General features: G+C 66.0%; 58 protein-coding genes and 2 tRNA genes (1 of these 60 running past the window's edge). 22 read left to right on the forward strand and 38 right to left on the reverse strand.

What is annotated here, in order from left to right:
* Nucleotides 1-5: 5 nt before the first annotated feature.
* Nucleotides 6-998, forward strand: a complete 993-nt coding sequence (locus tag QMO14_RS16665) for an ABC transporter ATP-binding protein (protein WP_301508594.1) — start codon at nucleotides 6-8, stop codon at nucleotides 996-998.
* 16 nt (nucleotides 999-1,014) lie between these two features.
* Nucleotides 1,015-2,475: an amidohydrolase family protein gene (locus tag QMO14_RS16670; RefSeq protein WP_301508457.1), complete on the forward strand. Its 1,461-nt coding sequence runs from the start codon at nucleotides 1,015-1,017 to the stop codon at nucleotides 2,473-2,475.
* Between the two features lie 18 nt (nucleotides 2,476-2,493).
* Here the strand turns inward: QMO14_RS16670 and QMO14_RS16675 are convergent, their stop codons facing one another.
* From QMO14_RS16675 to QMO14_RS16695, 5 genes are all read right to left on the reverse strand, one after another.
* Complete coding sequence (locus QMO14_RS16675) at nucleotides 2,494-2,697, reverse strand: hypothetical protein (RefSeq protein WP_301508459.1); 204 nt, start codon at nucleotides 2,695-2,697, stop codon at nucleotides 2,494-2,496.
* Nucleotides 2,698-2,811: 114 nt separating this feature from the next.
* Nucleotides 2,812-3,705, reverse strand: coding sequence for a ZIP family metal transporter (locus QMO14_RS16680; RefSeq protein WP_301508461.1), 894 nt, complete (start codon nucleotides 3,703-3,705; stop codon nucleotides 2,812-2,814).
* 120 nt (nucleotides 3,706-3,825) lie between these two features.
* Nucleotides 3,826-4,725, reverse strand: a complete 900-nt coding sequence (locus QMO14_RS16685) for a dienelactone hydrolase family protein (RefSeq protein ID WP_301508462.1) — start codon at nucleotides 4,723-4,725, stop codon at nucleotides 3,826-3,828.
* 104 nt (nucleotides 4,726-4,829) lie between these two features.
* Entirely contained in the window at nucleotides 4,830-5,579 is a 750-nt protein-coding gene (locus QMO14_RS16690) for an aspartate/glutamate racemase family protein (RefSeq protein WP_301508466.1), read from the reverse strand.
* Between the two features lie 116 nt (nucleotides 5,580-5,695).
* Nucleotides 5,696-6,586: a transporter substrate-binding domain-containing protein gene (locus QMO14_RS16695; RefSeq protein ID WP_301508468.1), complete on the reverse strand. Its 891-nt coding sequence runs from the start codon at nucleotides 6,584-6,586 to the stop codon at nucleotides 5,696-5,698.
* A 193-nt stretch (nucleotides 6,587-6,779) separates the two neighbouring features.
* Here QMO14_RS16695 and QMO14_RS16700 point away from each other — a divergent pair, with 193 nt between their 5' ends.
* Nucleotides 6,780-7,991: a D-amino acid dehydrogenase gene (locus QMO14_RS16700; protein WP_301508469.1), complete on the forward strand. Its 1,212-nt coding sequence runs from the start codon at nucleotides 6,780-6,782 to the stop codon at nucleotides 7,989-7,991.
* Here the strand turns inward: QMO14_RS16700 and QMO14_RS16705 are convergent.
* The 3 genes from QMO14_RS16705 to polA form a co-directional block, all read right to left on the reverse strand.
* A complete protein-coding gene (locus QMO14_RS16705; RefSeq protein WP_301508470.1) occupies nucleotides 7,988-8,890 on the reverse strand; it encodes a LysR family transcriptional regulator in 903 nt (300 codons plus the stop codon). The genes QMO14_RS16700 and QMO14_RS16705 overlap by 4 nt on opposite strands.
* A gap of 14 nt (nucleotides 8,891-8,904) precedes the next feature.
* Entirely contained in the window at nucleotides 8,905-10,197 is a 1,293-nt protein-coding gene (locus QMO14_RS16710) for a M20/M25/M40 family metallo-hydrolase (RefSeq protein WP_301508471.1), read from the reverse strand.
* A gap of 92 nt (nucleotides 10,198-10,289) precedes the next feature.
* Nucleotides 10,290-13,109 carry a DNA polymerase I gene (gene polA, locus QMO14_RS16715; RefSeq protein ID WP_301508472.1) on the reverse strand — a complete coding sequence of 940 codons (2,820 nt, stop codon included), beginning with the start codon at nucleotides 13,107-13,109 and terminating at the stop codon, nucleotides 10,290-10,292.
* A gap of 97 nt (nucleotides 13,110-13,206) precedes the next feature.
* Here polA and QMO14_RS16720 point away from each other — a divergent pair, with 97 nt between their 5' ends.
* The 3 genes from QMO14_RS16720 to QMO14_RS16730 are packed head-to-tail and all read left to right on the forward strand — an operon-like array spanning nucleotide 13,207 to nucleotide 15,553.
* The gene (locus QMO14_RS16720; protein WP_301508473.1) at nucleotides 13,207-13,578 is read left to right on the forward strand and encodes a hypothetical protein; all 372 of its coding nucleotides are present in this window, start codon (nucleotides 13,207-13,209) and stop codon (nucleotides 13,576-13,578) included.
* Nucleotides 13,579-13,636: 58 nt separating this feature from the next.
* Nucleotides 13,637-14,704, forward strand: coding sequence for a homoserine kinase (locus QMO14_RS16725; protein WP_301508474.1), 1,068 nt, complete (start codon nucleotides 13,637-13,639; stop codon nucleotides 14,702-14,704).
* A gap of 9 nt (nucleotides 14,705-14,713) precedes the next feature.
* Nucleotides 14,714-15,553 carry a BPSS1780 family membrane protein gene (locus QMO14_RS16730; RefSeq protein WP_301508475.1) on the forward strand — a complete coding sequence of 280 codons (840 nt, stop codon included), beginning with the start codon at nucleotides 14,714-14,716 and terminating at the stop codon, nucleotides 15,551-15,553.
* A gap of 37 nt (nucleotides 15,554-15,590) precedes the next feature.
* Here the strand turns inward: QMO14_RS16730 and QMO14_RS16735 are convergent, their stop codons facing one another.
* Nucleotides 15,591-18,020, reverse strand: coding sequence for a UvrD-helicase domain-containing protein (locus QMO14_RS16735; RefSeq protein ID WP_301508476.1), 2,430 nt, complete (start codon nucleotides 18,018-18,020; stop codon nucleotides 15,591-15,593).
* Between the two features lie 216 nt (nucleotides 18,021-18,236).
* Here QMO14_RS16735 and QMO14_RS16740 point away from each other — a divergent pair, with 216 nt between their 5' ends.
* Nucleotides 18,237-19,214: a GMP reductase gene (locus QMO14_RS16740; RefSeq protein ID WP_301508477.1), complete on the forward strand. Its 978-nt coding sequence runs from the start codon at nucleotides 18,237-18,239 to the stop codon at nucleotides 19,212-19,214.
* A gap of 6 nt (nucleotides 19,215-19,220) precedes the next feature.
* On the opposite strand, the gene QMO14_RS16745 is transcribed toward QMO14_RS16740, so the two are convergent.
* The gene (locus QMO14_RS16745) at nucleotides 19,221-20,087 is read right to left on the reverse strand and encodes an alpha/beta hydrolase (protein WP_301508478.1); all 867 of its coding nucleotides are present in this window, start codon (nucleotides 20,085-20,087) and stop codon (nucleotides 19,221-19,223) included.
* A gap of 88 nt (nucleotides 20,088-20,175) precedes the next feature.
* Between QMO14_RS16745 and QMO14_RS16750 the strand changes: the two genes are divergently transcribed.
* Nucleotides 20,176-20,251: transfer RNA gene (locus QMO14_RS16750), tRNA-Ala, on the forward strand.
* Nucleotides 20,252-20,301: 50 nt separating this feature from the next.
* On the opposite strand, the gene QMO14_RS16755 is transcribed toward QMO14_RS16750, so the two are convergent.
* Nucleotides 20,302-21,009, reverse strand: a complete 708-nt coding sequence (locus QMO14_RS16755; protein ID WP_301508481.1) for an SDR family NAD(P)-dependent oxidoreductase — start codon at nucleotides 21,007-21,009, stop codon at nucleotides 20,302-20,304.
* Nucleotides 21,010-21,149: 140 nt separating this feature from the next.
* Here QMO14_RS16755 and QMO14_RS16760 point away from each other — a divergent pair.
* Nucleotides 21,150-21,225: transfer RNA gene (locus QMO14_RS16760), tRNA-Lys, on the forward strand.
* 154 nt (nucleotides 21,226-21,379) lie between these two features.
* Nucleotides 21,380-21,694 carry a phage protein NinX family protein gene (locus QMO14_RS16765; protein WP_301508483.1) on the forward strand — a complete coding sequence of 105 codons (315 nt, stop codon included), beginning with the start codon at nucleotides 21,380-21,382 and terminating at the stop codon, nucleotides 21,692-21,694.
* 1 nt (nucleotide 21,695) lies between these two features.
* Here the strand turns inward: QMO14_RS16765 and QMO14_RS16770 are convergent, their stop codons facing one another.
* Both QMO14_RS16770 and QMO14_RS16775 read right to left on the reverse strand, forming a co-directional pair.
* The gene (locus QMO14_RS16770) at nucleotides 21,696-22,439 is read right to left on the reverse strand and encodes an SOS response-associated peptidase (protein ID WP_301508485.1); all 744 of its coding nucleotides are present in this window, start codon (nucleotides 22,437-22,439) and stop codon (nucleotides 21,696-21,698) included.
* 2 nt (nucleotides 22,440-22,441) lie between these two features.
* The gene (locus QMO14_RS16775; RefSeq protein WP_301508487.1) at nucleotides 22,442-22,651 is read right to left on the reverse strand and encodes a hypothetical protein; all 210 of its coding nucleotides are present in this window, start codon (nucleotides 22,649-22,651) and stop codon (nucleotides 22,442-22,444) included.
* Between the two features lie 87 nt (nucleotides 22,652-22,738).
* Here QMO14_RS16775 and QMO14_RS16780 point away from each other — a divergent pair, with 87 nt between their 5' ends.
* The 10 genes from QMO14_RS16780 (at nucleotide 22,739) to QMO14_RS16825 (ending at nucleotide 27,500) form a co-directional block, all read left to right on the forward strand.
* Nucleotides 22,739-23,206 (forward strand): hypothetical protein, encoded by a 468-nt coding sequence (locus QMO14_RS16780; RefSeq protein ID WP_301508488.1) that lies wholly within the window; start codon nucleotides 22,739-22,741, stop codon nucleotides 23,204-23,206.
* 15 nt (nucleotides 23,207-23,221) lie between these two features.
* Nucleotides 23,222-23,515 carry a hypothetical protein gene (locus tag QMO14_RS16785; protein WP_301508489.1) on the forward strand — a complete coding sequence of 98 codons (294 nt, stop codon included), beginning with the start codon at nucleotides 23,222-23,224 and terminating at the stop codon, nucleotides 23,513-23,515.
* On the forward strand, nucleotides 23,512-23,748 hold the full coding sequence (locus tag QMO14_RS16790; RefSeq protein WP_301508490.1) for a hypothetical protein: 237 nt from the start codon (nucleotides 23,512-23,514) through the stop codon (nucleotides 23,746-23,748). Before QMO14_RS16785 ends, QMO14_RS16790 begins: the two co-directional genes overlap by 4 nt.
* Complete coding sequence (locus QMO14_RS16795; protein ID WP_301508491.1) at nucleotides 23,735-23,950, forward strand: hypothetical protein; 216 nt, start codon at nucleotides 23,735-23,737, stop codon at nucleotides 23,948-23,950. Before QMO14_RS16790 ends, QMO14_RS16795 begins: the two co-directional genes overlap by 14 nt.
* Before the next feature lie 455 nt (nucleotides 23,951-24,405).
* On the forward strand, nucleotides 24,406-25,491 hold the full coding sequence (locus QMO14_RS16800) for a hypothetical protein (protein WP_301508492.1): 1,086 nt from the start codon (nucleotides 24,406-24,408) through the stop codon (nucleotides 25,489-25,491).
* Nucleotides 25,492-25,554: 63 nt separating this feature from the next.
* A complete protein-coding gene (locus QMO14_RS16805) occupies nucleotides 25,555-25,809 on the forward strand; it encodes a hypothetical protein (protein ID WP_301508493.1) in 255 nt (84 codons plus the stop codon).
* A complete protein-coding gene (locus QMO14_RS16810) occupies nucleotides 25,806-26,348 on the forward strand; it encodes a thermonuclease family protein (protein ID WP_301508494.1) in 543 nt (180 codons plus the stop codon). Before QMO14_RS16805 ends, QMO14_RS16810 begins: the two co-directional genes overlap by 4 nt.
* 82 nt (nucleotides 26,349-26,430) lie before the next feature.
* Nucleotides 26,431-26,604, forward strand: a complete 174-nt coding sequence (locus QMO14_RS16815; RefSeq protein WP_301508495.1) for a type II toxin-antitoxin system HicA family toxin — start codon at nucleotides 26,431-26,433, stop codon at nucleotides 26,602-26,604.
* 65 nt (nucleotides 26,605-26,669) lie between these two features.
* The gene (locus tag QMO14_RS16820) at nucleotides 26,670-27,083 is read left to right on the forward strand and encodes a type II toxin-antitoxin system HicB family antitoxin (protein ID WP_301508496.1); all 414 of its coding nucleotides are present in this window, start codon (nucleotides 26,670-26,672) and stop codon (nucleotides 27,081-27,083) included.
* 78 nt (nucleotides 27,084-27,161) lie between these two features.
* Entirely contained in the window at nucleotides 27,162-27,500 is a 339-nt protein-coding gene (locus tag QMO14_RS16825; protein ID WP_301508498.1) for a hypothetical protein, read from the forward strand.
* Nucleotides 27,501-27,635: 135 nt separating this feature from the next.
* Here QMO14_RS16825 and QMO14_RS16830 read toward each other — a convergent pair whose 3' ends face one another.
* Both QMO14_RS16830 and QMO14_RS16835 read right to left on the reverse strand, forming a co-directional pair.
* Nucleotides 27,636-29,306, reverse strand: a complete 1,671-nt coding sequence (locus QMO14_RS16830) for a hypothetical protein (RefSeq protein WP_301508499.1) — start codon at nucleotides 29,304-29,306, stop codon at nucleotides 27,636-27,638.
* A 4-nt stretch (nucleotides 29,307-29,310) separates the two neighbouring features.
* Nucleotides 29,311-31,470, reverse strand: coding sequence for a hypothetical protein (locus tag QMO14_RS16835; RefSeq protein WP_301508500.1), 2,160 nt, complete (start codon nucleotides 31,468-31,470; stop codon nucleotides 29,311-29,313).
* A 120-nt stretch (nucleotides 31,471-31,590) separates the two neighbouring features.
* On the opposite strand from QMO14_RS16835, the gene QMO14_RS16840 reads away from it, so the two are divergent.
* On the forward strand, nucleotides 31,591-32,007 hold the full coding sequence (locus QMO14_RS16840; RefSeq protein WP_301508502.1) for a hypothetical protein: 417 nt from the start codon (nucleotides 31,591-31,593) through the stop codon (nucleotides 32,005-32,007).
* A 26-nt stretch (nucleotides 32,008-32,033) separates the two neighbouring features.
* On the opposite strand, the gene QMO14_RS16845 is transcribed toward QMO14_RS16840, so the two are convergent.
* The 21 genes from QMO14_RS16845 to QMO14_RS16945 all read right to left on the reverse strand — a co-directional run bounded on the left by QMO14_RS16845 (nucleotide 32,034) and on the right by QMO14_RS16945 (nucleotide 48,433).
* Entirely contained in the window at nucleotides 32,034-32,558 is a 525-nt protein-coding gene (locus QMO14_RS16845; RefSeq protein ID WP_301508504.1) for a hypothetical protein, read from the reverse strand.
* Nucleotides 32,558-33,118, reverse strand: coding sequence for a lysozyme (locus QMO14_RS16850; protein WP_301508506.1), 561 nt, complete (start codon nucleotides 33,116-33,118; stop codon nucleotides 32,558-32,560). The genes QMO14_RS16845 and QMO14_RS16850 overlap by 1 nt, the downstream gene beginning before the upstream one ends.
* Nucleotides 33,115-33,426, reverse strand: coding sequence for a hypothetical protein (locus QMO14_RS16855; RefSeq protein ID WP_301508507.1), 312 nt, complete (start codon nucleotides 33,424-33,426; stop codon nucleotides 33,115-33,117). Before QMO14_RS16855 ends, QMO14_RS16850 begins: the two co-directional genes overlap by 4 nt.
* A complete protein-coding gene (locus tag QMO14_RS16860) occupies nucleotides 33,427-34,023 on the reverse strand; it encodes a DUF4376 domain-containing protein (protein ID WP_301508508.1) in 597 nt (198 codons plus the stop codon).
* A gap of 1 nt (nucleotide 34,024) precedes the next feature.
* Nucleotides 34,025-34,612, reverse strand: coding sequence for a phage tail protein (locus tag QMO14_RS16865; RefSeq protein WP_301508509.1), 588 nt, complete (start codon nucleotides 34,610-34,612; stop codon nucleotides 34,025-34,027).
* Nucleotides 34,613-34,615: 3 nt separating this feature from the next.
* A complete protein-coding gene (locus QMO14_RS16870; protein ID WP_301508510.1) occupies nucleotides 34,616-35,218 on the reverse strand; it encodes a hypothetical protein in 603 nt (200 codons plus the stop codon).
* A 3-nt stretch (nucleotides 35,219-35,221) separates the two neighbouring features.
* Complete coding sequence (locus tag QMO14_RS16875; protein WP_301508512.1) at nucleotides 35,222-35,806, reverse strand: hypothetical protein; 585 nt, start codon at nucleotides 35,804-35,806, stop codon at nucleotides 35,222-35,224.
* The gene (locus tag QMO14_RS16880) at nucleotides 35,803-36,156 is read right to left on the reverse strand and encodes a hypothetical protein (RefSeq protein ID WP_301508514.1); all 354 of its coding nucleotides are present in this window, start codon (nucleotides 36,154-36,156) and stop codon (nucleotides 35,803-35,805) included. Before QMO14_RS16880 ends, QMO14_RS16875 begins: the two co-directional genes overlap by 4 nt.
* 53 nt (nucleotides 36,157-36,209) lie before the next feature.
* A complete protein-coding gene (locus tag QMO14_RS16885) occupies nucleotides 36,210-37,244 on the reverse strand; it encodes a hypothetical protein (protein ID WP_301508516.1) in 1,035 nt (344 codons plus the stop codon).
* Nucleotides 37,241-39,061, reverse strand: a complete 1,821-nt coding sequence (locus QMO14_RS16890; RefSeq protein WP_301508518.1) for a hypothetical protein — start codon at nucleotides 39,059-39,061, stop codon at nucleotides 37,241-37,243. Before QMO14_RS16890 ends, QMO14_RS16885 begins: the two co-directional genes overlap by 4 nt.
* A 10-nt stretch (nucleotides 39,062-39,071) precedes the next feature.
* Nucleotides 39,072-40,607, reverse strand: coding sequence for a hypothetical protein (locus tag QMO14_RS16895; RefSeq protein WP_301508520.1), 1,536 nt, complete (start codon nucleotides 40,605-40,607; stop codon nucleotides 39,072-39,074).
* Nucleotides 40,604-41,233 (reverse strand): hypothetical protein, encoded by a 630-nt coding sequence (locus QMO14_RS16900; protein WP_301508521.1) that lies wholly within the window; start codon nucleotides 41,231-41,233, stop codon nucleotides 40,604-40,606. Before QMO14_RS16900 ends, QMO14_RS16895 begins: the two co-directional genes overlap by 4 nt.
* A 3-nt stretch (nucleotides 41,234-41,236) precedes the next feature.
* Complete coding sequence (locus tag QMO14_RS16905; protein WP_301508522.1) at nucleotides 41,237-41,671, reverse strand: hypothetical protein; 435 nt, start codon at nucleotides 41,669-41,671, stop codon at nucleotides 41,237-41,239.
* 11 nt (nucleotides 41,672-41,682) lie between these two features.
* Nucleotides 41,683-42,183 (reverse strand): hypothetical protein, encoded by a 501-nt coding sequence (locus QMO14_RS16910; protein WP_301508525.1) that lies wholly within the window; start codon nucleotides 42,181-42,183, stop codon nucleotides 41,683-41,685.
* On the reverse strand, nucleotides 42,180-43,421 hold the full coding sequence (locus tag QMO14_RS16915) for a hypothetical protein (protein ID WP_301508527.1): 1,242 nt from the start codon (nucleotides 43,419-43,421) through the stop codon (nucleotides 42,180-42,182). The genes QMO14_RS16910 and QMO14_RS16915 overlap by 4 nt, the downstream gene beginning before the upstream one ends.
* Nucleotides 43,422-43,498: 77 nt before the next feature.
* Nucleotides 43,499-44,200, reverse strand: a complete 702-nt coding sequence (locus QMO14_RS16920; RefSeq protein WP_301508529.1) for a DUF6682 family protein — start codon at nucleotides 44,198-44,200, stop codon at nucleotides 43,499-43,501.
* A 3-nt stretch (nucleotides 44,201-44,203) separates the two neighbouring features.
* On the reverse strand, nucleotides 44,204-44,590 hold the full coding sequence (locus QMO14_RS16925) for a Gp49 family protein (RefSeq protein ID WP_301508531.1): 387 nt from the start codon (nucleotides 44,588-44,590) through the stop codon (nucleotides 44,204-44,206).
* Nucleotides 44,591-44,615: 25 nt separating this feature from the next.
* On the reverse strand, nucleotides 44,616-45,389 hold the full coding sequence (locus QMO14_RS16930) for a RyR domain-containing protein (protein WP_301508533.1): 774 nt from the start codon (nucleotides 45,387-45,389) through the stop codon (nucleotides 44,616-44,618).
* 71 nt (nucleotides 45,390-45,460) lie between these two features.
* Nucleotides 45,461-45,934 carry a hypothetical protein gene (locus tag QMO14_RS16935; RefSeq protein ID WP_301508535.1) on the reverse strand — a complete coding sequence of 158 codons (474 nt, stop codon included), beginning with the start codon at nucleotides 45,932-45,934 and terminating at the stop codon, nucleotides 45,461-45,463.
* A 64-nt stretch (nucleotides 45,935-45,998) separates the two neighbouring features.
* Nucleotides 45,999-47,279 carry a N4-gp56 family major capsid protein gene (locus QMO14_RS16940; protein WP_301508536.1) on the reverse strand — a complete coding sequence of 427 codons (1,281 nt, stop codon included), beginning with the start codon at nucleotides 47,277-47,279 and terminating at the stop codon, nucleotides 45,999-46,001.
* Nucleotides 47,280-47,305: 26 nt separating this feature from the next.
* Nucleotides 47,306-48,433 (reverse strand): hypothetical protein, encoded by a 1,128-nt coding sequence (locus tag QMO14_RS16945; RefSeq protein ID WP_301508537.1) that lies wholly within the window; start codon nucleotides 48,431-48,433, stop codon nucleotides 47,306-47,308.
* A 129-nt stretch (nucleotides 48,434-48,562) separates the two neighbouring features.
* Between QMO14_RS16945 and QMO14_RS16950 the strand changes: the two genes are divergently transcribed.
* Nucleotides 48,563-49,111: a hypothetical protein gene (locus tag QMO14_RS16950; RefSeq protein ID WP_301508538.1), complete on the forward strand. Its 549-nt coding sequence runs from the start codon at nucleotides 48,563-48,565 to the stop codon at nucleotides 49,109-49,111.
* Here QMO14_RS16950 and QMO14_RS16955 read toward each other — a convergent pair.
* Nucleotides 49,108-51,414 (reverse strand): hypothetical protein, encoded by a 2,307-nt coding sequence (locus tag QMO14_RS16955; RefSeq protein WP_301508539.1) that lies wholly within the window; start codon nucleotides 51,412-51,414, stop codon nucleotides 49,108-49,110. The genes QMO14_RS16950 and QMO14_RS16955 overlap by 4 nt on opposite strands.
* Nucleotides 51,415-51,422: 8 nt before the next feature.
* Nucleotides 51,423-52,814, reverse strand: partial view of a terminase gene (locus QMO14_RS16960; RefSeq protein ID WP_301508540.1) — the 3' portion only. Its footprint extends 144 nt past the window's final position; the window shows 1,392 of its 1,536 coding nt (coding positions 145-1,536); its start codon lies beyond the right edge, outside the window; the stop codon is at nucleotides 51,423-51,425.

A 52,814-nucleotide genomic window follows, 5' to 3' on the forward strand; every position in this document is an offset into this window, starting at 1 on the left:
GCCACATGACGACCGCTGCTGCAAAGCCGCTGCTGCAGGTGCGCAACCTGCGAAAGCACTACACCACGCCCAAGCGCTGGCTGCGGCCGGCCCGGCCGGCGATCCAGGCGGTGGACGGCGTTTCCTTCTCGGTCGCGCGCGGCGAGACGCTATCGCTGGTGGGTGAATCAGGCTGCGGCAAGACGACCACGGCCAAGTCGGTGCTGCGGCTGGTGGAGCCCAGCGCGGGCTCGGTGCAGCTCGAAGGCGAGGAACTGCTGACGCTCTCCGCGAACGAGATGCGCATGCGCCGGCGGCAGCTGCAGATCATCTTCCAGGACCCGTATGCCTCGCTGAACCCGCGCCTGACGGCCGGCGACATCGTGGCCGAGCCCATGCGCAACTTCGGCATGGGCGCGGCGGCCGAGCGGCGCGAGCGCGTGCAGTGGCTGTTCTCGCGCGTGGGGCTGCGGCCGGAGGCGGCGAAGAAGTTTCCGCACGAGTTCTCGGGCGGGCAGCGCCAGCGCCTGGGCATCGCGCGGGCACTGGCGCTGAACCCGAAGCTGATCGTGTGCGACGAGCCCGTGTCGGCGCTCGACGTGTCGGTGCAGGCGCAGGTGGTCAACCTGCTGATGGACCTGCAGGCCGAGTTCGGCATCGCCTACCTCTTCGTGGCGCACGACCTCGCGGTGGTTCGGCACATCAGCCACCGGGTGGCGGTGATGTACCTCGGCCACATCGTGGAGATCGCCGAGCGCGACACGCTGTTCTCGGCGCCGCTGCATCCGTACACCGAGATCCTCCTGTCGGCCGTGCCGGTGCCCAACCCGCGCACACCGGCGCGCCGCATGCTGCTGCAGGGCGATCCGCCGAGCCCGGCGAACCCGCCTTCGGGCTGCCGCTTCCACACCCGCTGCCCGATGGCGCAGGCGGTGTGCAAGGAGAAGGCACCCGAGCTGGGCGAGAGGCCGTCGTCATCCGCGAACGGAAGCCATCTGGTCGCCTGCCATTTCCGCTGAAGAAAGGATTTCTCCCGTGTCCGAAAAGCCATCTCACTACGAACTTCTGATCCGCGGCGGCACCGTGATCGACGGCACCAAGGCGCCGCGATTCGATGCCGACATCGGCATCGTGGGCGACCGCATCGTCGCCATCGGCAAGCTCGCGGGCCACACGGCGGAACAGACGATCGACGCCACCGGCCGCATCGTCGCGCCGGGCTTCATCGACTCGCACACGCACGACGACCAGGCTGTGCTGTCGCAGGCGCAGATGCCCTTCAAGGTGTCGCAGGGCGTGACCACGGTGGTGGCGGGCAACTGCGGCATCAGCGCCGCACCGCTGCGCGCCGACATGGACCTGCCCATGCCGCTGAGCCTGCTCGATTCGCCCGCCGAGGGCCGCTTCACCAGCTTCGCCGCGTACCTCGACGCGCTTCGCGCGACGCCATCGTCGGTGAACGTCGCCGCGATGGTGGGCCATTCGACCCTGCGCGCCGTGGCGATGGCCGACCTCGACCGCCCCGCGAACGAGGCCGAGATCAAGGCCATGCAGGCGATGGTCGAGGAAGCGATGCAGGCCGGCGCCATCGGCCTTTCGACCGGCACCTTCTACCCGCCCGCGGTGAAGGCGACGACCGAGGAGATCATCGAGGTCGGCCGCCCGCTCAGCGCGCGCAAGGCGCTGTACGTGACCCATATGCGCGACGAAAGCGACCGCGTGATGGAGTCGCTGGAGGAAACCTTCCACATCGGCCGGGCGCTGGGCATTCCGGTGGTGGTGTCGCACCACAAGGTGCAGAACACGCGCAACTTCGGCAAGACGAAGGTGACGCTGCCCTTCATCCAGGAGGCGATGAAGCACCAGTGCATCGGGCTCGACTGCTACCCGTACACCGCCGGCTCCACCATGATCCGCACCGACCGCGGGATGATGGAAGGCCGCGTGCTCATCGCCTCGAGCGTGCCGCACCCCGAGTGCGCGGGCCGCGACCTGAAGGACATCGCGGCCGGATGGGGCGTGTCGGGCGAGGAGGCGGCCAGGCGGCTGCAGCCCGGCAGCGCCATCTATTTCATGATGGACGAGGACGACGTGCAGCGCATCCTCGCCTTCGACGAGACCATGATCGGCTCCGACGGCATTCCGCTGGGCGACAAGCCGCATCCGCGCCTGTGGGGCACCTTCCCGCGCGTGCTGGGGCATTACAGCCGCGACGTCGGCCTGTTCCCGCTGGAGACTGCCGTGTGGAAGATGACCGGGCTTACCGCCCGCAACTTCGGCCTGCACGAGCGCGGCACGCTGAAGCCGGGCCACCACGCCGACGTGGTGATCTTCGATGCCGCGACGGTGCGCGACACCGCGAACTACGAATCGCCGATGCAGCCGGCCGAAGGCATCGACGCGGTGATCGTGAATGGCGCCCTCACCTGGCGCAACGGGGCGCACTGCGGGATGCGCAACGGGCAGGTGATCACGCGGCGCGAAGCGACTGCGTGAGGGCGGCCTGAGCGGGGCTCAGTCGGGCGCGTTCATGACCCGGTCGAATTCTTCGTCGGCCGGCACGTTGTCCGCGTCGAGTTCGCTCGCGTCGGAGAGATCGATACCCGTTTCTTCCGAGAGATCGTCGCCCACGTCGATGTCGGGCTCCTCGAAATCGTCGACGGGCGTGTTGTCCTCATCGTCTTCGGCGGGCGAAGCGGATCGCGCGGTGGCGTTCATGATCTGTTCCTCGGCTGATTTCTGACTGGCCCCCTATGGTGCGCCTGTTTCAGCCGTTACGGTTCATCCGGCGCGAGGCTTCGGTGTCGGAAAGTTTCGCGCCAGGCCGGAAGATCAGTCCTTGTGCACGTGTCCATGCTCACCGTGGCCGGGGTCGTCATGGCCGTGCTCGTGCCCATGCTCGCCGTGGGCGAGGCGGCTCACCAGCGTGACCAGTACGATGCCCGCCGCCAGCCACAGGATCTGCGCGGCCGTCTGGCGGGCCGGCAGGCGCTTCTGCAGCTGCGGAATCAGGTCGGCCAGCGCCACGTAGACAAAGCTGCTGCCGGCCAGCACCAGGAAGTACGGCAGCAGGCCGTGCAACTGGTCGACCAGCCACCAGCCCGCGATGCCGCCCAGTGCGGTCATGGTGCCGGCGAGCGACACCTTCACCAGCGCCGCGCGCTGGTTGGCCGAGCTCTGGCGCAGCACGACGAGGTCGCCGATGTGGTGCGGAATTTCGTGCGCCAGCACCGCCAGCGCGGCCACGAGGCCCAGGCGGATGTCGGCGGTGAAGGCCGAGGCGATCAGGATGCCGTCGCCGAAGCAGTGCACGCTGTCGCCCGTCAGCACGGCCCAGCCGCCGGTGCGGGGGCCGTGGTCGTGGGAATGACCATGGGCGTGGTCATGTCCGTGGTGATCGTGGCCGTCCGCCCCGTTCTTCTCTTCGCCGTGATGGTGCTCGTGCCCGTGGTGCCACAACTCCGCCTTGTCGAGCAGGAAGAAGAACACCAGTCCGAACAGCAGCACACCGAACAGCAGCGCGGGCTCGATGCGGCTTTCGAAGGCCTCGGGCAGCAGGTGCATGAACGCGGTGGCGAGCAGCGCGCCGGCCGCCAGGCTCAGCAGGTGCTGCGGGTTCACGCCGCCCGAGCCGCTGCGCACGCCCACCTTCAACAGCAGGGCCGCGACCCAGACGCTTCCGATACCGGCAACCAGGGTCGCCGCGATGATGACTATCAAATTCATAGCTGCTTGCGCAAGAAAGACGGCCGCCGGAACTGTTTCAGGGGCCGCATACCGTTCATAAAAAGAGAAAGGCCGTCACGCGGACGGCCTTCGGCGGGGGTTGGCTGACGGGCGCCGTCTTCAGGCGACGCCGTTGGCTTTGAACCAGGCCGTGGCACGCTGCCAGCCGTCTTCCGCCGCACTTTTCACGTAGCTGGGGCGGTAGTCGGCATGGAACGCGTGACCCGCTTCGGGATACACTACGAAGCTCGACGCCTTGGCCGCCGGGGTTCCGGTTGCCAGAGCCGCTTTCATCTTATCAACCGTGTCAAGGGGGATGCCCTGATCTTTTCCGCCGTAGAGGCCGAGCACCGGCGCCTGCAGGCTTGCGGCGATGTCGATGGGGTGCTTCGGGGTCAGATCGCTGGCCTGGCCGACCAGCCGGCCGTACCAGGCAACGCCCGCCTTGACCTTGCCCGTGGCCGCATAGAGCCAGACGATGCGCCCGCCCCAGCAGAAGCCGGTGATGCCGGCCTTGCTGGTGTCGCCGCCGTTGGCCCTGGCATAGGCCAGCGCGCCGTCGAGGTCCGCCATGACCTGCGCGTCGGGCACCTTGGAGACGATGTCGGCCTGCAGCTTCGGGATGTCGGTGTAGCCGCGCGGGTCGCCCTGGCGCGCATACAGCTCGGGCGCGATGGCCAGGTAGCCGAGCCTGGCGAAGCGGCGGCAGGTGTCGGCAATGTATTCGTGCACGCCGAAGATCTCCTGCACCACCAGGATCACGGGCAGGCCGGTCTTCCCGGCGGGCGCTGCCGCATAGGCGGGCACGTCGAAGCCGTTGACGGTGTACTTGATGGGGCCGGCCTTCAGACCGTCGGCCGGGGTGCCGATGGCGGTCTGCGCCATCACCGGCATCACCGCGGCCGCATAGCCGACGCCGATGGCGGCCTTGATGGCGGTGCGGCGGGTGGCACCCTGCTCGGTGCTGCCGCCGGGGCGAAGCGAATCGAAGTCGGAACGGCTGTCGTCGTCGAGAGGCATGTATCGGGCTCCGGTTGGATCGTCGGACAAGGGACGTGGCGTTGTGGAAAAACGCACGCCGCAATGTAGGCGAAATCGGCTGGTGGCCCTATGTCCCCCAAACTTCAATGGGGTTGGCGCGCTGCGTAGGCCCGCCGGGCCAGCGCGGCCGCCAGTACCTGCGCCGGGTCGACCAGATCAAGCCCCGCCACCGCAGCCGAGCCCTGCAGGCCCAGCGGCACCTCGGTGCAGCCCATGATGATGGTGATCGCGCCGTGTCGTTCGGCCAGCCCCAGGGCCACCTCCGAAAAGCACCGCTCGGCCAATTGCATGTTGCCGGCCTTCACGCCGTCGAAGATGCCGCGCGTGATGGCCTGGCGCTCTTCGGGCAACGGCACATGGCAGTCCAGCCCGGCTTCGGCCAGGGCCTGCTCGTAGAGCCGCACGCGATAGGTGCCCTCGGTAGCCATCAGTGCCACGCTGCTTGCGCCCCGCGCGGCCAGGTGCCGAGCGGTCTCCCGCGCCATGTGCAGCAGCTCGATCTGCGGAAAGCGCTGCTGCAGGTCGGCGTGCCAGGCATGCGCCGTGTTGCAGGCGATGGCCACGGTCCTGCTGCCGAGCGCGGCAAGCCGGCCGATGGCCTGCAGCATCGGCTCCAACGGCTGATGCGCGCCCTGATTGGTGGAGGCCAGCGCGTCGGTGCGGTCGGGCACCGGCACCTGCGCGAGCCAGTGCTCGGGAAAGGACTGGTCGCGCACCGGTTCGCCGCGCGCGCGCAGCTGCTGCGCGCAGGCCTGCACGAACAGCCGCACGAAATCGGCGCCCGCCGCAGGCCCCATGCCGCCAAGAATGCCGACGACGTTGGTCGAACTCATGATCTCTCTATCTCTGTTTCTGCAATGCCGCGGAACCGGCTTCGCCGCTGCGCTGGCATCGCCCCCGGAAGGGGGTTGGCGCAGCGCCACGAAGTCCGCGCGGCGTGGGGGTGAACTCAGGTCGCGGGCTTGTCGCTGAGGGCTTTGAGGTTCTCTTTCAGCTGCGGGCTCATCGGCAGGTTGAGCGGCACGTTCTTCGGCGGGATCGGCTGCATGAACCACTTGTTGTAGAGCTTCTCGAATTCGCCGCTCTTCATCAGGCCCGCGAAGGTGTCGTCCACCAGCTTCTTGAAGGCGGGGTCGTCCTTGGGCAGCATGCAGGCGTAGGGTTCCACCTGCAGCGAGTCGCCAACCACCTCGTAGTCGCCCGGCGTCTTGGCATTGGCGATCAAGCCGTACAGCAGGATGTCGTCCATGGCGAAGGCCACGGCGCGGTCGCTCTCGAGCAGCAGGAAGGCATCGGCGTGGTCCTTGCCGAGCACGAGGTCGATGCCGAGGTTCTTCTCGATGTTGTACTTGCGCATGACCAGGACGTTGGTGGTGCCGGTGGTACTGGCCACGGTCTTCTTCGCGAGGTCGGCGTAGTTCCTGATGTTGGAGGACTTCTTCACCAGCAGTCGCGTGCCGGTATAGAAATGGTTGATGGCGAAGGCCACGTCCTTGCCGCGCGCCGTGTTGTTGGTGGTGGAGCCGCACTCCAGGTCGATGGTGCCGTTGGTGATCAGCGGGATTCGGTTCTGCGAGGTCACGGGCATCAGCGCCACCTGCAGGTTGGGTTTGTTCAGTTTTTTCTTCACGGCCTCGACCACGGCATTGGAGAGATCGACCGAGAACCCGATGGGCTTGCCGGGTCCGTCGAGATAACTGAAGGGCACAGACGATTCACGGTATGCCAGAGTGATCTTGCCGGACTCGGCGATCTTGGCGAGCGTGTCGGCGGCCTGCGCGCCTGTTGCGGCGAAAAGCAGCGAGGCGACCATGGAAGCCATCAGGACAGGGAGTTTCATTCGAGCCTTCAAACGGTTGAGCTGAACAGGCGACCAGTGTAGGAACGGGCGAAACAAAACCACAAATTCCAATAGCAAGCTGATCCATGCCCAAAGGTTATGGGCGGGAGTTCTTTTGGCATTTCCGCACCGGGCCGCGCGCGCCTACAGTCGCATTCACCGTTCTCAATTCAATCTCCGGAAAGCTGCTTCCATGCATGTGTGTGTGCTCGGTGCCGGCATCGTGGGCCTGGCGACCGCCTGGCAGCTCGAGCGCCAGGGCCATCAGGTCACCGTGATCGACCGCGCCGCCCCCGGCTCGGGCGCGAGCGGCGGCAACGGCGCGCAACTCAGCTACTCGTACGTGCAGCCGCTGGCCGATCCATCGATCTGGAAGCAGCTGCCCAAGCTGCTGCTGTCGTCCACCTCGCCACTCAAGCTGCGCCCGCAGCTCGATCCGCTGCAATGGCGCTGGGGCATGGAATTTCTCGCAGCCTGCAACGCGCGCACCTCGCGCGACACCACCGCACGGCTGCTGGAACTGGCCGCGTCGAGCCGCGTCGAGTTCGAGGCCATGCGCGCCGAGCTCTCGCCCGACTGCGATTTCTCCGCCACCGGCAAGCTGGTGCTGTACGCCAGCGCCGCCTCGCTCGAAGGCGCACGCGGGCAGCTCGAACTTCAGCGCACCATGGGCAGCGAGCAGCGGCTGGTGACGCCCGAGGAATGCATCGCCATCGAGCCCGCACTGGCCAGCTACCGCGACCGGATGGCCGGCGCCGTCTACACGCCGAGCGAATGCGCGGCCGACTGCCTCAAGGTGTGCATCGAACTGACGCGGTCCCTGGGCGCACGCGGCGTGCGCTTCGTGTCCGGCATCGAGGTGCACGGCTTCGTGCGCAGCGGAAGCCGCATCGCCGCCGCGCGCAGCGGCAGCGGCGACGTGGAAGCCGATGCCTTCGTGATGGCGCTGGGCTCCGCATCGCACAAGCTGGGGCGTGCGCTCGGCGCCTACCTGCCGGTGTATCCGCTCAAGGGCTACAGCATCACGGTCGACGTCGACCCCGCACCCGGCGCCGCGCCTCGCGTGAACGTGACCGACAGCGCGCGCAAGGTGGTGTTCGCGCGCATCGGCTCTCGCCTGCGCGTGGCAGGCATGGCCGAACTCGTCGGGCACGACGCGAGCATTCCGGCCACGCGCATCGAGACGCTGGCAGCAGCCACGCGCGCCCTCTTCCCGCACGCGAGCCGGCTTGAGGATCTGCACCCGTGGACCGGCATGCGCCCCGCCACGCCCAGGGGGCTTCCGATCATCGGCCGGCTGGAGAGCGCGCCATCGAACATGCTGTTCAACACCGGACACGGCGCGCTGGGCTTCACGCTGGCCTTCGGCTCGGCGCTGCGCATCGCGCAGGCGTTGCAGCCCTAGATCGCTTCCTGGATAGCCTGCTGCATGCAGCGGGTGATGCCGCGCACCGCCACCGAGTCTGGCCGCGCCGCGAAGCGCAGTGCACGAATCGGCACCGGAATGTGGGGCTCCAGCGTCAGCACATCGACCTTTTCGCGGTCGGCCGAGCGCGCGGTGCAGCCATCGACCAGCGCCACGCCGATGCCATGGTGCGCCATGGCCAACGCGGCGTGATAGGTCTGCACCGTCACCACCGCCTGCTGGAAGCCCACGCCCGCCTGCCGGCAGGCCTGGCTCAGGCTGGTGCCGACGGGGTCGCGGCTGTCCAGGCCGATCACCGGCCGGTCGACCAGATCGTGCAGCGCCACCGAGCCGTTGCGCACCAGCGCACGGGGCAGCATGCCCTTGGGCGCGATGCACACCATGCGGCTGTCGGCCAGCGTCTCCTGCGTGAGCGAGGGATGCACCGCGGGGCTGAAGGCGAAGCCCACGTCGGCCTCCTGCAGCAGCAGCGCCGACATGATCTGCGGCGAATGCAGCGACTCCACCGTGATCGCGTAGCCCGGATGCTTCTCGCGGAAGGCCTTGAGCGCACGCGGCAGGATGTCGTAGCTCAGCGCCAGCACGCTCAGGATGCGCAGCTCGCCCGTGTCGCCCGCGGTGCGCAGGTTGGCGGCGAGCCGCTGTACCTCGTCGAGCTGGGCGAACAGCCGCTCGATGTGAGGGTACAGCGTGAGCGCCTCGGTGGTCGGTGTGAGCCGACCCTTGGCGCGCTGGAAGAGCGGAAAGCCCAGCTGCTGCTCCGCGTGCTGCAGCGTGCGGCTCACCGCCGGCTGCGTGATGTTGATGAGCCGCGCCGCCGCGCTCACACTACCCGTGAGCATGATCGCGTTGAAGACTTCGATATGGCGCAGTCGCATCGCGAGCGAAGGGCTCAGTTGCCCGAAGGTGCCTTGCCTCGGGCGAGGTCCATCACCATGCGCGTGCCGAGGTACAGGCGCGGTTCGATCGAGTTGATGAGCACGTATTCAGCGTCTGCCGAGTGCGCGCCGAAGCCCTGCAGTCCGAAGCGCTCGATGACGGGAGCCTTGGTCTTCAGCGCGGCGAAGGCAGCATCGGTGCCGCCGCCGGCGGCCTTGTCGTCCGCGCCCAGCGGCAGGCCGAGCTCTTCCTTGTAGATCTGCTGCGCGTGGCGGACCAGGGCGCGCGAGGCGTCGGTGGCTTCCAGTGGCGGGCGGCGGCGCTCGAACTTCAGCTCGACCTTCGCCTCGGGAATGAGCTGCTTCTTCACGCGCTCGTTCACCTGCTGCTCGATGCGGTCGTAGTCGCTCACCTTCAGCACGCGCACGTCGGCAGCCGCAGTGGCGCTGGCAGGGATCACGTTGCGGTTGGTGCCCGACTTGGAGATGGTCCAGTTCATCTTCAGGCCCGTGGCGGGGTCCGAGAGGTCGCGCATCTGCAGGATCTGGTGCGAGAGCTCATAGAGCGCATTCACGCCCAGTTCGGGCGCCGAGCCCGCATGCGAGGCCTTGCCCGTCACGTGCAGCGTGACCGAGGCGATGCCCGCCGTGGCGAGCGAGAGCTTGTCTTCCTTGACGTAGGCGCCCTCGAAGGACAGCACCGCGTCATGCTCGCCGCCCATGCGCGTGATGAGCGCGCGGGCGCCGGGCGAGCTGATTTCCTCGTCACCGTTGATGAGCACGGTGAGCGTGCCGTAGTCCTTGAACTTCATCGCCTGCAGCATCGACACGATGTGCGTGATGACGGCCACGCCCTGCTTGTCGTCGGCGATGCCCAGGCCGTAGGCCTTGTCGCCGTCGATGCGAAAGGGCTGCTTGTTGATCATGCCCACGGTGTAGACCGTGTCCATGTGCGCGATCAGCAGGATCTTCTTCTTGCCGGTGCCCTTGAAAGTGGCGCGCATCACGCGGCCGATTTTCTCGGGCGTGTCCTCCATGCGGTAGGCATCGGCGCTCGGGTCGATCAGCTCGACTTCGCCGCCCAGCGCCTTGAACTTCGCGGCGATGAGGTCGGAGATCTTCTCGAGGCCGTCGAGGTCGCGGCTGCCCGACTCGATGGAGACCAGCTCCTTCAGCGTCTCGAGCAGGGCCGGCTTTTCCTTGGCGGCGAGCGCGGCGATCTTGGCGTCGGGCGCCGCGAAGGCGGTGCCGAGGAAGGCGGCGCAGACGGCGGCGAGCAGGAATTTGCGGTGCGGGAATCGGTTCATGTTCTCGGGTTTCTTTCTTCTCTGGCTTACTGGTTGTCTCATCCTTGTTCGGTCCCTGCTCTCTTCTTGTTCCTGCCTGTCCATTGTCCCGTTCAGTGCGCCTTGTCCCAGTTGGGACCGACGCCGATCTCGGCGAGCAGCGGCACCTTCAGCGAGGCGACGCCGGCCATGATGCGCGGGATCTCGGTACGCACCCACTCGACCTCGGCCTCGGGCACCTCGAACACCAGTTCGTCGTGTACCTGCATGATCATCTTCGTGGCGCGCTTCTCCTCGTCAAGCACGTTCTGTACCTTCACCATGCTGAGCTTGATGAGGTCGGCCGCCGTGCCCTGCATCGGCGCGTTGATGGCCGCGCGCTCGGCGCCGCCGCGGCGCGGGCCATTGGGCGAGTTGATCTCTGGCAGGTACAGGCGCCGGCCGAACACGGTTTCGACATAGCCCTGCTCCTTGGCGAGCGCCTTGGTCTCGTCCATGTAGGCCTTCACGCCCGGATAGCGCGCGAAGTAGCGCTCGATGTACGAGGCCGCGGCCTTGTTCTCGATGCCCAGGTTCTTGGCCAGGCCGAAGCTGCTCATGCCGTAGATCAGGCCGAAATTGATGACCTTGGCGTAGCGGCGCTGCTCGCTCGAAACCTGGTCGGGCGTGGAGCCGAACACTTCGGCGGCCGTGGCGCGGTGCACGTCGATGCCGTCGGTGAAGGCGCGCAGCAGCGATTCGTCGCCACTGATGTGGGCCATGATGCGCAGCTCGATCTGCGAGTAGTCGGCGCTGGCGATCACGCTGCCGGCAGGCGCCACGAAGGCCTCGCGCACGCGCCGGCCTTCGGGCGTGCGGATCGGGATGTTCTGCAGGTTGGGATCGTTGCTGCTCAGCCGGCCGGTGACGGCCACCGCCTGCGCATAGTGCGTATGCACGCGGCCGGTGCGCGGGTTGGCGAGCTGGCCGAGCTTGTCGGTGTAGGTGCCCTTGAGCTTCGACAGGCTGCGGTGCTCGAGGATCTTGGCCGGCAGCGGGTAGTCTTCGGCCAGCTTCTCCAGCACCTCTTCGTCGGTGCTGGGCGCACCGCTCGGCGTCTTCTTGACCACGGGCAGGCCCAGCTTGGTGAAGAAGATCTCGCCGATCTGCTTGGGCGAGCCGAGGTTGAAGGGCTGGCCCGCGATGTCGTAGGCCTCCTGCTCCAGTTCCATGATGCGCTTGCCGAGCTCGTGGCTCTGCGCGGCCAGCGTGGGTGCGTCGATCAGCACGCCGTTGCGCTCCACCCGATAGAGCGCCTCGCTCGAATCCATTTCGAGCTGGTAGATGAAGCCCAGCTTCTCGTCGGCCTGCAGGCGCGGCCACAGCGTGTTGTGCACGTCCAGCGTCTGGTCGCTGTCCTCGCACGAGTATTCGGCGGCCTTGGCGATGTCGACCTGGCTGAACGGGATCTGGTGCGCGCCCTTGCCGCACAGGTCTTCGTACGAGATGCCGCTGCGGCCCAAATGGCGCTCGGCCAGGCTGGAGAGGCCGTGCGGCTTGTGCACTTCGAGCACATAGCTCTGCAGCATGGTGTCGTGCGCGTAGCCCTGCACCTCGATGCCGTGGTTGGCGAACACATGCCGGTCGTACTTGATGTGCTGGCCGAGCTTCTTCTTGGCGCCGTTCTCCAGCCAGGGCCTGAGCTTTGCCAGCACTTCGTCGAGCGGCAACTGCTCGGGCGCGTCGGGGTAGTTGTGCGCGAGCGGGATGTAAGCCGCCTCGCCTGGCGTGACGCTGAAGCTGATGCCGACGATCTGCGCGACCATCTCGTCCAGCGAGGTGGTCTCGGTGTCGATGGCGGCCAGCTCCGCCGCCTCGAGCTTCGCGAGCCAGCCGTCGAGCTGCTCCCAGGTAGTGATGGTGTCGTACTTCAGGTTGCTGGCGGGAGAAGCCGCCTCCAGCGCCTGCATGTCGGAGGGCTCGTCGAACAGGCCGCCCTGGTCGGAGCCGGCCGCGGCTGAAGCCGCCTTCTTCTTGTTGTTTTCCTCGATCAGCTCGGGCGGCACGGCCTGCGTCTCGAGCGCCTTGACCAGGCTCTTGAAGCCGAACTTCTCATAGAACGGCTTCAGCTCGGCCGTCTGCGGCGCGCCCACCGGCAGGCCTTCGAGCGAGGGCAGGCCCGTGACGTGGCCATCGAGGTCGCAGTCGGTGCGGATGGTCACGAGGCGCCTGCTCAGCGGCAGCTGGTCCATGGCCTGGCGCAGGTTCTCGCCCGCCGCGCCCTTCACTTCGGCGGCGCGTTCGATCAGCGCGTCGAGCGAGCCGTATTCGAGCAGCCACTTCGCGGCCGTCTTGGGGCCCACCTTGGGAACGCCGGGCACGTTGTCGACCGAGTCGCCCACCAGCGTCTGGTAGTCGATCATCAGGTTGGGCGGCACGCCAAACTCGGCCGTGACGCCGGTCACGTCGCGCCTCTTGCCGTTCATCGTGTCGATGATGGTGATGTGCTCGTCGACCAGCTGGCTCAGGTCCTTGTCGCCGCTGGATACGATGACTTCGATGCCCTGCGAGGCGGCGACCCTGGCGAGCGTGCCGATGACGTCGTCGGCCTCCACATCGGGCACGCTGAGCACGGGCCAGCCGAGCAGCTTCACCACTTCGTGGATGGGTTCGATCTGGCTGCGCAGGTCGTCGGGCATCGGCGAGCGGTTGGCCTTGTACTCGGGGTACCAGTCGTCGCGGAAAGTCTTGCCGGGGGCGTCGAAGATGCAGGCCGCGTAGTCCGCGCGCACCTCGCGGCGCAGCGCGGTCATCATGTTGATCATTCCGCGGATGGCGCCGGTCGCCGGGCTCTTGGGGTCGCCGGGCACGGCCCGCAGGTCGGGCATGGCGTGGAAGGCGCGGTAAAGGTAGCTCGAGCCATCGACGAGCAGCAGCGTTTTCTTGTCGGTCATCGGGCCATTTTGCCGTGCCCGCGCCGGCGCCCGGAACCACGACAGCGCGAGGTGTCAACCGACGGTCCGCAAGCGGCTGCGAGCCTACAATGCAGGCATGCCTAGCTCCACACTCCTGGTCGCCCGCCGCATCCTGCTGGCGCTGGCCTTCGCAACTCCCTTTGCCGCCGTGCAGGCGCAGCAGGCCACGCCCGCCCCCGCGGCGGCTCCGGCCGAGACGCTCCCAAATCAGGAGCAGGCCAAGGCAGAGGGCCGGCGCAACCAGAAGGTGGAAAACATCCACACCGAGGACAGCGGCGCCTCTGTCGACGAAGTCCGCTACGGCGGCCGCACCCAGAGCATCAACGTCAAGCCCAAGTCGAACATGCCCGGCTACGAAGTGTTGCCGGCAGACGCCGCCACGGGCCGCCAGGGTTCGAGCGAAACAGGCGCCAACGGCCCCCGCGTCTGGAACGTGATGAAGTTCTGACCGCAATGAGGTCTTCCGTTCTGGTTTTCGCGGCAGCAATGCGGCGCTGAGTACCGCCATGGCAGTTTTTACCGAAGTCGGCTTCGGCGAGGCAGACGCGCTCGTCCAGAGCCTGGGGCTGGGCCCGCTGCGCGAGCTGCGCGGCATCGAGGGCGGCATCGAGAACACCAACTACTTCGCGACCACCGAGTCCGGCGAGTTCGTGCTGACGCTGTTCGAGCGCCTGAGCGCCGAACAGCTGCCTTACTACCTTTGCCTGATGAAGCACCTGGCGGACGCCGGCCTGCCGGTGCCCGCGCCGGTCGCGCTGCCCCGGCCGGAGCCTGAAGCCGTCGGCAAGCCCCGCAAGGGCCAGCAGCCGCCGGTGCCGGCCGAGGCTGCGTGCGACCTGCTGCACCTGGTCGCCGGCAAGCCGGCCGCCGTCGTGCAGAAGCTCTCGGGCCGCAGCGAGCTGGCTCCGACCGCCACTCACTGCACCGAACTGGGCGCGATGCTGGCGCGCATGCACCTCGCGGGGCGCGACTACCCGCGCATCCAGCCCAACCTGCGCGGCCTGCCCTGGTGGAACGAGACTGTGCCGGTCGTGCTGCCGTACATCGAGGAGCATCAGGCCGCCCTGCTGCGTGCCGAGCTGGCCTACCAGAACCACGTCGCCGAGTCGTCGGCCTATGCGGCGTTGCCGCGCGGCCCGGTGCACGCCGACATGTTCCGCGACAACGTGATGTTCGCGACCGACGGCCAAGCCGATGACGCCCCGCGCCTGACCGGCGTGTTCGACTTCTATTTCGCCGGAACCGACACCTGGCTGTTCGATCTGGCCGTGTGCCTGAACGACTGGGCCATCGACCTGCCGACCGGCCGCCACGACGCCGAGCGCGCCGACGCGCTGCTGTCGGCCTACGAATCCGTGCGCGCGCTGAACGCGGCCGAGCGTGCCCTGCTGCCCGCGATGCTGCGCGCCGCCGCGCTGCGCTTCTGGATTTCCCGCCTCTGGGACTTCCATCTGCCGCGCGAGGCGAGCATGCTCAAGCCCCATGACCCCACGCATTTCGAGCGCGTGCTGCGCGACCGCGCCACCCATCCGCATGCCATGGCGCAGGCCCTCGAGCCGCTGCTGGCTGCCTGACCTTCACACATGAAACTCAATCTCGTGCCGGCGCGAACCGGTGTGGAATGGGTCCGACTCGGGCTCAGGAACTTCTGGCGGCAGCCGCTGGCCTTCGTGTCGCTGTTCATGCTGTTCATGGCGCTGATCTCGACGATCTCGCTGCTGCCGGTGATCGGCAGGTTCCTTCCGTTCGTGCTCCTGCCCTTCTCCACGCTGGGCTTCATGGTCGCGGCTTCGGTGGCCGATGCCTCCGCCAGCGACAAGGCCGCGGCGGATGACGGCACGGCCGGCCCAAGGAAGCCCACCGGCGCGCTCATGTTCCTGTCGGTGGCGCAGGCCATGCGGACGGAATGGCGCTCGCTGGCTGTGCTGGGCGTGATCTCGGCGGTGTACTGCCTGCTGACGGTATTCGTGACCGCGGTCGTCGATGGCGGCCAGTTCATGCGAAGCTACTTCGCCGGCGAGGCTCCCGCCAAGGAGGTGATGGAGAGCAGCCGGTTCCAGGTGGCCAACCTGCTGCAGATGTGCCTGACGCTGCCGCTGATCGCGGCCATCTGGCACGCTCCCGCGCTGGTTCACTGGCATCGCGTGGAGCCGGTGAAGAGCATCTTCTTCAGCCTGGTCGCGATGTTCCGCAACTTCGGCGCCTACGCGCTGTACTGGCTGGCGTGGTGCGGCGTGCTGCTGCTCGGCCTGCTGGCGGCGGCGCTGGTGGGCACCATCGTGATCGGCGTGGGCTCGCTGGGCTCGGGCAGCGGCGCGATGACCGCCGGCAACCTCCTGATGCTCGGCACGGTGCTGACGCTCGCGGCGATGACGCAGGCGTCGAACTGGTTCACCTTCCGCGACACCTTCAATCCCGACTGAGGTCCGCCGACGCGGCAGGCGCCCGCCGGGCGCCGGATCAGATCGGCGTGAGCTTGGCCACCGACAGCGCCAGCCACTTCACGCCATGACGCGCGAACTTGACCTGCGCGCGCGCATCGTCCCCGGTGCCCTCCAGAGCGGTCACCGTGCCTTCGCCGAACTTGTTGTGGAACACCTGCATGCCCGAACGCAGGCCATGCGAGGGCGCGGCCTTCTGCGGCGGAACTGGCGGGCTGGCGAAGGTGTCCTTGTCGCCGCGGCTGCTTCCGCCTCCTGAACCGCCGCCATAGCCGCCGCCGTAGCCGCCGGCGCCGCCGCGCGTGCTTCCGTAGCCGCCGCCGTAGCCGAAGGCCGAGGGCGCGAATCCCTGGTTCTTGGGCGTGAGCCACTTGAGGGCGCCTTCGGGCAGCTCGTCGAAGAAGCGGCTCTTGACGTTGTAGCGGGTCTGGCCGTGCAGCATGCGGGTCTGCGAGTGGCTCAGGTACAGGCGCTTGCGGGCTCGCGTGATCGCCACGTACATCAGGCGGCGCTCTTCCTCGAGGCTCTCGAAGTCGCTCATCGAGTTTTCGTGCGGGAACAGGCCCTCTTCCATGCCGGTGATGAACACGCAGTCGAACTCCAGGCCCTTGGCGGCGTGCACGGTCATGAGTTGCACCGCGTCCTGCCCCGCCTGCGCCTGGTTGTCGCCGGATTCGAGCGCGGCGTGCGTGAGGAAGGCTGCCAGCGGGCTCAGCGTTTCGCCCGTTTCTGCGTCGGGCGCGAGCGGTTCGTCGAGCACCGGGCGGTTCGGATCCAGGCCCTGGCTGGCGGGCGACTGGCGCAGTTCGTCGACCGGCAACGCCACGGCGTCGCGGCCGAAGCCCTCCTGCGTGACGAAGCTCTCGGCCGCGTTCACCAGTTCGTCCAGGTTCTCGATGCGGTCGGCGCCTTCGCGGTCGGCCTTGTAATGCTCGACGAGACCGCTGTGGTCGAGCACCAGTTCGATGATCTCGCGCAGGCTCACGCCCTGCGTCTGCTCACGCAGCACGTCGATCTTGGCGACGAAGCCGGTGAGGTTGGCGCCCGCCTTGCCGCCGACCACGCTCACCGCGTCGTGCAGCGAACGGCCGACAGCACGCGCCGCGTCCTGCAGCGTCTCGAGCGTGCGCGCGCCGATGCCGCGCGGCGGGAAGTTCACGACGCGCAGGAAGCTGGTGTCGTCGTCCTTGTTCTCCAGCAAGCGTAAATAGGCCAGCGCATGCTTGATTTCGGCGCGCTCGAAGAAGCGCAGGCCGCCGTACACGCGGTACGGCACGGAGGCATTGAAGAGCGCTGTTTCGATCACACGGCTCTGCGCGTTGCTGCGGTAGAGCACGGCCATTTCCTTGCGCTCGTAGCCGTCGCGCACGAGCTGGCGCATTTCCTCGACCATCCATTGCGCCTCGGCGAGGTCGGTAGGCGACTCGTACACGCGCACGGGCTCGCCGGGGCCCTGGTCGGTGCGCAGGTTCTTGCCCAGGCGCTTCTTGTTGTGGCCGATGAGCTCGTTGGCCGAGTCGAGAATGTTGCTGTAGCTGCGGTAGTTCTGCTCCAGCTTGATCTGGTGGCGCACGTCGAACTCGCGCACGAAGTCGGTCATGTTGCCCACGCGCGCGCCGCGGAAGGCGTAGATGCTCTGGTCGTCGTCGCCCACTGCGATCACGCTGTTGTGCTGGCCGGGCACGAAACGGCCTTCGACGGTATTGCCCGCGAGCATCTTGATCCAGGCGTACTGCAGGCGGTTGGTGTCCTGGAACTCGTCGATCAGGATGTGGCGGAAGCGCCGCTGGTAGTGCTCGCGCACGGGTTCGTTGTCGCGCAGCAGTTCGTAGCTGCGCAGCATGAGCTCGCCGAAATCGACCACGCCTTCGCGCTGGCACTGCTCCTCGTACAGGCGGTAGAGCTCGACCTTCTTGCGGTCGTCGTCGCTGCGCATCTCGATGGCGTCGGGGCGCAGGCCGTCCTCCTTGGCGCCGGCGATGAACCACTGGGTCTGCTTGGCGGGAAAGCGCTCGTCGTCGACGTTGAACTGCTTCATCAGACGCTTGATGGCCGAGAGCTGGTCCTGCGTGTCGAGGATCTGGAAGGTGGAAGGCAGGTTGGCCAGCTTCCAGTGCGCCCGCAGCAGGCGGTTGCACAGGCCGTGGAAGGTGCCGATCCACATGCCGCGCACGTTGACGGGCAGCATGGCCGTCAGGCGCGTCATCATTTCCTTGGCGGCCTTGTTCGTGAAGGTCACGGCGAGGATGCCGCCGGCGGAGACCTGGCCCGTCTGCAGCAGCCAGGCGATGCGGGTGGTGAGCACGCGCGTCTTGCCGGAGCCGGCGCCTGCCAGGATGAGAGCGTTGCCTTCGGGCAACGTGACCGCGGCGAGTTGCTCCGCGTTCAGATTCTGGAGCAGCGGCAGCGCTGGAGGGTGGGCGTCGGCCGCAGGATCGTTAAACAACATCCTCCGATTGTAGAAACCACGGCGTATGCGGGTTATATGAAGAAGCGGAAGACCTGCCTTCGTGAGTCCGCGTAAAATCAATCACCGGGCCCAAGTTTCTTGCGCCCGGTTTTTTGTGGGCGTTTCCTTTGCGAAACTTTGCGAAATGCACCGCAGAAGCCGGCCGGACCAAGCGCTCATTCGTTTCTTTCAACGATTCCTTCCAGGAGCCTGGTCATGCAGATTTTCGATTACGACAACATCCTCCTCCTCCCGCGCAAGTGCCGCGTGGAGAGCCGCTCCGAGTGCGACACCAGCGTCACGCTGGGCGAGCGCTGCTTCCGCCTGCCGGTGGTTCCCGCCAACATGAAGACGGTGGTCGACGAGTCGATCTGCCTGTGGCTGGCGCAGAACGGCTACTTCTACGTGATGCACCGCTTCGACCTCGACAACGTCAAGTTCGTCAAGGACATGCAGGGCAAGGGCGTGTTCGCCTCCATCTCGCTGGGCGTGAAGAAGGCCGACTACGACACCGTCGACCAGCTGGTGGCCCAGGGCCTCGTGCCCGAGTACGTGACGATCGACATCGCGCACGGCCACGCCGACAGCGTGAAGAACATGATCGGCTACCTCAAGCAGAAGCTGCCGAAGACCTTCGTGATCGCCGGCAACGTCGGCACGCCCGAAGCGGTGATCGACCTCGAGAACTGGGGCGCCGACGCGACCAAGGTCGGCATCGGCCCGGGCAAGGTCTGCATCACCAAGCTCAAGACCGGCTTCGGCACGGGCGGCTGGCAGCTGTCGGCGCTGAAGTGGTGCGCGCGCGTGGCGACCAAGCCGATCATTGCCGACGGCGGCATCCGCGACCACGGCGACATCGCCAAGAGCGTGCGCTTCGGCGCGTCGATGGTGATGATCGGCTCGCTGTTCGCCGGGCACGAGGAGTCGCCCGGCAAGACCGTCGAGGTCGATGGCAAGCTGTTCAAGGAGTACTACGGCTCCGCCAGCGACTTCAACAAGGGCGAGTACAAGCACGTCGAGGGCAAGCGCATTCTCGAGCCCATCAAGGGCAAGCTGGCCGACACGCTGGTCGAGATGGAGCAGGACGTGCAGAGTTCGATCAGCTACGCGGGCGGCCGCGCGCTGATGGACATCCGCAAGGTCAACTACGTGACACTCGGCGGCGACAACGCCGGCGAGCACCTGCTGATGTAGTTGCCCTCAGGCTTCCAGGAGCTGCACCGCATGCCGGTGCAACGCATGCGCCGGATCGGCGAGCGCGTCCACCACGTCGAAGTGGTTGAGCCCTGGAAGCACCTCGCACACCGGCACGGTGTTGCGGCCCCACGCGTCGCGGATCATGGCGTTGTGGCGGATGAATTCTTCGCTTTCACTGCCGCCCGCGACCGCGTACAACTGGCCGCGCCTCGGCGCCGGCCACAAGGCGGGGCTGGCGCGCAGGACGTCGGCGTCGGTCAGCTTCAGCGTGTTTTCCAGAAACGGCGTGCGCTGCAGCGGGCGCAGATCGTAGAGGCCCGAGATCGACAGCGCGTTGCGCACCAGGTGCGCGGGGAGGTCGGGCGCGACTGCCTTCCAGTCGCAGGCCAGCAGCGCCGCCGCCATGTGTCCTCCGGCCGAGTGGCCGGCGACGGTGATCCGCGTCGGATCTCCGCCGTGATCAGCGATGTGGCGCCACGTCCATTCGAGCGCGCGCACCATCTGCAGCAGGATGCCCGGCACCGTGACGGGCCGCTCCAGCGTGCCGGGACAAAGCGCGTAGTTGGGCTGGACCACGCAGATACCGCGATCATTGAAGGCGGGGGCGATGAAGGAATGGTCTTTCTTGTCCATCGCGCGCCAGTAGCCGCCGTGGATGAAGACCAGCACCGGCGCATCTGGCACCGGGGCGGGAAAGATGTCGAGCGTCTCGTTCACGCCCAGGCCGTAGGGCACGTCGATGCGGGCCGGAAGAGCTTCGCGCACCGCGGCCGATTCCTTCGCCCAGCGCTCGAAATACGCGGGGTGGTTCCTGACCCGCGCGAGGTTGTTGTACATGCCTTCCAGCCAGGCGGGATCGAACGAGGCCATGCGATCTTGCTCCGTGTTTCGCAAGGGGCGCATCTTGACACGCAGACATGCGCCGGAAGGGAGTTTTGGTTAAACTTCGCCTTGCGTTGGGGGGGTAGCTCAGCTGGGAGAGCGCCGCGTTCGCAATGCGGAGGTCGGGAGTTCGATCCTCCTCCTCTCCACCAACCGACATGGAAAAGGCCTTGGCATCCGCCAGGGCCTTTTCTTTTTTCGCTCAGGTATCGAGCGTCAGATGCTGCCCGTGCAGAGCGGCGGCGGCCGGCGACGCGAGGAACGCAATGGTCTGCGCGGCGACCGAGGTGGACACCCAGTCGGCGGGGTTCGCATCGGGCATCGCCTGCCGGTTGGCGGGCGTGTCGAGCACGCTCGGAGCCACGCTGTTGATGTTGACGCCATGCGGTGCCGCCTCGGCCGCCATGGCTTCCACCAGGCGCTGCAGCGCGCTCTTCGACGCGATGTAGGCGGCCATGGCAGGCACGCCGCGCGCCGCGGCCTTCGCCGTGACGGCGATGACGCGGCCGGAACGCCGCTCGATCATCGAGGGCAGCACCGCCTGCGTCACCGCGACGAACGACCAGGCGTTGAGATTCATCATCCGGTCCCAGCTTGCACGCGTGAGCGCATGCGTCGCCTCGCCCATCTCGAAGCCACCCGCGATGTGCACCAGGGTGTCGATGCGGCCGAAGGACTTGAGCGTCTGCTCCGCAAGAGCCGCCATCTCGGTCGTGGAAGTCACGTCGCCCGAAAGCAGGAGGTGCTGCGAGTTGTCGAGCCCCGGGAAAACTTCGGCCAGGCGACCCGCGTGATGGTCGACCAACGCAAGGCGCGCGCCCTGGTCGATGAAGTGCTGGGCCACCGCGCGGCCCAGTGCGCCTGCGGCGCCGGTGATCAAGACATGGGGCGTGGTGCCGGCGTCGCTCATCGAAGTTCTCCTGGTTGAGGGGCCCTGCCCCATCGGTGATGACGAATCCTAACGCTGCACGTCACAAATTTTTTGGACGAGTGCGAAATCTGGGATATACTCGTGGTCTTGCCAGAAAACACTGAACGTTTTCAAAGCAAGGGCTCTTAGCTCAGTTGGTAGAGCAGCGGACTCTTAATCCGTAGGTCGAGTGTTCGAGTCACTCAGGGCCCACCACCAACACCCGCAGAAATGCTGAACCGCCCGCTATCTAAAAGGTAGCGGGCGTTTTTCATTTCGGTACCCAATGTGACCGCTTATGCGACGCGTCGCATATCCAGTGTTCTCGCCCCTCCCTTAGACGAGCTTCACGCTTCACAAGAAATCGACCATGAAAGTCTCAGACCTCGCCGGCTCGCAGCTCGATTTCTGGGTCGCCAAGGCCGAGGGTGTCGAGGCCAGCGTCGACACCCAGTTGAAGTTCATGCCGTCCACGAACTGGTCCCAGGGCGGCCCCATCATCGACCGCGAGGGCATCCAGGTCGCGCCGATGCCGGCCAAGGGCGGCACCTGGTGCGCAGTGTCCACTGGCCGCCTGCCGAACCGTGCCAGCAACTCCAACGGAGCATGGATGGAGGGGCCGACGCCGCTCATCGCCGCAATGCGGGCCTACGTGCGCGCGCGGTTCGGCCCCGAGGTCGAGTAGATCAGGCCTCGGCGGGCTCTTCTTCGGCCGCGGGCGCCGCATCATCAACCGCCGGGCCGGCGTCGATCACGTTCACGGACGGCAGCATCAGCATGTCGCGCGCCTCTTCCACGGTGCAGGTCAACCAGCGGTCGAAGTCGTGCTCCTCGAGCGGCACCACTGAGCGCTTGTCGAAGATCTCCAGCCCGGTCGCCCGGTCGATCTCAATCTTGTGCATGCGCGACATCAGCGGGTGCAGATTCGCGTTGATGGTCAGCATGGTGTAGCTGTCCCAGACCTCGCCGGTCTTGATGTCCGTCCAGGTGTCCCACAGGCCTGCGATGCCCCAGGGCCTGCCGTCCGCGCGCTTGAAGCGCCACCACTGATTCTTCCCGGACTCCCAGTTCGGCTCATCGAAGCTGCTGGCCGGGATGATGCAGCGCTGGCTCTTCTTCCAGGCATTGCTGTAGGTCGGCGACTTCTCCATCCGATCGGTGCGCGAGTTGACGGTGCTCAGGCGCTTGCCCTTAATCTCGCCCTTGCGCGGCTTCGTCTGCGGGATGTTCGAGGTCGACCAGGGCGGGATCATTCCCCACTGCCCCACCACCAGCTCGCGCTCGTAGTCGGTGACATCTAGCGCGCGGCGCATGAACGGGCCCTTGTAAAGGGGGTTCATGCTGCGCAGCCACCGCTCGGCAGTGCGTGCGCCGATGTACCAGGCCGCCTCGATTTCGCGGGCTTCGGGAGAGATGTACCTCGTGCACACGATCAGCCCCTCAATCCGTTTCGCCAGTTGACCATGCGCCGCAGTTCGGCAAAGCCGGCCTCCAGCGCTTCCATGTAGGTGCCATAGGCGTTCGGCCCGGCCATGAATTCACCGTACACCCGCGCGTCGTCCTTGGCCTCGATCAGCAACCAGTAGAAGTGCCCAGGCTCCTGCTCATCAACTGTCAGGGCGATCTGGCGGAGGTGATCCATGCCCACATTCTGCCCTCAGGAACCCGATTGACGGCCAGATACCCGAGGCAGATACTGTATTTTCATACAGCCACTCGGAGTCCCATTATGGAAGCCTCGCCCCTCCCTTCTCCCCTATCTGCTGCCGACCGAGAGCCTGAGTTTGCGGCTGTCGCCCCCTCCTCCAAGCGCTTGCGGGAGCGGGACTGGATCAACCGCTACGTCAACGAATGGGGTGACCTCGCCCAAGGCCGATTCGACGTGGAAATCACGACCATGGACGGCATGGCTCTGCAGCATGTGGTCGGCCACCGCCCACCGGAAGAGGTGGCACGCCAGCACTACAACGCCTGCACAGGTGCCGATTCCGCTGCCGCCCGCGCAGAGGAGAAATTCCAGGAGCTGGCCGTCATGTTCGGCCTCACGAAATCCGGTCAGCCGCTGCCGAAGGCGGCACTGGAGTTCGCCTATGGCGTGGCCACGCTTTGTGCCGGCGCGGTGGATCGCTTCCGCGATCCCCGTGAAGGCAGCGCTGGCGATCACATCCGTGGGCTGTACGGCCCGGTGCCGTTTTGAGCGCGGCTGGTCGCCATGAAAGACGTCGAGTACTTCTACTTCATGCTGCCGCCAAGCATCTGGAAGAAGAAGCCCCACAGGTCATCGTTCAAGATGGACGCTGAGTACGCCGCCAAGGTCTATCCTGGCGCAACTCCAATTCTCGCCACGCGCGAGGTCCGGCGGCTGCCATCCACTCCTGAGGAAATAGCGAGTGCCGGGCGCACCAATGGCTATGGCCTGAACACCCGCGCCATGACCGAAAACGAGATCGGCAGGCATATCCAGGAATTCGACAGGCGTTTGAGGGAAGAAGGCAAGCTGCCATGAGCATTCGGGACGAGTTCGAGCAGATGGCTCGAAGCGTCGGCGAGCTCGAACCAAACGAACCCATCCGAGAATCACTGGTCGAGTTTGCCGAGCTCGTCACCGCGCGATGCGCTCGGATCGGAGACCAGTACGGCGACTGGGATCGAAACGCAGGGGACCACATCCGCGCCGAGATGTACGACCTCCCTGGCCTCCTTCCGACGCCGCGACAATCAGACCATGAGCCAAGCTGACATATTCCCCACCGAATCGACCACTCTCTACACGCCAGCCTGGTACAGCAGCACGGCCCGAGAAGAACGCCCTCTTCCGCTGGCGCCGGGCGACTACAAGGTCACGCCCGGGCACGGCGCCGAGCGCTGGACGGTCACGTCGCTGAAGGATGGCACCACGGTCTACAGCGGCATTGGGCCGGTCGAAATCCGGCGCTCCTAGGCGAAGCTCGAAGAGTCAACATCACTGCCCGCTGACTGCGGGCTTTTTTTCGTCTACTGTTTTTTCGTACAGATTGAAAATCTATACAGCATGCCCAAGCATTGCACCAAAACCCATGGATTTACAAAATCCGCCACGGTTGGCGAACTTAGCAAACTTATCAACAAAACAAATCACAAGTTATCCACAGATTTATCCAATTGCGCAGTTCAACTTCCGACTTATCATGCGACCCGAAACCTTCTGACGCATAACCAGCTTCCAGGATTCAAACGGCCAAAAAAAACCGACCCCTCAGGGTCGGTGGTCGCTTCATCCCGGGATCTTTATGTCTTGGCGGACCGATCCCGGAACTTGTAACAGCTGAGGTGATTGTACGGGCGCGCTCGAATGGAAAACAAGGGCGAAATCGTAACAACGGTCACCAAGGCACGGCACCAAAGGAGCTATCCCCTATGCCAAAGCCAAGTGTTCGGACAACATCTTCTGCCGTCGCAGCCGGCAGTGCCTCCATCGCATCAGCGCCAAAGAGGACCCCGCGAAAACGACTTCAGCAGGCCACCCAAAATACCAGCAAAAACAACAACTTAAGCGCGCTTTTGCCCGCCGAGCAGGCCAGCAAAAAGCAGCTCCCTCTGGACCTCGGCATCGAGGTGCAGAAGGATGTCAACGGCGTGGAAATGGGTGTTCTAGAGAACGGCATGCCCTACCTGACGCAACGCGGCCTTTCGGTGGTGACGGGGGCTGCGCGAAGTCTGATTCAGACCATCACGAAGGAATGGGAAGATCACTTCGACGACGACGTCATCGGCAAGGATCGAATTTCGTTCTTCAAACAGTACCTCAGCGACCACGGATTCAACGAGCCAACGTTGCATGTCGAAACTGTGCAGGCAGGCTCGATCCACTACGCATACCCTGACGTAGTGTGCATGGCGTTCCTGGAGTACTACGCATTCGAGTCCAAAGGGGACAGCAGCACAGCGATCGAAAACTACCGCAAGTTCGCGTCCTTCGGCCTACGGCGATTCATCTACGACGCCCTGGGATATTCGCCAGAACGCAAGGTCCTCGATAGCTGGCGACACTTTCACGATCGTGTCGACATGACGGCGACCTCGGTCCCCGATGGGCACTTCAGCGTCTTTGCAGAAATTGCGATCATGCTTGTGCCGATGATTCGCGCGGGGATTTTCATCAGCGACAGGGTAGTCCCCGACATTTCTGTCGGCAGGGCCTGGAGCGAATACTGGGAAGCGAACAATCTCGAAGAGAAATACGGGGCGCGATCTCGCTACGACCATGAGTATCCGCTGTACTACCCGCAGGCAAAAAGCAATCCTCAACCTGCCTACTGCTATCCAGAAGAGGCACTCGGATCTTTCCGCGCGTGGCTTGCCAAGACCTACATTACTTCGAAGTTCCCCGCCTACATGCTCGGGCAGACCAAAAAGGGAACTGTGCCGCTGGCGCTTGCAAATAAGGCGCTTGGAGCTTTCGGCGCGCAACTGTTGGAGCCGCCGAGGAGGCGCCTTGCGTAGTTGAGTTCAACCCGCCTCGGCGGGTTTTCTTTTGCCTGCAGCGAGCGCCGCGACAATGCCAGGATGACCACGCTCTACCTGCAGATGACCGAGAAGCTAACCGCCCACTGGAAGGCGAACGAAAACGCGTATCCGAAGAAGTTCGTGCTGTCGCCTGCACTGCGCGATGAATACCTCAGATGCTTGAGCTGGATGACGGACTTGCAAGCACGGGCCGACACGATCCCGAGGAAGCACATGGGCGTGCCTATCGAGATCGACGAGGCCTCGCCGGGCGTGATGGTGGCCTCCGACGGCACTGAGGTGGCGCTGCAGTGAAGGCCGGCCGCTTCCTGGTGCTGGGCGCTCTGCTCGCCCTTCCCCTGATCGCCGCGGCCGATGTGCGCACCTGCCTCGTGGTCGGTGTCAGCGACGGCGACACCCTCACCGCGCGCTGCGGCACCGCCGGCGCCTATGAGCAGGTCAAGGTCCGCTTCAACGCGATCGACGCGCCAGAGAAGAAGCAGCCCTTCGGCCAGCGCGCGAAGGAAGCGATGTCCGATCTCGTCTACATGAAGGAGGTTGACCTCGACTGCCGCAAGACCGACCGCTACGGCCGCAGCGTCTGCCGTGTCCACGTCGCACCGAACTCAGCGCCCAGCGGCCCAAAGACCTTGGACGCTGGCCTGGCCATGATCACGCTCGGCATGGCCTGGTGGTATCGGGACTACGCGCGCGAGCAGACCGCGGAGGAGCGTGGACAGTACGAGTTCGCCGAGAAGGAGGCAGCAGCGAAAGGCGCCGGCCTCTGGGGCGACAAGCGCGCGATGGCGCCGTGGGAGTGGCGCAAGGCACAGCGGCCTTCCTCAGGAAATTAATCAACATTTTTGTTGATTTTCCACTTGCGCATAATCAACAAATTTGTTTATACTCTCTCCATGTTCAACACATGGAGGATCCATGAAGCAGAGCGAGTTCAAGCGGAAGCTCGCTGAGCAAGGTGCGACATTCAAGCAGGGCAAAAAGCACTTGAAGGTCTACTTGAACGGCAAGCAATCGACGCTGCCCAGACACCCCGCCAGCGAGTTAGGCGAAGGTCTCCGGAAAGCGATCTTAAAGCAGCTTGGTTTGTAAGGAGGGAGGCCCCGAGAGGGGCCGTCCCGACAGCTTCAGGATTATCCAATTTTAGGAAGGCTCTCATGCGGTATCAAGTCGATGTAAGAAAGGATGGGGACGGCTATATGGCCTCGTTCCCAGATATCCCGGAAGCATTAACGGCCGGAGCGACTCGGGAAGAAGCACTCGAAATGGCACGTGATGCACTTATCTCTGCGCTTGACTTCTATTTTGAAGATAAGCGAGAAGTACCAAGCCCAAGTCGAATTGCCAAAGGCAAAGATGCAATTGAGTTGCCGGCTAGCTTGTGTGCCAAGGTGCTTTTGCTAAATGAAATGATTCGTCAGAAGATTCGACCCTCAGATCTCGCGCGCAAATTGCACACGAGCGCACAGGAAGTGAATCGGCTGACGGATCTTCGGCACACAACGAAGGTTGATGCCGTGCAGCAGGCACTACAGGCACTTGGCAAGCGCTTGGAGTTTGCTATCGCCTAAATCGCAATATGCGTAAACGTCAAGGCGCAAGGGCAATGCTCTTGCGCCTTTTTTTTAACCACTAACTCAGGAATTAAGATGGAGACAATTTACACACAAATCAATGACAGTCTCACCGACACGAAGACGCTCGCCACACATCTAAAAGTTCTGGGAGCAATTCGAAAGCAATCAGAGGACACCAATCTTATTGCATTGATCGACGGAGCAATATACGAAACTTCGGCGCTCTACCAAAATATAAAAATTAAGAGTCAACCGCTCGCACTGATTCGGCCAGATAAGCTAATTGGCAGTACGCAAGCAGGAAAAATAGAAAAACTTTTTACGACATGCAAGCGGATGATCGCAATCAAGAAGCCGGAATGGCAAGTTCTAGCTGAGCGCAACGGTTGGACACCTCCTGCTGCCAAGTAATCCGAGCGAGAAGGTCCGAAAGCGCCCGCTGAGTGAAGCCCTGCTACATTCCGGCTATGACCTTCACCGCCTACCAGATCGGCAAGCTCGTTGTCATCGGCTTGGCCGCGCTGGTATGGGGCATCTACTGCGGGCTCACTGGTCGCGATTTGAGAGGGCGACCGGTGCGCCGCGACCAATCGCAAGACGGGCAGCAGTGACGCCGAGCGCGGGCTGAGTCGAAGCTGCTGGGGCCGCAGCAAGCGCGCGCTGAATTGGACCCGATAAAGCTGCAGCGCGGGCCCCCATGCGGGCCACTGGCAAGCCGAGCGAGGCAAGGCCAGCGCCAGCAGCGCCGGCGAGAACGGTCGAGGCTACGTCCAGCGGACTGAACGCCGTCACACTCCCGATCTTCGCGGGATCCTGAAACGCCTTGGGGAAGGCCTGCGCGGCACGCGCAATCGTCTCCAAATTGCCAGAGAGCGGCTTTCCGCGTGCCAATTGCGCCGCCAAATTGCTTGCCGATACGCTGCCAGTGGTCGGATTCAGCGCCCGCTCGATCGTGTAGGTCTTGGCGATGGTCTGACGAGCATTTCGGAAGTCATCGAGCATCGCCAGCGGAAACCCATTCGTGGCGAGGTGCTGCTCGATCGCGTTTTCCAACGCCGTGGCGCCGCTCTTGAAGGCGCGGCCGGCATCCTTCTCGCCGCGACGATAGGCCGCATCTGCCATCTCGCGCAGCTCGCGGATTTTGTCGATCGCGCTGCGCGCCTCGAACTGGCCGGAGCGCAAGGCGTCGATCTGCGCGATGACTGGATTGGGCGCCGCGTCTGGAAAGCCCTGTGCCGCGCGCCGATATGGCGCCGTGATGTTGTCCAGCGCGCGTGTGTAGGCCGCTGTCGGCGTGATGGTGCCTGTGCTACCCACCGCGTCGTAGGCTGCGCCTGCACGCTGCCGAATCCCGTTCAGTAGGTCCGGGGTCAGCTGCTCGCCAGGGCCTAGCTTCAACTCACGGCGCACCAGCTCGTTGACATCGTCCTGATTGCGAATGCTCGCTTGCTGCGCGGTCTTAATTTTTCCTCCCACTCCTTCCAGTGCTTGATTGAGTACGGTAGGGTTGACCTGCGAGGGCGGCAACGTGAAGCCAGCATCCAGCGCCGCCTGCCCGGCTTGGCGTACGCCCAGCGGGACCTCTGGGCCGCGCAGCGTCCTGCCGATGGCTTGGCCGGCCACACCGAGACCACGCACAACACCCGGCAGCGCTGCACCGACAAAAGCGCCTGTCCCAGCTTGCTCGGGATCTGCGAGCCCAGCGGAAAGACCCCCGGAGATCGCACCACCGGCAGACCGGATACCCAATCCAGCACCTTGCGCGCTGAGGCCTCCGGAGGTGATGGCCTCGCCCAGTGGCACCAGCACGCTGGGCGCCACGCCACCGGCTGCTCCTAGAGCCCGAACACCAGCACCAACGGCGCCACCCACCGGCAGCGTCGCCAGGACCTGTCCGCCGACACGGCCGACATCCGCTGCGGTGCTGCCACCGAACTCCTGCTTGAACTGGTCGGTGCCGACCTTGTTCATCGCGGCGACGCGCTCGCCTTCCTTGGTGCCGGCGACCTTGTCGAAGCCGCTGGCCAGCAGCTGCGCGCCAGTGTCGATCACGTCCTTGGCGCCGCGGCCGAGCCCGGCCACGAAGCCCGCCACGGGATTCACCGTTGGGGCCGCGGGGGTCGCAGCATCAAGCTGCCCGGTGAAGGGCTGCAGCGCGGGCGCCGCTGGTGCTGGCGACGGGTCGAGCTGGCCAGTGAATGGTTGAAGTTGTGCCACGGGTTCAACCTCCGATGAAGCGCTGGCCCTGCGCGTCTTCGTAAACCGGCCGGCCGCCGGACGTGCCGACTTGGCGCGTCATGCCAGGTGGCAGGCTGCCAGGGCCCGGGGCTGCGGTAGGTGCGCTGACCTGCGCGAGACGGCGCTCCGACTCCGGCACCTCGGCCAAGATGCCGCGGGTGGCGAGCTCGCGATTTCGCCGCTTCTGTTCGATGACCTGCGCACTGTCGCCGGGTTGCGGGAAGTACTGCTGGCGCGCGTTCGCGAACTCCGAATCGGCGATCGCTGCACCGGACTCACGCCGCAGCGCGGCGTTGATGAAGTCGCGCTGCGCCTGCTCGACCTGCTGCTGGGCCGGGCTCTGTGTCCAGTTCGCCGCCGCGCCCATGCCAACGGCATCTGCAGCACGCTTGATGAGCCCGGGCTGATTCACGCCCGAGGCGGCCATGCGGTTCAGGATGTCTTCAGAGGCAAGCATGCGGCTGCCGAACTGCAGTGCCTTTGCCTGAGTGTCGTTGAGCGTGTTCTTGCCCTTCGGCGTGTTCGGGTCCTGGGGGCCGCCAGGTATTGGTTCGAGGCCGGTACCGTCAGCCTTGACGCGGTAGCCCGTGGGCACCCCAGTATTGCCAGCGCGGATGGCGTCGATGCCCAGCCGCGCGCGATCGATGGCGTTTGCTTCCTGCTGCTGCGTGACCTGCGCGCGAGTGCGAGCCTCGGTCGCGCGCTCCTGGATCAGCGATCGCTGCGTCTCAGCTGCATCCTTCGCTGCCTGAGCAGCAGCGGCTACGTGCTGCTGAATCGGTGTCTGAGCGCCCTCGACCTGTTGCGCGAAGACCTGTGCTCCATTGCGGCCCGGAGGAGCGCCACGCGCCAGAGTCGTGCGCAGTGCAGCCCCATCGAACATTGCCTGGGCGGCGGCTGGACCCGGGTTCTCGATGATTGCAAGGCCGCCTTGCGGAACTGCAGCGTTCGATGCCTGCAGACGCGCCAGCCGCGCGTTGGTATCTTCCAGGCCGCCGAGTGCACCCGGGCCAGCCCCAGGCGCCGAACCGACGTTCGTTCCCGAGAAACTATTGCCGTTGCGGCTCACGCCCAGGGGCAGATTCGAAGCCGGATCAGCCGCAGCTGGCGGAACCGCGCCATAGCCGGTCATGGCGTCAACAAGCGGTTCTCCCATCGGGGGTGCCGCGGGCGCGCCTATCGTTGCAGCCGATGCGCCACCCTGAAACTCGAGGCTTCGCGGGTCGGTCAGGTTATTGAGTCGCTGAGGCGTGGCAGGCGGAGGAGCTACGGCGGCAGCGGCCGGCACGAAGGTCGAAGGTCCGGTAGCCTGAACGCCGCGCTGCAGGGCGGCGTCGTTCGCGTTGGTGCTGCGCGAGCTGCTTGGACGCGGGTAGATGCCGAAGACCGCGCCACCGCTTTCCGTCGGGGCCAGAGGCGCGGCGGCAACCGCTGGCGCTTCAGCCGCGAGTCGCTCAGCAGGAGAACGAGGATCGGAGCCGGTCATCGAGCGGCCGGCAGCGATGGCGCGATCTGCGCCGAAGTACCCGAGACCACCTCCCACGATGCCGCCAACCACGGCGCCGGGCGGCCCGAGGACGGAGCCTGCAGCTGCGCCCATTCCGGCACCAGCACCTGCTGCACTCAGCCGGCCGACTCCTTGCGCAGCCTGGGCGGCGACATCGAGCCCCGTGGCGTTGGGATTCGTCGCAACGTCATAGACCTGCTTTCCTTCCAGACCTACACCGAGTGCGGCACCAGCGCCGCCGAGCGCTCGCGCCACCGGGATGCGAGCACCAGCAGCCTCGGCGGCCGGCAGAGCTGCAGGTGCTGCCGCAGCCGGAACTCGCGTCGGCTGGACCACGTCGACCGGCCCCATGTTGATGGTCGGCCTGCGACCGATGATCTCGCTGCTCGGTGCAGCCGGGGCCGTCGTCGTCACCGAGGCATTCGGCGCCGTCGCCGGTACAGCAGTGCCTGCTTGTGCTGGAGGTAGCTGAGCGGGCGGCACGACATCAGCCATGCCCATGTTGATCGTTGGCCGGCGTCCAATCACGCTTCCCGATGAGGAAGGCGGCACCGCGCCAAGGGAGGCATTCGCAGCAGGGGGAAGCCGCGGGCGAACGCCAAAGCCTGTTTCGTCGGGCAAGAGTTGAGTCGCCATGGAGACCTTTCTGATGATCCCCGGCATTCTTCGCGCGCGCGGCACATGGCGCGAACTCTACTGGGGGACCGTTGCTTTCCCTACTGACACCGAATATCGTCAAGCAAATCAGGAGAAGAGATGGCCGACTCACCGACCCTGCCGCTAGCTTGGCTCAAGTTCCAGGCGATCTGCGTTGTGACTGCAAGTCTCGCAGTCCCCATCGTGATCGCAATAATCGGCAACGCATACACAGATGCCCAGAAGCACAGCGAGGTATCAGTCCGCTATGTTGAACTGGCCACCTCGATTCTTAAGAGCCCTCCCACCGAAGAAAACAAGGCCCTGCGAACATGGGCTGTTGAAGTGCTGGATGCGACATCACCAGTACGACTGACCCTACATGTCAAGGAGGAGCTCAGCAAAGATGGAATTCAGCCAGATCGCTCTGGTTTAGATCGTGAAGCGATCTGGGAACTCATGTGCCAAATGGAGTGGAAGAACTCAGAGATGACTAAACACCCCGAATGCGATCGCTACAAGCGTAAGGGGAAATAGATCTAGACCTCTGTCAGCGCCTMCGATCAACCAACTTCCGGAAGCAGCGCACTCCGGCAAGAACTGTATGCTGCGCTCATGGTCTCGATCTCGGTCAGCGCGTCTGCAAGGCGTCGAGCACCAGCTTCCGGAAGTACCCCACTGGCCGCGCCGGCGTCTTCTGCACCAGTTCCGGCGGCGGCGGCGGCACCACCTGAGGCGCTTCCACCACTGCGCCCGGCATCGCGGGTGCAGTCGCGCACCCTGACAACCACAGGAGCGCTGCGCTGGCGCTGATCGTCAGCAGTGATCTGAGTGACAGCTTTCTCATCGGTCTTCTCCTGCGCCTTGGCGCGTTTGTCGAGCTCGGCCTGCTTGGCGTCGCGTTCCTTGGTGCGCTGCTCGAGCAGCCGCTGCGCGGCCGTGTTCGTAGCCACGACTGCGGCGTTCTGAACCTGCAGCGCCAGGCTGGTGGTCTTGGCCAAGGCGCGGTAGTGCCACGTCGCAAGGCCCAGCACCACCAGCAGCACAGCGAGCACGTAGATGACTGGCGTCTTGAGGTCGGGCACCATCACAGCACCTCAGCACAGGTCTGCGCCTCGTCGGCGCGCCGGTTGGCGAGGCCCTGCACGAAGGTGCATTGCCGCTGGCCAGCCACCGTCTTGCAGGTGTACGACCACACCAGCGTGCCGTCGTCGCCGCGCGCGATGCGCTGGCAGCCCAGGGCCCACTGCCCGCGGTTCCATGCCGCCATTGCACCGCTGCCGCATGTCGCCGATGGACCGAGATTCCAGGCGTGCGATGTCGCCATGTCGAACACCATCTGCGATGGCGGCCGCTTGAAGCACGTTGCCAGGCGCTGCTGCACCGCGACGACGGCGGCGCGCTCCTCGGCCTCGCACTTCTCGTCGGTCCAGCGCTCGCCCACGATGATCGGCGTCTTGGTGACATGGAGCGTGAGGCCGTTGCAGACGGTGGGAAGGCCGCCGGCCAGCCGGTCCGCGTAGACCACCAGCACGCGGGCCTTTCCGCTCTCCCACTTCTGCAGGAAGCCCATGAGGAACGGGCTGCCGGCCACCAGCGTCGCGCCAGCGACGACGATGGTGCTGATGACTTTGGTCTTGGCGCTCATTTCGGGGTCGCTCCGGTGCGCCACGCGGTGTACGCCGCCGCGATGGCGACACCCAGGCCCACGATGGCTGCCAGCGGCTTCGCCAGCTTGCCCAAGGCCTCGAGCACCTTGAAGGCGCCCTTGCCGTTCGAGAACCACTCGATGAGCTCGCCCACGCTGGACTCGACGCGCTGGGTCGATTCGGTGTTCGCCTTGAGGTTTGCTTCGATGCGGCTCATGCGGGCGTCACCCTCATCGAGTCGCGCGTGGATGGCGACGATCTCGGGATGAGGCGCATCTCCTGCGCTTGTGGTCAGGTCGTCGGGCATTCAGTGCTCCTGCGGGTTGGGGGCCGCCACGGGCCAGCCGGTATTGATGTCGTAGGTTTCGATGCCTGCGGCGTCCAGAGCCGCGATCGCTTCGTGGTGCATGCGCTCCGCCGTGAAGCAGGCCTGTACGTGCGCTCCGGTGGCTGCCGCGATGCCCTTGATCTCACCGATGCTGAGCGTCACCCAGCCGCTGTCGGACTTGAAGTCCACCGACTGAATACCAGCGATCTCGGCGTTCACGATCACCGAGGTGATGCGGTTCTGGTCCGACTTCCCAGTGAGTACGCGGGTGCCGGTCGGCAGAGTGATGCCGCCCGTCTCCACTTCCCAGCGCTTGTCGGTGACGGCGGCGACAAGCGCGGCACGTCTCTCTTCGATCGTGGGCGGCTCGATCACAGGGATCGCTTCGAGCACCCAGGCGCCATCGCGCCAGAAGCAGCGGCGGGTGTTGAGATCGAGTTCGGGTGGCACAGCCTCGGTCGTGTTGCCAGGCAGCAGGTAGACGCCCTCCTCGAGCGGCGAGAGGTCGGACTCGTCGAGCTCGACCGGGCCGATGTATCGTCGCGTTTCGTAGTCGAATGCGTAGACGGTCTTCATGTCAGAACCTGATGCACGCGAGGAATGCGACGTTGCGAGGCCGAACATATGCATAGTTCCGGTCCTGCGTGTTCACCCCTGAACGAGTGAAGCCGTTCCACACAGTCGACTGGGTAAGCGTCCCATCCGTGTTGAGGACCGAAGCCGGGTCTTGTGGTATCGAGCCGCCAGTGAGACCACCGTTGTTGTAGACCGCAGTCCCCGCTTGTGCCGTGCCGAGGGCTCGGCCGCTGTCGACCCCTCGGCCATCGTCAAGACTGCGAATGAACTCGCCCCGCGCCTCCGGAACGTTGAACGTCGTCGAGCCGTCTCCAGCACCGAAAGTCGTGCCGATGACAGCGAAGAGCGCCGCATAGGTCGTGCGTGAGACCGCAGCGCCGTTGGCCTTCAAGGCGTTCGCAGGCGGTGAGGTGCTTGGGAAATAGAAGACAGTACCAATCGGCATAGCCACCCCATCGACGCCCAACGCGGTACGTGCCGTGGCCGCGCTCGTCGCGCCTGTACCCCCGTTCGCCACAGGCACGGTATCTCCCGTGGCGATTTGACGCGCCACGCCGGAGACGAGAACAAGCGGCTTCTGGTCGGCCACGATTTAGGCGAGCACGATGGGCACGCCGCCCTCGAAGTTCAGGGAAGTGGCCGACGTTGCGATGCCGACGCGCTGCACCACATTGCCGGAGCCACTCGGCGCTGTGTTCGACGAAGTGCCGGCCGTCGTGGTCAGAAACTGCGGGCCTGGCGTCAAGCCCGTTACGGCGGTGTTGGTGCCCTCGAAATACACCGTGGCGAGGGCGGCGTTCGCCACAGCAGCCAGCACGAAGCCATGTGCCTCTTTGCCCGATGTGGTGGCATCAGCCTTGCGCACCTTCGCGCCAGAGCTGTTCCAGACGTTCACGAGATCGCCGGCGGCCAGCGCCTCGCTGGCGGTGATCGATGCAGTGTCGGCACCGATACCCACCGGCATCATGCTGGAGTCGATGCGACCCGAGGCGTCGAGCGCGACAACCTTCCCGCTGTCACCGGCGCCAGCCGAGCTGGTCTTGCTGTTGACGATGGTCGCGTCGAGCACGCCGTTGGCGTTCAGGGCGGGCAGCTTGTCGGCGTCACCCGCGCCGGCCGAGGTGGTCAGCGCGGCCTCCTCGGTCAGCGTGCCGGAGACGTTCTTGATGAATTTCTTCGTGGATGCGGTGCCCATGGGTTACTCCTGCAGGACGATGGGCGCCTTCGCGCCGATGAGAATCTGGGTGGGCAATGTGGCGATGCCGACGATGAGGCTGAAGCCACTGGTGGGCGGCGTCTGGGTGAGCACGCCGGCCAGGCCGACGAACACCGGCTGGTCGGGCGTCCATGCCCACGACGGCTCCGTCATCAGGCCGCCGAACTGGATCTGCGCCAGCGCGCCGGCGGCGGCAGCACCACGGGTGATGCCGAGCACCACGTTGGCGTCGGCAACTACGGTGTGATCGGCATAGATGGCCTCGCCGCCCAGCAGGCGCACCGCGCGGTGACCGCCCAGCGGCACTGCGGCCGGGAACTCGACGTAGGCTTCGCCCATCGCGCCAGGCACACCCGGCGGCCCCTGCGTGCCGATATCGAGCAGGATGAATTCCGGCTCGCGGGTGACGACGACGGTCTCGTCGGCGTCGACGGTGACGCTCTCATCGGATGGTGTCTCCAGCACGTCGGCGGCCTGCTCGACGGAATCGACAACAACAACGATCTGCTCGTCGACGACGAGTTCGCTGTCACCGACCTCGAGGATGTCGGGCGCGCAGCGGCTCATCGTGTCACCTCCGGCGATACGCTCACCGAGCCGGAGAAAAGGCGCCGCACCGTGCCGTCGGAGAACTCCACCTCCAGGTCGTAGACACCCGTTTTCCAGGTGATCGCAGCCGTGTCATCGGCCTCCACGCGGAGATTGATGGTGCCTGCTGCGCCGCCTAGCGAGATTCGGCCGTCATCGGTCGAGAGGCTCAGCAGGATGCCGGCGGACTCGATCTTCTCGCGCACCTGCATGCGTGCAGTGCATCCGGTGAGATCGACGGGCAGCGCCGGCTTGCCGGTCTTCCACGTCACGGTCTTCGTGAACGTGGCTCCCTGCTCGATGGAAAGCTTGATGCGTGCTGCGGCCATGGCCGGCACTTTGCAGGCACAACGAGCCGGCAGCTAACCCTACTGGGGTGCCGTCAGACAGCGCTGGAATCGCTCCCGCTGATGCTGGCACCCGCGTTGATGCCGTTCAGCGATGCCGCAGCGACCTGCGTGGTCGAAGTCAGCGCCGCGATGGCGGCCTGCACTCGATCGCTCAGCGTCTGGTTCTTCGAGCGCAGGTTCGCTTCGTTGCCGGCTTCCTTGATCTGTGCGTCGGCGATGGCGAGGCGCACGCGCGGCTCCAGCGCAGCGGTCTCAGCCTGGTACAGCGCCACCAGGTTGCGCGCCAGATCGCTGCGCACGCTCACCATCGCGGTGGCGAGGCCTGCGGCGACCTGATCGCCCTGCAGAAGCGTCCGGATGTACTCGCCGGCGCTGGTCACTGCCTTCATCCACATGTCCAGCGCCTGGCCAACAGCGAAGCGCGCGTTCTCCAGCTCGGCGCGGAAGGCCTCGATGCTGATGTCGCGGCTCTGCTCGGCCAGCTTGTTGCGCATGTCCTGGCGGATGAGTTGCACCTGATGCACCAGCGCGCCGGGCGGGAGCGGGAAGCCCCGGTTGGCGAAGGCCTGCATGGCATCGTTCTCGGCGCGCATCGCTTCCGTGTTGAGCCGAGCGCGGCCGCGCTCGTAGATCTGCGCCTCCACCGCCGCATTCACGCCGGTCCCACCGGTGGTCAGCGCCCGGTTGATCCACGCGATCGCGTTGTCGAAGTACGAGCGGTCAGGGAAGTAGGTCTGCAGGTAGTCGACGTAGCCCATCGTGATCTCGTCGTGGATCTCGGCGCGGGCGTCGTCGAAGATCGCTTTCGCGTCGGCCGGGTTGTTGTCCGGCAGTACGGGCTTGATCGGCATCACGTAGCTGGTGTCGAGGTCGACCAGCGGCACCTGGGGCGCCGGGTCGGTGATCTCGATGGCGCCATCAGCGCGCGCCGACGCGGCATTGAGCAGCAGCACGGCGTTGCGCCACTTGCCGTTCATGACCTGCGAGACGATGACCGGCGCGCCGGCGCCGCCGGTGCTGGGATCGGGCACGGAAACGAGGTCGCCAGGGTTGATAGGGGTCGTCATGCTCTGGTCTTTCTGGAGAGGTCGGCGACGATGAACTCGAGGCTGTCGATCTCGAAGTCGGCGCCGTCCTGGTTGTAGAAAACAGGGATCAGGTAGTTCGTCTTCAGGCCCTTGCCGAGCTTGAAGCGGTGCTGCTGCAGCTCCTCGGAGTAGCCCTGTGCCTGGTACTCGAACGCGCCGGCCGGGCCGGACACCTTGAGCACCAGCGGGGACTCCGACGCGGCGCCGATGAAGACCTCGGCCACCGTCTTCTGCTGCGAGTTGCCGAAGTCCAACTTCCCGGGGCAGATCGCGGCCTGGATCGGGGCACCGGCGTCGGTGTCGCCCTCCAGTAAGAAGAGGCCGCCCAGCTTGGCGCCGTAGTAGCGGTCGCCGATGCGCGCGAAGCTGTTGAAGCCGTAGTTCGCGTAGCTGGTGCTGCCGTAGCCGGCCATGTTGACGGTGTGCACCTCCAGGTCGGAGCCGGGCGTGGTCAGCGGCACGTCGAAGGTGAAGCCGTCGCGGATGTCCACGATCTCGACACCGCCGGCGATGTTCATCGGGATGTCGAACCCGAAGGCGTCGCGCATGTCGGCGACGTCGATGCTGGTGCCCGTCATCGGCACATCGAACCCGAAGATGTCGCGGGCGTCGGCCTGGTCGATCGCGGTGGCCAGCATCGGCACGTCGAACACGATGCCGTCGAACAGGTAGCGCATGGTCGCCGACTCGACGCCGAGCGTGCCCATCGCTGCCGGCGCGATGCCAAGGATCTGGCCGCCGTCATGGTCGGACAGGAAGCCGCTCGGCGCCGGCGCAGCAGCCGTGCTGGTGAAGACCTGCCCCGAGAGCATGTTCATGGCGCCCGCGGCGGCGGGCATGGTGCCGATGATCTTGTTGTTGGAGGTGATCACTGGCGTGCCGCCGTACATCGCGCCTTCCAGCGGCGGCATCTCGCCAGCGATCTGCGCGGTGTCGGCATCGGCCAGGAATCCGGTGAGCGCCGGCATGGTGGCGCGGATGCCGTTGCCCACGCCCAGGAAGCCCACGGCGGCCGGCATCTCGGTCGCGAACTGGGCCGTGGTGCTGGTCTCGCTGAGCAGGCCCTGCGCGCCCGGCATGGTGCCGACGATGCCGCCCGAGCTGTAGACCGCGATCGAGGGCTCGTCGATGCTGTCGCCGGAGCTGAAGAGTGCCGCCGCCATGAAGAGGTCCGCGCCCGGCGGCACGGCCGAGGCCTCCGACGCGAAGGGCGTGCCGTTCTTGCGGTACGTGGCCAGGCCGCCGGCGGCGACATCCATCTGGAACTCGTCGCTGGAAAGGTACGAGGTCAGGAAGGTGCCCGTGAGCGACTTCACCGAGCCGGTGTTGAAAAGCAGGCCGTGCAGGATGTGCCCGTAGCCGGCCGGCGGCGCGCTGGCCTCGCGGGTGACGCCGACCACCGCGCCCATGACGGCCTGCGGCACCTTGTAGGTGATGCTGGCCCCACCGTGCGCCGCCTCGATGGAATGCGCGAAGGAGGTCCACCCCTGCGGCGGCACGTCGACCGCGAAGGCCGGCGAGCCGATCACCTCGGCCGTGGCCGGATGGAAGACCTCCACGGTGTAGGTGTACGGGGTCAGCGGCGACAGGTTCACCGGATAGTTCGGGTCCCAGACCGTGCTGGTGCGGCCCGTCACCGGGTCGGTGGTTGTGACCCAGGCGCCCTTCGAAGTGTTCGGCGGGCCGACGCGCACGGCGGTGCGGGACTCGGTGCTCCAGTAGGCTGGGCGCGCCGGCTGGTACGGCACCTCGGGCACCGTGTAGCTGTAGCCGTTTCGGATCAGTTGGTTCGTCATGGGCGAGGCCTCAAATCGGTGGGGCGATGCGGCTGTCCGATGCCCATGGCGTGCCCGGCGTCGCGCCCGCGGGCTGGCCGTTGCGACGCAGGAAGGTCAACGCGGCGAAGTCCTCGAGTTGGAACTTGCCGACGTCGCCGACAGGCGCTGCGGCGCGGTCGGTGAGCACCGCCCTCTTCTGCCATGTCGCGCCGCGGTCGCGGGACTCGAAGAGCGAGTGGGCGCCGTCGTACATCGGCGCGACGATGATCCCGGGCGCGATGGCGGACACGATGCCGGTACGGTAGTTCGGTTGCGGTGCCGGCGGCATGGTGGCGATGGAGACACCATCGGGCGTGAACAGCAGCACCGGCGGCTCGTTCTGGATGTTGGTGTAGACCGTGGCCAGCGGCCGCGTGACGACGACGGCGCCGCCCTCGACACCGACGCAGCCGCCGCTCCAGAACGCCAGCGCGGCATTCACCTCTCCGTCGAACAGCGTCAGCGTGCTCAGCAGCGTGCGCGCGTTGGCGTCGATGATGCCGAGCTTCACCTTGGCCTTCAGCACGAAATCGACGCCCGGGTTCGGCGCGTAGGGCACCACCACGTAGGCCAGCGCGCGCGAGGCGCTCAGCGGCGCAGAGTAGAAGCCGCAGGCGTTGACCGCGGTGTTGAACATCGTGCCATACGACGGCACCGGCAGCGTCTGGATGGTGTCGAAGAACTCCTGGAACAGCTCGGTGCTGCTGGCCTCGTCCCAGGTCGCGCCGGCGTCGTCGGTGAACTGGAAGACGAGGCCGGGGCATGCGGCGGCATCCACGCTGGAGCCGCTGTAGTGCGGCCGGAGGTAGGCGCCCATGAAGACGTGCCGGCCGGGCGCGATGCGCGCCGGCGCCGCGTAGGTCGCCAGCTGGTCCGGCATGTAGAGGGTGTCGCCGAGCACTCGCGTGGTGCCGTCGTCGCGCAGGAAGGCGTGGTAGTGCTGGCCGCTGGGGTCCAGGCTCTGGTAGACGTAGGCGGACTGGAATTTCCGCGCCCCGGGCGGCCCATAGACCTCGCCGGGCACGAACGTAAACTGGGTGCCGTACTCGAAGGGCGCGAAGGCCGTGAAGTCGTAGAACGCCACGAAGCGACGGCCGTCGCGCGTGCGGTAGGTCTGCAGCTTGTAGGCGTTGCAGGGCTTGCCGTCGAAGTCGGTGGCCGTGCCCAGCAGCGTCGACGTGGTGTCGAGACCCAGCCCGCGACCGTAGTAGCGGATGCGATCGACGCCCAGCAGCCCGTCGTCGGCGATAAAGGTGCCGCGGTCGGTGAAGCGCCCGCGCGCGGTGGCAGAGCCCACCACCCGCTTCTCGCCGTCGATCATGCCGATGCTGTAGAAGCCGTCCTCGAGCGTGCCCTCGCGGGTGACCTCCAGGAAGTCGCCGCGCTTGTGGGCGACGACCTGGCCGCCGGTCTCGGGATCGAAGCGGCGCTTCTTCAGGTAGGGCACCGTCGACGAGGTGTCGAGGAAGGTGGCGTCCTTCCCGCCCTGACCGCTGAAGCCGTCGCGGTACTTGACGGGCTTCATGCGACCTCGAACGTGTTTGCGAATGCCGTCCAGAAAGGCGATGGACCGGCGCCGCCGGACTGGTCGCGCACCACCAGCGAAGTGACGGTGGGCCCGAATAGGAACTCGAAACGCACCACCATGTCCCCCGTGATCGCCCCCATGGGTACGCTGCCCGTGGTGTCGGCGGTGCCGATCAACACGCCGTTGACGTGCAACAGCACCGTAGGCGAGCCTGGGGTGAAGCGCATGACGGCGACACCCGAGGTAGGCGACGTCAAGTAATCCTGCAGGTTGACCGCGTTGTCATCCGCGATAAGGCTGGTGCCCGCGTTGTAGTAGAGGTCGAATTCCGCCAGGCAGCCGGGGTTTCCTGGGTTTGTGTTGCCCTGGCTCGCTGGGGTGCAGAACCTTGTGCGCAATCGGCCACTGGAAAGGTTTGTGAATCCGAACTCGACCTCTACCCACTCCGACGCGGAAAAGCGCGCCTCTGGGATCGTGATGGCGCAGGAACCGCCGAAGCTGGAGATGGCGCCGGCACCATCCAGATCCACAGAGCCGAGCACGTCCCAGGCGAGACCATCGGTGACGCGGCCCGACAGTGAGCCGGACGCGCCCTCGAAGTCGTCTGAGAACAGATCGGCCATGTCTCAACCCGACGGCAGCGCGGTCGTGTAGAAATCCACCGCCTGCGGGGCGCCGCTCACCAGCGCGACACTGGTCAGGATGCCATCGGTGCCGCCGGTGCCCAGAGTGCCCTGGATTCGGACCTGACTGGTCGACAGCGTGCCGTCATCGGCCGAGAGCACGTGGCGGAAGAACGTGGCGGTGCCCGTCGCGGCGTTGGTGCCGCTCCAGGTCTCGCCCGGCGCCTTGGCCAGCACGCCGCCCGCGGCCGTGGTGTCGTAGTTGATGCCGGCGCCACCGTTCTTGATGGTCACCAGCAGCGTGTTGCCGGAGAGCGCGGCGTCGGCCGTGGCCGGCACCGGGCCCGAGTAGATGCGGATCTCGCCGCCGGCCATCGCTGCCTTGAGCGAGCCGGAATCGAGCATGTAGTTGCGCAGGCCAGTGGAGAGTTTGAGCACGGCGGTTCCTTTCAGGGAGTGGGGGTTGCGGTCGGGCCCGCGAAGATCTGCAGCTTCGAGCCATTGGCCTGCACCTTGGGCGATGCGAAGCGCACCACGCTGAGCAGCACGCCCGCGGTGCTGCCTTTGGCCGAGGCCGACACCATGAAGGCGCCCATCACCATCTTGTCGGCGGTGAAGACGAATTCCGACAGGCTGGCCGCGTTGCTGACCGAGCCGCCGGAGACCGCGCCCTCGTCGAATTCCTTGCGCGACCCGGTGTAGGCCGTGCACTCGGTGGCGAGGCCGGCGATGGTCGCCGCGGTCTCGCTGCCGTCGGGCGTGTAGTCGCCTTCGTAGAGGCCGATGTACCAGGTCGGTACCTGGGTCACGCTCTTGAAGGCGAGGCCCAGCAGGAAGTTGAGCCCTTCCATGGGGACGCGGTTCAGGCGTGGCGGATCTTCGGCGAGCAGCCGGCCATCCGGGCTCCACGACAGCGCGCGGTAGAGCACGCCAGCTTTCTGTTGGTTCATAGGTCGGTTTCCTTGACGATGGTTTCGACTGCGAAAGACCCCTGCGCCGCGCCAATGGGCCGGGCCGGCTCCTGGCGGGCGCAGAGGATGTGGTGGGCGCCGTCCTGTTCGCGGAACAGCGTGGCGCCGGCACGCGCGGGCCCGAACTTCAGCGCGTTCTCCTGCACGTTGGTGGCGGAGCCATCCGGCGTGCCGATCACGAGGCCGCGCGGCGACAGCCAGAAGGCCTGCTGCGTGCCCTGCCCGTCCGGTGTCGGCACCGATCCGCCGGAGCCCTGCAGGCCGCCGTAGGGCAGCACCACGACGGGTGCGGTGTCGAGCAGGCCACCGGCGAGCCAGTAGGTGCGGTCGGCACAGACGAAGACGCCGGTTTCGCAGGGCTGCACGACGGTGATCGGTGCCGGGAACGGAATAAACCCCTTCGAGGGGGAAAACAGGCCGCAGTAGTACGGCTCGGAGATCAGTAGCGCGCCGCCGGCGGCCACCAGCAGCGAGCCCTTGTAGTGCCGCACGATCGAGCCCGGCGGCATGTCGGACAGCAGCAGCGAGCGCAACTCCGGACCGGTGTTGGTCAGCGCCACGATGTCGCCGCCGTCGGTGGCCGTGGCGTTGAAGATCTCGCCGTTGGGCCCGGTCATGTAGACCACGGTGTCGGCACCGAGGCCGGTGACGCGGATACCGCTGTTCGCCGGCAGCGTCAGCGCCACCGGCGGCGTCGAGCCGGACTCGCCCAGCGGGCCCGGCTCAGTGAAGGCGACCTGATAGCGCCCGGCCGGCAGCGCGCCGGCGATGGCGGACACCGTGGGCACGACGACAGGCCGCGGCGTGGCCAGGGGCAGTGCGGTGGTGCCGCGCAGGCGCCCGATGCGCTGGCCGTTGGACCACACCACGTCGCCATCGGGCATGCGCTGGTAGCTGATGGGCGCCATCTCGGGCAAGCCGGACAGCACCGTGGTGGGCGTCAGCCCTATCGACGTCGGCTCCAGGTGCAGCAGGTCATTGCCGATCGCGCAGTAGCCCTCGATCTCGTCGCCCCATACCGAGTGCGCGGAGGCGCCGGAGAGCGCGAGCGAGGTGCCGCGGCGGCGCTGCAGGTAGCCGCGCCCGTTGAGGTCGATGTTCTCCCCGGCCGACAGGAACGTCGCCTTCGAGCGATCCGGCAGCGTGCGCCCGAGCTGCGTTGGCGGCAGCCGATTGTTCACGCCGGGGGCGAAGGAGCCGAGGTTGATGGAGCGCATGGCCGGGAGTGTTCCCGGCGCTCCCACATGCGTCGAACCTTAGTGGGTGGTCCATCGCGCCCCTCGCAGGCGTGGGCTCACCACCAGGCGAAGTTGTGATGCGGTCGATCCGAGCGCTCGTCCCTGCGCAGATCAGCGTCTGGGCGAAGCCCGAAGTACTGCTCGAACGCGGCGAGCGCCGTGGCCGCCTTCTGGGGGTTGTAGACCTCGCTGTCGGGCTTGCTGTAGGCCCGATGAAGCACCCAGTGCACGAGGAACCGGTGGTGCACGGCAGCGATCTCCGGCGTCGTGCTCTCCGGATCGCTGTCGACCGTCATGGGCTCCAACGGCGTGCGAAAGCCTTCCAACTGGAGCGTGTAGGCCCGATCGACGATACCTGGCAGCACGATGCGGGTGGGGTCCTGGATGAAGAATCCCGGCTGTCTGCGCTGATCCCTCCACCGCGGGCACCGCTGGTCCAGAGCATCCCTCGTCGTGATGTAGAGGTCCTCGATGAACTCCCCGGTCGAAGCATCCAGCAGACGCGCCTTCGTCACTTCGAACATTCGGGGGTCCAGCGGGTAGGAGCTGACGCCCTCCTGCACGTTGATCCTCACGATCGCCACCGTGTAGTCGTCGAACAGGAGGCGCTTGCGGATCGCGGCCTCCTCTTCGGCCTCGCCGAACCAGCGCGCCAGATCCGCGTCAGCCCACAACAAATCGCCGTGCGACCCGTTGCGGTCGTTCGGCTGATCGTCGGCATCGACGCGGAACGAGCAAATGAGGTCATCGAGCGTCATGGTTCAGGCCTGGCCGGTTGCTTCGTCGTGCAGGCGCTGCTTGAGCGCGTAGCCCATGAGCGACCAGATCTTCTGCTCCGCGTTCTCGCGCGCGATGCGCCGGCCGATCTCGGCGTCGAAGTTCTCCGGGCTGGCGCAGGCGCTCTCGCCGGTGACTGTGAAGCCGTTGTGCAGGACCAGCACGCAGAAGGTCAGCAAACCCAGCGCTGGCGGCGGCGCGGTATCGCCGATCACCACCATCCCGTGTCGCAGGCTTGCTTCGCCGGCAACCCCTTGGGCGGCTGTGAAGTAGTGCTCGCTGGCGATGTTCGCGGCGATGTCGGCCGGCGTGACGCGCGGCGCGGTCTTGCCTTTGGCCAGAATCAATGCCTCGGTAGTTTGGTCGCTCATCAGATGGTCCTTGGAGTTGCGGGAGTCAGCCGGCGCCGAAGCGATCGACCAGCAGGGTGAGGTGCGCACGGGTGTCGGTCAGCGACAGGCGCCCATCGACCTTGACGCGGTAGCGCGTCATCGCGAGCTCCTTCAGCGCCGCCTTGTCCATGTTTTGGATCTGGTCGCGCAGATCCTGCGTCTGCTCGTCGGGCGTCTCGCCAGCCTTGACCGGCTGCACAATCGTCTCCAGCGCAGCAGGCGATTCGAGCTGTGCCTCCTCGAACATGTCGCGATGCTTCAGCAGTTGTCGGCTCAGCGCGGCCGCCACCGCCTTCACCTGGCCTTGCGCCCACGTGCCGGAGCCATACAGCGTCTCGTGGTGGGAGTCGCGACGGCCGACGTACTTCACGCCCACGGCGGCAACCGTCAGGCCAGCCGGAAGCGGCTGATTCGCCAGAGGCTGCGCTACGGCCGGCAGTGCTGCCAGCGCGTGCACGACGCCGCGGAACAGGTAGTCCTTGGCGCGCTGCTCGGGCGGCAGTTCCTCGTACGGCCGCATGCAGGGATGCTCCTTCTTCTCGGGGTCCTTGACCTCGCCGTAGACCCAGCCGTCGGCGAGCTTCTGCTCGTACCAGCTGATGTGGCTCTCTTCAGGCGTTGCCTCGGGCTTGGCCAGGTGCATGTCGACGCCAGCCAGAGCGCTTGCCCGCTGCCAGTCCGGCGCATCGGCCCAGGCCGGCTGGCTGGTGTCGCCCAGCGAAGCGCAGTAGGCGCGGTTCACCTCGTGAGCCACCTGTGCGATCTGTTCTCGGTTCATCGGATTTCTCTCCTGTAGATGAAAAAGGGGCGGGCCGGAGCCCGCCCCGAACGGGGTCAAGGAGGAGTCGGTTACAGCGGGCCGCGGTCTTCGCCGTCGATGTAGAAGTCGGCGCGGCCGACCGATGCGTGCGCCGCGACCTGGTTGGTCCAGATCAGATAGGCGTCCTTCGGCAGCGTGACCGGCTTGTTCGCCAGCGTCATCCGCGTGCGGCCGGTGGCTGCAGCGTTGAGGTCGGCGAAGAAGTAGTCGGCGTCCTGCGGCACGGTGACGTCATCGACGCCGTCCACGTACTCGAAGCCGAGGTCACCGGTGATGGTGGCCGTGAAGGCATCCGAGATGATGGCCAGCGCGTCGTCCAGGCGGAAGCCCTGCGGCAGCAGCCCGAGACGAACCTTGTCGGTGGCGCCGATCGCGGCGGTGCTGTCGCTGTTGACGAGGGCGCCGGCGGCGTTCGTCTCCAGCACGAAGTGATGCGAGGTCTTGTTGCCGTACGGCGTGCCGCCGAACTGCTGCGACGAGAACTTGCGGGTGATGGTTGCCATGATGAGGCTCCTGATTCAGTTGATGGAGAGCGTCAGGAGGGCCAGCCGGGGCCGGCCCTGCCGATCACTGGCCGGCGATGGCGACCGCGGTGTCGATCGCGATCACGCCGTTGTCCGTCGGCTGGAAGCCGTCGCCGTAGTTCACGTCGAATCGGACCTTGCTCTTGCCGCCCACGGACCCGATGAGCACTTCCAGCTTGTCGCCGTGGTCGAGTTCCTTCTCGCTCCAGAAGAACGGGTTGCCGGAGCGGCTGTTCTTGCCCCAGGCCTCGGCCAGCGCCTGGCCGCCGAGCAGGATGGCGCGGTCCACCGCGAAGTTGGTCCCGAAGCTCGCCGGCACCACGTCGGTCGCCGTTTCGGTCTCGTCGGTGAGGCTCGCGCACCAGCGCAGCACGCTGCCCGCGTAGAAGCGGATCGGCTTCGGCATCTTGACGAGCAGGATGTTGTTCCAGAGGCCGGCATCGCCAGTGAAGAGCGGGTTGCCCTTCGCCTGCTGTGCGCGCGCCATCGCAGATGCCTGCAGGACGCGGAAGTTGCCCGACTTCACGAACGACGTGTACTGCTCGGCGGAAACCAGCAGCACGCGCAGCGGCGCATCGTCGGCCATGGCATCGCCCTCGAACTTCACGGGCGGCGGCGGCAGCGGGATCGAAGCGATCACCGTCGCAATCGAGTCGACGACGTCCATGTTCATCACGTCGGTCGTGGCGATCGCGATTTCGCCGGCGGATGCCGAGACACGCTCGATGCCGGTACCGGTCGAGAGGTAGTGCCGGTTGCGGGTCGGGGCCTTCACCGGGTTCACCATGATCTCGGCGTAGTCGGCGTCGGTCTCCAGCGGCACCGCCCACTCGATGTTGTTGTGGAAGCCGCGGGCGCCGGCCATGTGCACCAGCGTGCGCTGATCTTCCAGGCGCAGCATGTAGCCTTGGCCAGCGGCGCGGGCGAGCTGGCGCAGCTGATGGGGTGTGCGCTGCTGCGTCATCGTGTCGCCGGCCGAGATCGGCTTGCGGGACTGGTTGATACGCAGCTTGTCCTGTTGGAGGTCGAGGCGTTCGCCGCGCCCTTCGGCCATGCGGCCACCCATGATCGGCTTGCCGCCGATCGGGTTGACCAGGTCGAAGGTCACTTCGTCGCCGGCAACCTTCGTCAGGTCCATGCATCGCACGATGGGCATGTCCGTGCTGGACTGCACGCGCAGCTTGCTCTCGGCGTCAGCCTGGGTGGGCATCTGGCCGGTGAGGCGGTTCAGGTTGGTGAGACGCTGCATCGTGGCAGCGAACAGGCCAACCGACTGCGCCTTGAGCGCAAGTGGCGAGCCGTAGGGGATGTTGGTCGTAGACATTCAAGACTCCGAAATGGCGGGATGGGTCACACCAGCTTTCGCATCAGGGCTTCGATCTGCGCGGGCGTCTTGCCCTCGAACTTCGCCATGAGGTCAAGCGGGCTCATCTCGGCCATCGCTGCGGCTTCGTCGTGGTGGGCTTGCGAGCCGGCCGGAACATCCGACAGGCTGGCAGGCGTCTTCGGCTTCACTGCGGCGACGACCTCTTCGGCCTTCTTCTGCGGGTCCACTACCGGTGCCGTCGCAGGAGCTGCGGCGGGTGCGGGTGCGGGGGCAGGCGCCGGCGCGGGCGCGGTGGTGGCTCGAGCGGCCTTGTAGGTGTCCAGCATCTCGACCACCTGCGACGCGGTCCCCTTATCCAGCACGGTCTGGTACGTCTGGCGCACCAGCGACGGCTGCGCGTTGAGCCATTGCTGGTACTCCGCGCTGTCGACGATGGAATCCGTGTCGGGGTGCTTCGTGTAGATGGTCCGGAAGTGCGCTTCGGCAGCCGTTTCGGCGGCTTGCCGCTTGACCGGCTCCAGCTCGGCCGTGACTTCGGACTTGAGCTTGCCCATCGCTTCCGCGACGAGCGCGTTCACGCCCTTTGCCACTGCCTCGTCGGAGTAGTCGCCGAACAGGCCATTCGACGGAGGCGGGGCTGACGCAGGCTGTGCCGCTGGTGCAGAGGCCGGAGCCGGTGCACCCGTGGCGAGCTTTGCGCGCAGTTCCTCGATCTCCGCTTTGGCCAGACGCGCTTCCTCCCGCGCATCGACCAGCTTCTGGTAAGGAATGGTGTGCTTTCCATCCTTGGCCAGGATCACCGAGTCGGCGCCCTCAGCAGCCGGAGCTGCAGCGGGAGCCGGTGCCGGCGTCGATGCTGGTGCTGCTGCCAGTGTCTCGGCCGGCGCAGGGGCCGGTTCGGGCGCGACAGGCGCGGGGGCTGGTGCAGCCGGAGCAGCTGCAGGTGCGTCGGTCGTTGCTTCGGTGCCGGCGGCGGGCGCGCCGGATTCCCCTGCACCAGGTGCAGCGGTATCGCCCTCGAGGCCGCCCGTCAGAAGGCGCGCCATCGCTTCCTCGCTCACGTTGCCGTCGGCATCCGCGTGCTTTTCCAAAAACTGCTCGATGTTTGCCATGTGTTCCAGTTCCTTGCCACATCTCGCCGTGGCCGCCAAAGGTCTTGGGTGGTGCTTCGCCGGGATGGCGTTGCTGGGCGTGATCGTGTCGAGGAAGGAACAAGGGGGCGAACCCTAGTGGGGGGCGGGTTCGCCTACGATTGCGTGCAACCAACGCCTGGAGCGCACATGAACTTCTCACCCGCAACCACAGCGGCCTTGGCAACCTTGTTCGCAGCTGGGCTGGCAGCCACCGTCTCGCTTGTGGTGTCGGTACTCGCGAAAGAGCAGAAGACGTCTGAGTTTCGCCAGCAGTGGATCGACGCCCTTCGAAATGACGTCGCAGAATGGCTGGCGGAAGTCGCGATCGTCTACGCGACGTTTGACAACTTGACCTCGTCCGGGCGTAAACCGACCCTCACCGAAACAGAGCAGCGCTATGAGAATTTCCTGCGGCTGCGCATGCTTCGTCTTCGGATAGACCTTCGGCTAAATCCTGCGGAGCACGCAGAGATGATCCAAGCGATGAACAAGGTGCGCGACAGCATGAAGGCAAGCTCTGCCGCGAGGATCGTTGCGGCCGACGCCGTCCTCGCTGCGACACAGAAGGTGCTCAAGGCCGAGTGGCGCCTTGTGAAGCGCGGTGAACGGGCTTTCGTCCTGACGAAAATCATCGCCGGAGTGATGGTTTCCGCCGCCATCGTCGTGGCGGCTGTGGTGGCGATCCGTTCGCTTTAGCTAACGGGCACGTTGTCTGTGGTGCGTTGCGTCTCAATGCCTCGACCGCTGCCATCCATCGGAGAGCCTGGGCCAGGGGCTACAGGCGGCAGCGCCGGGCTCGTGTTCTCGCGCGCGCCAGGCGTTCCGGTGACATCGTCGACGGCTGCAGGCGGCGGCAGTGCGCCAGGCCCGGGCAGCTGCGGATCGACACCACCAGCACTCGGCGGCCGGTACCCAGCGGCTTCCGCTACCGCGTCCGCCACTGGCGCCACGGCCGGGTTCATGACGATGGTCGCAGCGGTCTGGTTGGCCGAGTAGAGACCCTCGACGTAGGTCTTGAAGGAGTCGGCCAGGATCTTGCCGATCTCGGCGTCCAGCTTCTCCTTCGGGTACCGCATCGACAGCTCCTGCAGCTTCAGGTCGCGGGCGTCGGCCATGCGGGCCTGATTCACAGCCTCGTCGATACGCTGCTGGATCTGGTCCGGCGTCATCTGCTTGGCGGCCTCGCGCACGGCCTTGATGATGTCTTCGCGGTTCGGCAGATCCATGAGCGCGATCAGGTACGGCATCGCGACCTGCTGGAACTGCGGCGGCATCGCCTTGAAGGCTTCCGACATCGCCGACAGCTGCTGGCTGCGGTAGCTCGGCGTGCTGGGCACGTCGTTGAGGGCAACCTTCAGCTTGGTGCGCTCGACGTCGTTGTCGAGGTAGGAGAAGCCGTCGGCGTCCTGCGTGGGCACGTTGAGGCGGACATCGAACTCCGGCTTCAGCGGGTCGCCCTTGACGCGCACCGTGGTCTCGCGGCCGATCATGTCCTCGACGATCAGCGACAGAAGCAGGTCGCCAACTTCGGCGCGGCTGGTGGCGAAGTTGTCGTTGATCTCGGCCAGGGCCTGCGTGCTCTGCTCGAGCTGCGTGGCCTCTTGCAGACCGGAGTTGGCGCTGCTCTGCGCGCCCTGCAGGCTGGGCGAGATGCCGCTGACACGCTGGATGCCGGCGCGTGAGTCCTGCAACATCTGGTACTGCTGCTGGTTCAGCTCGAAGTCGCGCTCTACTTTGAAGATGGCGCCCTGCTTCGCCATGTGCTCCTGGTTCAGGATGATGTCGGCGTCGACGCGCCCGATCTCGCGCCGGAACTGCTCGTCAGTGCCCTTCACGGCGTCCTTGGTGCGGGTCGTGCGCACCGCGGCGAGGCCCCAGCGCAGCTTGCTGTTCGTCGCGTTTACGTTGTCCTGCATGTACATCATGCCGCGCACGAGACCGTAGGGCACACCGGTGCGGTCTTCCTTCTTCCCCCAGAACGGCACGTAGGGGAACTTCTGGTGCCGGTACCGCGAGGGCTCATCCGACAGCTGGTGCGGGCCCATCCACATCGCCATGCGCATCTTCGGCACGACGGCCCACTCCGGCACCGTGGCGCCGATGGCGACGAACTGCACGTGCATCGGGTTGCGGCGGTCGTACTCGACGACGCGGCCGTCTGGCAGCTTCAGCACCAGCATGCGGTTCCAGCGTCGGTACCAGACCTCGAAGAGGCAGACCCGCTTACCCGTCATGTCGCGCCACTGCTGCTCCTCCACGCTCCAGCCGCGCTGTTGGTCCCAGGCGCTCACCAGATCTGTGGACGTGCCGCCTTCGGTCGTGCCGAGCCCTTCGTAGATCGGCCAGCCGCTGACGACCTGGCCGATGAGGTCTTTCTGGTCGGGGAACATGAGCTTGGCCTGCGCCGTCGGCGTCCAGCGCCGACGGATCAGGTAGCGGGCATCGCTGAGATCGTCTTCGGTGGCGAGCATGTCCCACCAGATCTCGTTGCGGTGGATCGCCTTGCAGCGATAAGGGAACTTGAAGGGGTCGGGGTTGCGGCTGACTTCGACCCAGCCGATGCCCGCGGCGACCTGTGTCTTGAAGGCGTCGGAGCATGCCTTGTCGGCCTTACTGTGGCGCTCGGCCTGATTCAGCTTGTAGTTGAGCGCTACGGCGACCTGGTCGCCGCTGTCGCCCTCTCCCTCGCCGTCGGGCAGCACGCGCCAGTCCGCGCGCGTCTTCGCCTCCAGGCCGAGCACAGCATCGATGGCCGGGCCGATGAGCGGCTCGATGGCCGGCGGCATGCCGATCTGCTGCTGGCGCTGCAGGATCTCGGAGCTGAGCTGGTTGCCGTCGTAGTACTCCATCTCCCGGTCGGCCTTGGCGCGCCAGGCCGGCTGTTCCTCGACCTCGTGGAAGAAGTCGGTGAACTCCGAGAGCGTCAGCGCACCGGTGTTGAGATCGGTGTTGGGCGTGCTCGGGCTGGGGCCGTTGAGTGCAATGGTCGGTTCAGTCATGGTGGCTCTCAATAACGCCAGTCCGGCGCCTCACGTGGCGAGGTCTCCTGCAGGGCGACGACCTCGGGGATGTCGGAAAGGAAGGTCTGGGCGACGCTGTCGCCCTTGTCGGGGGAGCGGCCGAGCTCTTCTCGGATCTCGTCCTTGTCGCGGATCAGGACTGCGGCGAAGCGGCCTAGTTGCACTACCTTGTAGCGAATGGCGCAGAGATCGGCGAGCAGCTCATCGTCGGGCGGCAGAGCGATCGGATCCTCGGCGGTCGGATCGAGCGCCTCGCGCAGGAGCCAGTACATCTCGGCGCGCTTGTTGCGAAACCGCAGATTGCCGGTTCTGTCCATGGCGTCGCTCTTCTCAGAGCCGACGACGGGCACGCAGAGTACGTTGATTCCCTTCAGGAAGTCGAGCACAGAGACGCCGACACCGATGGCGTCGATCGCGACCGGCGCACCGTTGCGGATCAGCGGGATCACGAAAGCAGCGCCGGTGGGCCCGTCCTTGGTGACGACCCCGGGCACCGTCACCAGCTCATCGAACCAGCTGCCATGCCGGCGCGCCGCCGAAGACTTGTCGATGCCGCCGCGGGCGACGTCGTAGCCCACGACCGTCATCGGCCCCTTGTTGTCTTTCGGCTTCCAACGCGCCTGCGCCGCCTTGATCCACTCCGTGGGGATCAGCTGCCAGACCGGATCGGTGCGCCCGGCCATGAAGTCGCCGCGCAGCATCTGCGAGCGCAGCGGCTCCGGGAGCGACTGCAGCGTGGCCTTGTAGCCTGTCAGGCTGAGATAGAGGTTGTCGTCGACGCTGGAAGGGATGAAGGTCCGGCTCTTCGGCTTCATCAGCTCCTTGCCGACCATCACGGGCTCGGGCCCGGGCACTTCGAGGTCCTTGCCGTTGGTGTCCGTCACGAACCACCGCAGTTCGCCCGGCTTCGCGGGATTCGGGTGCTTCGGGTCCAGCCACGGCGCCCAGAACCGGATGACCCATTCGCCCTCAGAGCTGGTCGGCGGATTGCCGGCGCAGATCACGCGCTGGCGCACCTTCGGATTGTCGGTGCGCATCCAGCCGATAAGCGTGCGGAACTGCAGCTCCAGGAAGTGGGTGATCTCGTCGAAGAGCTTGGCGTCGTGCGGCCGGCCCTGATATTTCATCCAGTCGTCGGCCTCGCGCACGCTGCCGAGCTCGAGCACGCGCTTGCCGGGCAGGCGCCAGACGCCGTCCTGGCTGTTGTAGCCCTTACGGGTGCCAAGGATCTTGCCCATGCGCTCCTCGATGCCGACAAGCTGCACAGCCTCGCGCCGGAAGATGATGCTGTGCTCCTGCTCGGTGAGCGCGGCGCCAAGCAGCAGATCCGTCTTGCCGCCGCCCGCGGAGCCGCCATAGAACAGGATGTCGGCCTCGGA

The organism is Variovorax sp. CAN15 (genome assembly GCF_030462475.1).
In the GTDB taxonomy this organism is placed as follows: domain Bacteria; phylum Pseudomonadota; class Gammaproteobacteria; order Burkholderiales; family Burkholderiaceae_C; genus Variovorax.

Bases quoted from the DNA above. Each gene is read 5' to 3' on its own strand.
- QMO14_RS16930 (WP_301508533.1), bottom strand. From the start codon at position 45,389: ATGAACCGAGAACAGATCGCACAGGTGGCTCACGAGGTGAACCGCGCC.
- QMO14_RS16940 (WP_301508536.1), bottom strand. From the start codon at position 47,279: ATGTCTACGACCAACATCCCCTACGGCTCGCCACTTGCGCTCAAGGCG.
- QMO14_RS16800 (WP_301508492.1), top strand. From the start codon at position 24,406: ATGCCAAAGCCAAGTGTTCGGACAACATCTTCTGCCGTCGCAGCCGGC.
- QMO14_RS16875 (WP_301508512.1), bottom strand. From the start codon at position 35,806: ATGAGCCGCTGCGCGCCCGACATCCTCGAGGTCGGTGACAGCGAACTC.
- QMO14_RS16680 (WP_301508461.1), bottom strand. From the start codon at position 3,705: ATGAATTTGATAGTCATCATCGCGGCGACCCTGGTTGCCGGTATCGGA.
- QMO14_RS16920 (WP_301508529.1), bottom strand. From the start codon at position 44,200: ATGACGCTCGATGACCTCATTTGCTCGTTCCGCGTCGATGCCGACGAT.
- QMO14_RS16755 (WP_301508481.1), bottom strand. From the start codon at position 21,009: ATGAGCGACGCCGGCACCACGCCCCATGTCTTGATCACCGGCGCCGCA.
- QMO14_RS16820 (WP_301508496.1), top strand. From the start codon at position 26,670: ATGCGGTATCAAGTCGATGTAAGAAAGGATGGGGACGGCTATATGGCC.
- QMO14_RS16705 (WP_301508470.1), bottom strand. From the start codon at position 8,890: ATGCGACTGCGCCATATCGAAGTCTTCAACGCGATCATGCTCACGGGT.
- QMO14_RS16900 (WP_301508521.1), bottom strand. From the start codon at position 41,233: ATGGCCGATCTGTTCTCAGACGACTTCGAGGGCGCGTCCGGCTCACTG.
- QMO14_RS16910 (WP_301508525.1), bottom strand. From the start codon at position 42,183: ATGAACCAACAGAAAGCTGGCGTGCTCTACCGCGCGCTGTCGTGGAGC.
- QMO14_RS16675 (WP_301508459.1), bottom strand. From the start codon at position 2,697: ATGAACGCCACCGCGCGATCCGCTTCGCCCGCCGAAGACGATGAGGAC.
- QMO14_RS16950 (WP_301508538.1), top strand. From the start codon at position 48,563: ATGAACTTCTCACCCGCAACCACAGCGGCCTTGGCAACCTTGTTCGCA.
- QMO14_RS16710 (WP_301508471.1), bottom strand. From the start codon at position 10,197: ATGAACCGATTCCCGCACCGCAAATTCCTGCTCGCCGCCGTCTGCGCC.
- QMO14_RS16890 (WP_301508518.1), bottom strand. From the start codon at position 39,061: ATGACGAACCAACTGATCCGAAACGGCTACAGCTACACGGTGCCCGAG.
- QMO14_RS16805 (WP_301508493.1), top strand. From the start codon at position 25,555: ATGACCACGCTCTACCTGCAGATGACCGAGAAGCTAACCGCCCACTGG.
- QMO14_RS16870 (WP_301508510.1), bottom strand. From the start codon at position 35,218: ATGGGCACCGCATCCACGAAGAAATTCATCAAGAACGTCTCCGGCACG.
- QMO14_RS16935 (WP_301508535.1), bottom strand. From the start codon at position 45,934: ATGGCAACCATCACCCGCAAGTTCTCGTCGCAGCAGTTCGGCGGCACG.
- QMO14_RS16765 (WP_301508483.1), top strand. From the start codon at position 21,380: ATGAAAGTCTCAGACCTCGCCGGCTCGCAGCTCGATTTCTGGGTCGCC.
- QMO14_RS16775 (WP_301508487.1), bottom strand. From the start codon at position 22,651: ATGGATCACCTCCGCCAGATCGCCCTGACAGTTGATGAGCAGGAGCCT.
- QMO14_RS16895 (WP_301508520.1), bottom strand. From the start codon at position 40,607: ATGAAGCCCGTCAAGTACCGCGACGGCTTCAGCGGTCAGGGCGGGAAG.
- QMO14_RS16790 (WP_301508490.1), top strand. From the start codon at position 23,512: ATGAGCATTCGGGACGAGTTCGAGCAGATGGCTCGAAGCGTCGGCGAG.
- QMO14_RS16855 (WP_301508507.1), bottom strand. From the start codon at position 33,426: ATGCCCGACGACCTGACCACAAGCGCAGGAGATGCGCCTCATCCCGAG.
- QMO14_RS16785 (WP_301508489.1), top strand. From the start codon at position 23,222: ATGAAAGACGTCGAGTACTTCTACTTCATGCTGCCGCCAAGCATCTGG.
- QMO14_RS16955 (WP_301508539.1), bottom strand. From the start codon at position 51,414: ATGACTGAACCGACCATTGCACTCAACGGCCCCAGCCCGAGCACGCCC.
- QMO14_RS16850 (WP_301508506.1), bottom strand. From the start codon at position 33,118: ATGAGCGCCAAGACCAAAGTCATCAGCACCATCGTCGTCGCTGGCGCG.
- QMO14_RS16665 (WP_301508594.1), top strand. From the start codon at position 6: ATGACGACCGCTGCTGCAAAGCCGCTGCTGCAGGTGCGCAACCTGCGA.
- QMO14_RS16795 (WP_301508491.1), top strand. From the start codon at position 23,735: ATGAGCCAAGCTGACATATTCCCCACCGAATCGACCACTCTCTACACG.
- QMO14_RS16885 (WP_301508516.1), bottom strand. From the start codon at position 37,244: ATGACGACCCCTATCAACCCTGGCGACCTCGTTTCCGTGCCCGATCCC.
- QMO14_RS16915 (WP_301508527.1), bottom strand. From the start codon at position 43,421: ATGCGCTCCATCAACCTCGGCTCCTTCGCCCCCGGCGTGAACAATCGG.
- QMO14_RS16840 (WP_301508502.1), top strand. From the start codon at position 31,591: ATGGCCGACTCACCGACCCTGCCGCTAGCTTGGCTCAAGTTCCAGGCG.
- QMO14_RS16720 (WP_301508473.1), top strand. From the start codon at position 13,207: ATGCCTAGCTCCACACTCCTGGTCGCCCGCCGCATCCTGCTGGCGCTG.
- QMO14_RS16740 (WP_301508477.1), top strand. From the start codon at position 18,237: ATGCAGATTTTCGATTACGACAACATCCTCCTCCTCCCGCGCAAGTGC.
- QMO14_RS16745 (WP_301508478.1), bottom strand. From the start codon at position 20,087: ATGGCCTCGTTCGATCCCGCCTGGCTGGAAGGCATGTACAACAACCTC.
- QMO14_RS16695 (WP_301508468.1), bottom strand. From the start codon at position 6,586: ATGAAACTCCCTGTCCTGATGGCTTCCATGGTCGCCTCGCTGCTTTTC.
- QMO14_RS16725 (WP_301508474.1), top strand. From the start codon at position 13,637: ATGGCAGTTTTTACCGAAGTCGGCTTCGGCGAGGCAGACGCGCTCGTC.
- QMO14_RS16690 (WP_301508466.1), bottom strand. From the start codon at position 5,579: ATGAGTTCGACCAACGTCGTCGGCATTCTTGGCGGCATGGGGCCTGCG.
- polA (WP_301508472.1), bottom strand. From the start codon at position 13,109: ATGACCGACAAGAAAACGCTGCTGCTCGTCGATGGCTCGAGCTACCTT.
- QMO14_RS16925 (WP_301508531.1), bottom strand. From the start codon at position 44,590: ATGAGCGACCAAACTACCGAGGCATTGATTCTGGCCAAAGGCAAGACC.
- QMO14_RS16880 (WP_301508514.1), bottom strand. From the start codon at position 36,156: ATGGCCGCAGCACGCATCAAGCTTTCCATCGAGCAGGGAGCCACGTTC.
- QMO14_RS16685 (WP_301508462.1), bottom strand. From the start codon at position 4,725: ATGCCTCTCGACGACGACAGCCGTTCCGACTTCGATTCGCTTCGCCCC.
- QMO14_RS16700 (WP_301508469.1), top strand. From the start codon at position 6,780: ATGCATGTGTGTGTGCTCGGTGCCGGCATCGTGGGCCTGGCGACCGCC.
- QMO14_RS16845 (WP_301508504.1), bottom strand. From the start codon at position 32,558: ATGGTGCCCGACCTCAAGACGCCAGTCATCTACGTGCTCGCTGTGCTG.
- QMO14_RS16860 (WP_301508508.1), bottom strand. From the start codon at position 34,023: ATGAAGACCGTCTACGCATTCGACTACGAAACGCGACGATACATCGGC.
- QMO14_RS16825 (WP_301508498.1), top strand. From the start codon at position 27,162: ATGGAGACAATTTACACACAAATCAATGACAGTCTCACCGACACGAAG.
- QMO14_RS16815 (WP_301508495.1), top strand. From the start codon at position 26,431: ATGAAGCAGAGCGAGTTCAAGCGGAAGCTCGCTGAGCAAGGTGCGACA.
- QMO14_RS16730 (WP_301508475.1), top strand. From the start codon at position 14,714: ATGAAACTCAATCTCGTGCCGGCGCGAACCGGTGTGGAATGGGTCCGA.
- QMO14_RS16780 (WP_301508488.1), top strand. From the start codon at position 22,739: ATGGAAGCCTCGCCCCTCCCTTCTCCCCTATCTGCTGCCGACCGAGAG.
- QMO14_RS16835 (WP_301508500.1), bottom strand. From the start codon at position 31,470: ATGGCGACTCAACTCTTGCCCGACGAAACAGGCTTTGGCGTTCGCCCG.
- QMO14_RS16735 (WP_301508476.1), bottom strand. From the start codon at position 18,020: ATGTTGTTTAACGATCCTGCGGCCGACGCCCACCCTCCAGCGCTGCCG.